Consider the following 57,671-nt stretch of genomic DNA (forward strand, 5'->3'; position numbering starts at 1 on the left):
CAACAGCCGACACAGGCGCCGGATCGGCGAGCCGGCCGCGCGGGCGACCAGGCACCCGACACAGCTTGCAGATCATTTACGGGACAGCCCTTAGGCAGGGGGAACTGGTGACCGAGACGATGACGATTGACCTGGGGGACGGCACTACCGTCACTGCAGAGGTCATTGGCGAGCTGAAGTTCGAGCCGTCGGCGGAGCATGGGGCGTCAAACTATGGCGATGTCGGATTCGGAGCCGGGCAGCGGGCTGCCGCTCAGCTGGGTTCAGCGGTTGCCTTGACCCTGGACCAGGTCCGGGGCACCGTGCAGGGCATCGGCCGTTGGGCCGCGGAGAGCATGACCCAAGGGGAGGCTGGGTCGCCGGACTCCTTCGAGGTCGAATTCGGCCTCAAGCTGGCGGTGAAGTCCGGTCAGCTTCTTGGAATCATCGCGGAAGCGGGCAGTGAAGCGGGGCTGACGGTCCGGCTGTCCTGGAACCTCGCCGAACGACGGGAGCGAGAGGCCGCCCTGGCGCTCGCCGCGTTGCCCACCCCTGCACCGGCCGGCGAGTGACCTCCTTAGGGCTGGGGCGGGGGGACAGCGAAGCCCTCCACCGCTGCGCGGTCCGGATATCTGTCGGAGGGGTATTTCGGGGGAGTGGATTCCTTGTCTCTCCTGGCTTGGTGATGACCGCGGCGCATGTCGTACGGGGCACGCCCGGTCCGGCCGCGCAGGTGAGCGTCGAGCACGCGTCGGGTTCCCATCCTGTGGCGGAAGGAGACATCCGGGCGGAGCCAAACAGCGGCGACGGAAGCCGGTTCTATCCGTATCCCGATCTCGCTGCGCTCACCGTCCCAGGATGGCGAGACCACCCGGTGGTCGAGTTGGCGGCCGGTGAGGCAGAGCCGGGAACGGAGGTGACGGCCTTGGGGTACTCGACGCACACGCCGTCGCCGGGGGTGCAGCCCGACACATTGGCGCTGCGTGTCGTCGGCCGCTCCGGGGCCTTCATCCGGGTGCTCGGGGACGGGGTGCGGGAGGGAATGAGCGGGAGCATGCTGCTGGACGCGGACGGCTTGGTCCGAGGGGTGCTCAAGGGCAGCCGGTCCTACCAGGGCGACCAAGGCGGCTGGTTCGTCCCTCTCGGTGCGCTGACCGCCTTCCTGGGCGCGGCAACGACAACCCTCGGCTCGTCTGCCGTCCCCGCGGCTACCCCGAGCGATGCGGATCTTGTTCAAGCGCTGATGGCGTTCCCCGCCATGATGCGCACGGATAGCAGGTATGACCTCCTGGACAAGATCGGGGACCACCTGGGCCTGCCGCACTCCTTCGAGGTGGACGACCGCCCGGACCGCAGGGACCACCTCTATAGATTGGTGCGCCGTTGTCGGCGCTATCGTGACGAGGCAGCTGCCCTACGGGCGCTGTACACCGCGATGGAGGAGCTCGTCCCGTACGACGGCGCCCTGGACCGGCTGAGGATACTGATCGGGCAGGCCACCGACGGATGGGAAGGCAGGTAGGCGCGTGAGTGGAACGGAGGCATGCCGCCTGCACTGCAAGGACGGCGAGGATTCCGGCGCGACGCGGCCCGGGCAGCTGCAACGTCGCATGCCGTGGTCGCACCGGGCGGACATCCTGTTGTCCAGCGTGCTTCTGAGCTTCCAGGGCATGTCACGCCTCGATTTCCGCCACAGTGTGCTGGAGGAGATGGCTCAGGACACACGATCTGCGGGCATCAACTCGGATGTCTGGGAGATCGGGGAGTCACGCGCCCACCTGCGGAGAATCCTGCACACGATCGGCTCACGCCCGGATCCGCACCGGGCGCTGGAATCGCTGTGTGACGCCCTGCGTTCGCAAGCGCCTTGGGACCGCGAGCTGCAGTGGCTGGAGTTGACCGTCCTCACGCTGGGCCGGTCCATGCCGCTCCCCACGGACGACTTCTTACAGGTCATCGAGATACTGCGGGCACTCTCCGCACCGCCGAGGCCGGCGCAGCTGCTGCGCTACCTCCCTTCGGGCAGCCGCCTCACCCTGCTGACTGGCGAAGATACGCTACCGGAAATCATGGTGCGCCTCGCCGACCGTCGTGGGGAGCAGGATGCCGACGAACTACTCGGCTTTCTCCGTGCGTTCAGCACTCATGCGGATCCCCCACTGCACGGGGAACTTGCCACCCTTCGCGCCTTGTTGGACCGCCTGAACATTCCCAGGACTTCTCCGAGAGCGGCCCTGGACACCTCCGCCCACGACAACGGCGCTACTCCGCAAGACAGCCGCCTGATCGTCCAGGTCCGACTGGAGGCCGAAGACGCCGAGCACATCGACGACGGCCGCTACCGGCTGCAAGCCGCCTACTACCGACAGCCCCTTCTCAATGGGCCGATACAACTCATCGGCACCCTTGGCCGCACCGAATCCTTCCGCAAGAGCGAGCTCATCGGGGCCGGAAGCGCCCGTCTGGCCGGCTGGTCCGAACTGGCACGCGCGGTGCGCGGTGCCGCGCGCAACACGGTCAGGGTCGAATTCCTGCTCCCGCGGTCGTTGCTAGGCCATGCAGCCGAACTGTGGTCCGCGGGTGCCAGCCACCGGCCCCTGGGACACCACCACCCGGTGGTGGTCCGTTCGCTGGAGCGGTACACCGATGCCTGGCTGGACGTCGAGCCATGGCGCGCACGGTGGAATCACCTCCAGGCACAGGGCCCGGAAGCGGACGCCCTTGACAGGATCGGCTGGCCTCAGCTGGACAACGCAGAGGCGACAAGCCTGGCACCATGGCTCGCCGAACAGCCGAGCTTGGCATGTATGGGTCTCGAGACCCCCTATGACGGGCTCCATCCCGATGCGCGTGCGGCGGTGGACGACGCGATGTTCACGGATGGCGTGCCGGTCCTGCTGTGGCGGCGTGGTCCCGGCGAGGCGTCGGAGTTGATGAAGGTACTGCGGGAGCACAATCCTTCCCGCCTGGCGGAGCTGCCCACCACTGTCCTCAAGTGCCGCAGGAACGGTCGTGCCGGGGGCGCGACCGACGTGCGGAACAACATCACCCTGCTGTGGGACGACCCGGACTGCGTAGACCCTGAGCAGGACAGTCCTTACGTGGGGATGGCATGAGGGATGGCCCGATGACGACGAACGGTGAGGCGGTAGGCATGGCCGAGGACTGGTGGATCTACACGGGCACGGGGGTGCCCCATTCCAGGATCTCCGAGCTTCCGGCGGCCCCGGCCTGGCGCACTTTCGGTGCCCCGTCCGACCCTGCCCTTCACCCTGCCCCGCCCCCGGCGGAGCGTTCGGCAGACAGGACAGCCCGCCGACTGGGTCGCGTGCAGCAGGCAGCGGCGTACCAGGCAGATGAAAGGGAAGTACAGCTGGTCAATCTGGCACTGCACCTACGGCGGCCCCTGCTGATCACGGGTAAGCCCGGCGTTGGAAAGTCCACCCTCGCTTACGCGGTCGCCCATGAACTGGGCCTCGGCCCAGTGCTGCGCTGGCCGATCAGCAGCCGGTCCACCCTGCGCGACGGGCTGTACGCATACGACGCCATCGGCAGGCTCCACGATGCCGGGATCCGGGGCGGTGGCACGCCTTACAACGGTGCTGTGGGCGGTCCCGGAGCACGGGAAGCGCCCGCCATCGGGCGCTATCTACGACTCGGCCCGCTCGGCACCGCCCTGCTCCCGTGGAGCTGCCCACGGGTGCTGCTGATCGACGAGATCGACAAGAGCGACATCGACCTGCCCAACGATCTGCTGAACGTCTTCGAGGAGGGAGAGTTCGACATCCCCGAGCTCTCCCGCCTCGGTCCCGGCGACCAAGAGGTGATGACGGCAGATGCGGAACGCACCGCAGTAGTGCCGGGCGGGGTGGTGCGCTGCGCGGAATTCCCCCTCGTCGTCCTGACGAGCAATGCCGAACGGGAATTCCCCACAGCCTTCCTGCGTCGCTGCGTGCGCCTTGACATCCAGCCCTCGGACGAGAAGCGCCTCGCCGCCATGGTCGCCGCGCACCTTGGCGGAGGCGTGAAAACCGAGGCTGCGCGAGCCGTACTCATCTCCGAGTTTCTCCGCCGACAGCGGGAGAACGGCGCCGAACTCGCCAATGACCAATTGCTCAACGCCCTGCTCATGGCCGAACGTGGCCTATGGGACAGCGAACTCGGGCGCAGTGTCATTCGCGACGTACTGCTGCGTCCGCTCAACGAGGGGTGAATGCCTGTGGCTGAACGGCCACGACAACGGCACGCACTGCGCGACGCCTTGGCCGACCTGCTGGCCCAGGAGCACGGCAGCCTCCACCCGGAGGACGTAGCGGACGTGCTGTGGATCTCCCGTCTGGCCGGACTGGCACCGCTGCCCGCCGTCGTTCCGACTCAAAGGACGGATGCAAACAACCAGCCGGATGAGTTCGCCGACGCGATGACCGCGCCGAGGGGGACGAGCGGCCCTTCGACAGATCAAACGGCCGCCCGGCCGGCAACCGACAGCACCTCGCAGCCTACGGACTCGGCCAACGGCCGACCCGAGGAGCCGCGGGTACGGCTGCACGGGCTCCCCGGTCAAACCCTTCGGACGACGGACGGCGGCCGCGCTCACGTCGTACAGGTGGCACGGCCGCCGACCCTGACCGGCGTGGTGGCCTTGTCACGAGCGCTGCGCCCGCTACGGGAATGGGCAGATTCCAACGGCCCGCCACGACTTGACGAAGAGGCCACCGCCCAGGCAACAAGCGAGGCCGGACACCTGCTCCCGGTCTGGACACCCGCCAGAGAGCCACGCTTCTCCGTGGATCTCCTGGTGGACACCGGCGCCACCATGGTGGTCTGGCACGATCTGGCGAGCGAGTTGTACACCGCGCTTGAGGTCCACGGAGCATTCTCGAACGTCCGCTGCTGGGCTCTGAATACCGACCAGCCGACGCCCCGACTGGCGCCCTTCCTTCGGCGGCACCCCACCGGCACGCCCGGGTCCAACCCGTCAACGCCCTGGCAGCGGCCACTGGCGGACCATACCGGTCGCAGGATCGTGCTGGTTCTCACCGACGGCGTGGGTCCCGCGTGGTACGGGACCGAACTCCCCGACATGCTCGCCAGGGCCTCCCGGACCCGTCCGACCGCAGCCCTTCAGGTACTGCCCCGACGGCTGTGGCACCGCACAGCGCTCCACACCGCGCCCGTCGAAGCGCGGGCCGCGGACCCGGAGCGACCGGGTACCACCTTTCGTTCCGAGGCCGCCCTGCCGGGCATCCCGCGAGGCATCCGAGGCGCCGGTGAACGGGCGGCCGTGCGCTGGCTACCCGTAATGGAAGTGGATGGCACCTGGCTCGGGCCCTGGGCCGAACTTGCAGCCGGCCGAACCGCAGGCTGGGTGCCCATGCTTGCTGCGCCCGTGCAGGGAGTACGCCGGCCGCGGCTTCCGAATCGGGCCGAGGGCCCAGCACCCTCCGCCGCCGTCCGGGTCGCGCGCTTCCGCAGCGGCTGCTCTCCAAACGCGTACCGGCTGGCCTGTTATCTCGCGGCGGCGCCCCTGAGCCCTGCCGGTGATGCGGTTGGTGCAGCAGGCCACCGTGCCTGGCTCCGGGCAGACGGATCTCGCGGAAATCTTCCTGTCGGGGCTGGTCGAGGGACGCGGCGGGCCAGCGCAGCCCAGAGACCCCGATGAAGTGGTGTACGACTTCCGGAGCGGCATACGGGAAGAGCTGCTGGCCGAACTGACGCGCGGAGAGTCCCTGCGCGTACTGGATCAGGTGCTGGCGAAGGTGTCCGGCCGCGTCGCCGAGACCTTCGGCGGAACGCTCGACTTCCGGGCGCTTGCAGCATTGGTGGGAGAAAGCGAGAACACGGCCACGGGCCGGTCGCTCCCTGAACAAAGCCTGCCTTTCGCCGAGGTGGCTGTTGCCGTACTCCGAGGTGCGGGTGGCCAGCATCGGTCGCTGGCGCATCGGCTGGAGGCGGCGGCCGGGGCACGTCCCCAGGCAGGCGTCCGTCCTCTGGCAGGGGAGCAGGCACGCCCACGCGGTGTTCGAACGGAACGGCTGACTGCGGTGCGCCCGGCCGTATCCCCGCCCGATCTGCCGTACATGGTCGGACGCCAGAACGAACTCGCCACCGTCACGGAGGCTGTCGGAGCCTCCCTCAGCACATCCGGAAGGCCTGAGCCCTCCACCCCCGGCGAACCCGCCTTCGTGATCATCGAAGGCACTCCGGGGATGGGCCGGAACCGGCTCGTCCAGGAGTATGTGCGCCTTCACGGCGACCGGCACTCCTTCATCCACTGGATCAACGCCCGCAGACGGGAATCATTGCGGGAGGGCCTGCTGGGCCTGTGGCATGCATTGGCACCAGCGGGCTTACGCGTCGATGAACTGCCCCCCCTCGACCGACTATGGAAGGCGCTCGCCGAACATCGGGACTGGCTGCTGGTCCTGGACGGAGTGTCCAACTGGCCACGCGACTACCGGACTGCCAACGCGGGCACCGGGGGAGTACTGCCGTACGGCTTTCCATCGGCCGGCACGGGCTGCGTTCTGGCGACGACGGGCGTGTTCCGATGGCGGCACTCGCGCGCCACGGTTGTCGCGCTCGGGCCACTCAAACGCCAGGAACATCTCACTTTCCTGCAAACTGCCTTGGGAACGGACTTCGACCCTGCAGACCCGCGCCAAAGGGACGACTTGGAACGCATGGCCGGCATGATGCCGCGCATTCCAGACCAGTTGACGTGGGCCGATGTCTCTGCCGGGCTGGCGAAGATCTCCCGACCGTCCGGCGAGACCGTCTCGGACAGCGCCTCACCTCGCGGGCATCGCGAGGGACCGCTGAAGGCTGATGCCGAGCCGCCTCGTGGCCAGGGCGACCCACGGGCAGCGCCGCCGGCCCCGGAGGAGGCTTCCGTCGAAGCTGCCCCGGCCCAGGTATTTCGAGTTCCGGATCCTGTGGTGGCCATGGCATCGCTCAGCCGTCCGGACGGCCGCGTCCTTCTCGCCACCTTCAGCTCTGACAGGCGGGTGAGCTTCTGGGATCCAGAGACTGGCAGCATGGTGGGCGAACCCTTCGCGCTTCCAGCCGACAGCGTCCTTGCCCTGGCGGCTGTCCCGGACTCCCTAGGGCGAACCATCCTGGCGACCATCGACTACTCGGGCATGGTTCACCTCTGGGATTCCACCGACGGAAGTTCCGCTGGAACCTCCTTCAGGGTTTCTCCTGTTGACGTGCTGACCATGACTGCTTTTCAGGTCCCGGACGGACGCGCTGTTCTGGCCATCGCCGACTACCACGGCCGAGTGCGTCTGTGGGACCCGGCGCGAGGAACCCGCCTCGGCATCCACCTCGACGCACGGTCCTATCCAGGCAGGGCGATCACCGCTATTTCGGATCCTCACGGGGGACCGCCACTCTTGGCTACCGCCGACTACACCGGGGCGGTCCGCCTGAGGGGACGCGACCACACCGGGACACCCAAAGCCCGTCTCACCGTCCGCCCCGCTGAAGTGCTCGCCATGGCTGCTTTCTCAGACATGCACGGAAGCAGTGTCCTCGCGACCGTTGGCTACGACAGGATCGTTCGTCTCTGGGACGTCCCCCGATCGGCCGTGGCCCAGACGTCGGAGCTTCCGGATGACATCCATGACGACGATTTGCCAACGGACCGGGAAACGGGCCGTCCCACTGCTTCTCCTTCCCCGAGTTCGTGGCCGGCCGAGGCCGCTTCCGAGCAGCCCCTGTCGGTATCGCGCCAGTCCTGGCCCGTGGGCTCATTGATGGCTGAACTTCTTCCGGCGCAGCAGGATGCACTCCTGGTGCTCGGAGTGACCCAGGCATTTGATCAAGGGGATGTCATTCTGAGGCAAGGTGACTCCAGCGGGCATCTGATGCTGATCCAGAACGGTTGGACGAAAGTGACCGCGCTCTCGGCGAGCGGTGGCGAGTTTCTCGTGGGTCTACGGGGAACGGGCGATCTCCTGGGTGATACCGAGTTCTTTGACGGTGGGCCACGTCCGGCAAGCATGGTTGCAGTGGGAAGAGTGAATGCTCTGGTCCTCAGCCGAGTCAGCTTTCAGGACTTTCTCGACCGACATCCCGACGTGCTCAGCCGACTGGCTCGGATGTTCACTGGTCGGCTGAGACAGGCCAACCGCCGCCGAGCCGACATCGCCACGACGCCTGTGGCGGCGCGGCTCGCCTCCGTGCTGCTCGAACTGGCTGAACAGTACGGTATTCATACGGAGGATGGGGTGACGCTGCCTGTATCACTCAGTCAGCGTGAGCTGGCCGGGGCGATTGGTGCGACCAGGGAGACCACGTATCGAATCCTCGCCGAGTTCAGGTCTCTCGGAATCGTTCAGATGAGCGATCGGCAACTCAACGTCCTGCGCTTGGACCTCCTCCGGGATCGGGCGGGAATGGGCAGTAACAACGGCTACTGGAATTGAATGCGCGATGTCGGTCTGATCGCAGGGAGCTGTCGATTAATGGCTGATCGTTTTGGTGCTGTCCTGTCTGATGAGGTTCGCGAGGTCCTGGGCGGTGGCTGCGGTGATCGGGGCGGGCTTGATGGGGTGGCTGAGCCCTTTCAGGACCGGGGTGATCTCGTGGACTGCGTCGCCGACTGCCTGCCTTGGTGAGCCCAACAGTGCCGTCAGTGCCCTGACTTGTGTCTTCCAGCGGTATCGGATTACGGTGGCCAGCAGCCGGTCGGACAGCGAGAGCGGGCCGCGCCGCAAGGTGCGGTGCCGGGCCCGCTTGTGGTGCAGGCTGATGGGAGGGTGGTCGAGGATGTACTGCTCGACATCGGCCAGCAGCGCGGCGAACTCGCGTGTCTCCATGCCGCAGATCACCGGGTGGTGCAACCAGTTCGGGGATCGGTCCTCCGGCTGGGTCCGATCCTCACTGGGCGGCGCCTCGACCGCAGCGGGCGGTTCGGGCCGCAGGGTGTAGCTCCACTTCCCGTGCCACTCGTGCTCGGTCAGCGGCAAGGAGTCCATCACCGCGTCGGACAAGGTCAGACCGGTGGGGTAGGTGCCGGGGTCGAACTCGGCGTGGACGCTCAGCCCGGTGCGCGTCGTGGTGGCGCCGATGGTGTTGACCACGACTTCGTGGCTGGTCAGCGGCCTGCCACGCCAGTTGGTACTGATCCGGGAGAAGAGCCGGTGCCCTATAGTGTTCCACTATGACAAGAGGGCCTATGTCTTCCATGGCGCCGTCACGGCTGCGGTGATCCGGCTTTGGTCACGTACCTGATGCATGCTCAGCGTGCGGGGCCTGCTGCACGCTGGCGTTCAGTGCTGCCATCAGGTCGATGACATCGCCGGTGTTCTTGCGCTCCTCGTCGGCCGGTGTGGCGGGGCGTTGCCGTCGCTCTTGGCCTTGATGACCTCTTCCAGCGCTTCGCGGTAGTGGTTGCGGAACCCCTGCGCCCGCGGGGATGGTCCGACGCGCTCAAGGCCGTAGCCGACGGCATCCGAGTCGCCCCCGCGCCTGCGGGGACAGTCCGCTGAAGGACGCGAACGGTCAGCACCTGTGGCAGGTCGCCCCCGCGCCCGCGGGGATGGTTCGACGGTGGCGGTCTTGGCGCCGACGAACTTGAGGTCGCCCCTGCGCCCGCGGGGATGGTCCGGTCGGGATCGAGATGTCGACCCCCTATGGCGAAGTCGCCCCCGCGCCGCGGGAATCGTAGTTTCTCAGGTTCCGGGATCTGGGTGTTTCCGCAGGTCAAGTCATGTTGTCAGTGGTGGCCTCTACGCTCTGGTGCTCAGTTCTGGATGAGTGCGTGGGGGCATGGTGGATGTTCGGGAGTTGAGTGGGCGTTACGAGCTGTTTGTGGTGCGGGCGCTGGAGAGGTTGTGGGGGAAGTCGCGGGAGCGGGCGGGGGGCAGGACGAACCTTCTGATGGCGCACCTCTTGGATACTGCGGCGGTTGCGGAACTGCTGTGGGACGGGTTCCTTGCGCGTTCGACGCGGTCGGCGCTGGATGAGGTCGCGGGTGGGCCGGGGCGGGGGCGGCGGTTGTTTGCCTGGTTGTGCGGGGTTCACGATTGCGGGAAGGCGACGCCGGCGCATCAGCGTTTGTGGCCGGAGGGTGCGGAGGCTGTGCGTCGGTCGGGGCTGACGTGGGTTGAGACGGCTGCTGTGGCGGGGGCAAAGCAGCAGAAGCGGTGGCGTCACGACTGGGCCGGTGGGCTGATGGCGCGAGAATTGCTGGCCGAGGCTGGGTGGGATGCGGAGCAGTTGGACTGGGTGTGGCCGTTGGTGGCTGGACATCACGGTGCGTTTCCCTCGCTTCGGGATGTGCAGGAGCCTCGTTCGGCGAAGGGTCAGTTGCGGGGGAGGGGAGTGTGGCGTCGGGTGCAGCAAGCTTTGCTTGATGTGTTCACCCAGGAGGTCGGGTTCGGGGCGCTCCATGAGGTGGAGCCGGTGGTGGTTCCGTCCAGGGCGCTCCAGCTGCAGCTCAGCGGCCTGGTGGTCATGGCGGACTGGATCGCGAGTGACGAGCGTTTCTTCGTGGGCATGGACGATCTGCGGCTGGTGGGTCTGGATGTTTCCCGTGAGCGGGCGGCTTCGGCGTGGAAGGCTCTGGGGCTGCAGGGCGGCTGGGGGGCTCTGGAGGTGCAAGGGCCCGAGGCGTTCCGGGACCGGTTTGGGTATGCGCCGCGGCCCTCGCAAGTAATGGTGGTTGAGGCGGCTCGCCGGATGGGCGGTCCGGGGCTTGTGGTGGTCGAAGCACCGATGGGTGAGGGCAAGACGGAGGCTGCTCAGGCTGCGGCGGAAGTCCTGGCGGCCAGGTTCGGCGCGGATGGCGTGTTCGTGGGGATGCCGACCCAGGCGACTAGCGATCCCATGTTCACGCGCACACGTCGGTGGGTGGAGGCGATCGAAGGGCAACTTGCGTCCCGGGTAGTGCTGCTGCACGGCAAGAGAGCGTTCAACCGGGAGTGGAAAGCTCTGCTGGAGGACGCGGGGGCGTATGCGGACGAGGCGTTCTGCGGGGTGGATGAGTTCGGGTTGGGCGACGACCCATACGGCGTCGAGCCTGAGGTGCGCGGCGTGCCGGAGCGGCAGGCGCCTGCTGAGTGGTTTCTGGGGTCGAAGCGTGGGCTGCTGGCCCCGTTCGTGGTCGGTACGGTCGATCAGCTTCTGTATGCGGCTACCCGTACGCGGCATGTGATGCTGCGGATGGCGGGTTTGGCCAGCAAGGTTGTGATTCTGGACGAAGTACACGCGTGTGACGTCTACATGAGCCAGTTTCTGCGGGAGGCGCTGCGCTGGCTGGGCCAGGCCGGGGTGCCGGTGCTCGTCCTGTCGGCGACGCTTGCCCCCACGCAGCGCCAGGCGTTGGTTGAGGCGTATCTGGCTGGTGCAGCGTCACGTGAGGAGCTCCGGGTCGAGGTGCCGAAACCGCCGGGGTACCCGAGTGTCACGGCGGCATGGTCGGCCGCCTCGGGGGAGCCGCAGGTTCACGTGGATGCTACGGACAGTTGGCGCGAGGGCCTCGGCGTGGTGGTGCGGGTAGTGCCCGAGACAGTGCCCGGTGCTCGGTCCTCGCGTGAGGAGCGGAAGCGGTTGCAGGGCGAGGCGGATGCGAGGGTGGGGGACCTGTTGGCGAGCGAACTCGTCGATGGAGGGACCGCGCTCGTGATCCGCAATTCCGTTGCGCGGGCGCAGAGTCTCTACGAGGAGCTGCGCGGGCGGTTTGGTGATGACGAAGTGCGCCTTCTGCACGCCCGTTTCACTGTTGCCCGGCGTGCCGATCTGACGGAGGAGAGTCTGCGCCTGCTGGGCCCGCGGACGCCGCGACCCCGGGGCGGCCGGTTGATCCTGGTGGCAACTCAGCTTGCCGAGCAGTCCTTCGATGTCGATGCCGACATGCTGGTCACGGATCTGGCCCCCGTCGATCTTCTGCTGCAACGCGTAGGACGGCTGCACCGGCATGAGGACACGTGGCGCCCGGACAGGCTGCGCGTGCCACGGGTGTTCGTTACCGGGTTCGAGCTGCGGGAGGGCCGCGAACCGGCGTTCGCGTTTGCCAGCGAGATGATCTACGGGCGTCATCTACTGCTGCGAACCGCTGCTGTGCTGCCTGGTGCGGGCGAGGTGTGGTCGGTTCCGGGAGATGTGCCTGGGCTGGTGGAGAAGGTGTACGGGGCGGATGCGTCGCTGCTGCCCGAGGCGTGGCAGGAGGCCGGTGAGGTTGCCTGCCGGGAGCAGGAGGACCGGGACCGAGCCCGTGCCGAGGAGGCGCGGCAGTTCTTGTTGACTCCGCACGGTGAGCATGAGAGGCGGACGCTGGCGGGTCTGCACTATGGCGGGTCCACCGCGGGCAGCGACGAGGGTTCGTTGCAGGCGGCGGTTCGCGACGGTGACGAATCCGTCGAGGTCGTCCTGGTGGTCCGGGATGAGGGTGATTCGGTCTTCCGGACGCTGGCGGGGCGAGCCTTGAGCGTCAATGGCGATGTGGCGCCGGATGTGCTGGATGAGGTGCTGGGCTCGGTGGTGCGGCTGCCGTCGAAGTTCACGCAATTGGCTTCGGAGTTGGGGCCGTTGCCCGGCTGGCACGGGCATCCGTGGTTGCGCCGGAGCCGTGCTCTGGTGCTGGATGCTTCGCGCAGGGCCCAACTGGGCGACTTCACGGTGTCGTACGACGACGAGTTCGGGCTCCGGCAGGTGTAGAGGGTCCGTGGCCGGTTGGGCGGCTGCAGTTGGGCTCAAGGGGTGTGGCGAGCCGCCGGGCTGGCGCCCGGCGGCTCGGTGCCCCGCGTGGCGCGGGGGCGACGTGATTCCCGGTCTGCTGTGCAAACAGAGAAGGGGATCATCCCCGCAGTCCGGCCATGGCGGCCCGTTGGCTGCGGGGGCAACGGCGGGATTGTTGCACCTGATTGTGGAGAAGGCATGCGTGTGCCTCAACGCCGCTGCTAGCGTTAAACATAGAAGCTTCCATTGAGGGGGACTGATGGCTCATGGCTTTTCCCTGAGGGACGATCCTTGGCTGCTCCTACCGCCGGCCGTGGGGGGGCCGGCACAGGAACGCTCGCTGTGTACTGCGTTGCTGGAGGCGCACGAGTTCGGCGACTTGGTGGTGGAGGCCCCCACCCAGAGGCCGGCCGTGTTCCGGCAAGTTCTGCTGCCCGTGGTCCTCGACGCCCTGGGCCGTCCGGCCGACGAGCGCGAGTGGATGAACTGGTTCTCCACGGGGCGGTGGTCGCAGGAGCAGCGTCTAAGGCTTGAGGCGTACCTGGACGCGCACCGCGGGCTGTTCGACCTTTTCGATCCGGCGCAGCCCTTCGGGCAGGTCGCCGGGCTGTGTACCGCGAAGGGTGAGACGAAGAATGCCGGGCTGATCGTTGCGACCGCCGCCACTGGCAATAACGTGCCGCTGTTCGCTTCGCGTACGGAGGGCGATGCCTTCTCGCTGACTCCGGCGCAGGCGGCGCACTGGCTGCTGCACACGCAGTGCTGGGACACCGCAGCGATCAAAACGGGTGCCGTGGGCGACCCGAAAGCGAAGGCGGGCAAGACCACCGGGAATCCGACCGGGCCGCTCGGGCAGATGGGCGTCACCCTGTTGGTCGGCACGACGTTGTTCGAGACACTGCTGCTGAACCTCCCGGTCGGGGCACCGCCGACGTCGACCGATCTGCCGCAGTGGAGGAGGCGCGAGCCCGCAGATCTGCGCTCGGCCGGTACTCCCCAGTGGCAGGAACGGGCACCCGAAGGGCTCTTGGACCTGTGGACCTGGCAGTCCCGCCGGATCCGGCTCTTCCCGGAAGCGACCGATGAAGGCCTGCGGGTGACGCGAGTACTGGTCGCTGCGGGGGACCGGATGCCTCACACACCCGAAACCGAGCCGCACGCCATGTGGCGTGTGGAGCCGACCGGCAGCCGGAGCGCGGGTAGAAGCAAAGGCGGCACCACGCCGCCGCGCCGTCCTCTGCGCCTCCAGCCCGGGAAGGCTGCGTGGCGCGGGCTCGATGCTCTCCTGGCACCCGAGCGGCAGTCCCGGGATGCCGGGGAGAAGACGAGCGGGTTCGCTACGAGCAAGCTCCTGGACCAGGCCGGCGCCCTGGCGCCCGACCTCGGCGAGGCCTATCCGCTGCGCGTGGAACTCTCCGGTGTTGCTTACGGCAATCAGTCGGCCGTCATCGACGACGTGATGTTCGACGCGTTGCCCCTCCCGCTGGCCGCGCTCGAAGCGGACAGCGACGTCCGCTCCGCGCTCCTCGAAGTAGCGGAACAGGCAGAGCAGTTGGCCACGGCCGTCAATCATCTGTCGGCTGATCTACGGCGTGCTCTCGGCACCGAACCGATCCCCTGGGACAAGGGACAGCGCCCCGGCGAGCTCGTCCTGCACGCCCTGGACCCTCTGGTGCGGCGGTTGTTGACCGGGACGAGGGGGGTGGAGGACCTGGAGCGGATCGAGGCGGGCCAGCTCGCCTGGGAGCAACTTGCCTGGCGCCGGAGCTGGGAGGTCGCTGACCGCCTCCTGCAGGCTGTGCCCGTCGGAGCATTCGTGGGGAGAAGTATCTCCCAGGGGGAGGGAAAGCCCGAGCGCACGCATCGCGTCTCGCTGGCCGAGGCCTCCTTCCTCAAGCGCCGTGCGGAGATCCTCCACCGGGCCGACGCCGTTCGGCGGAACTGCCGCAACCCTGACAGCCAGTAGGCGACGAGGCGCGTTGCGAGGCGCCCCGCATCCGCCATGCCCTGGCCGGGTGCCATCCGGCCATGCCCTCCGGGGCGTCCCACCACGCCTTTTTGCGACACAGCGTCCCTCATCACGTCTGGACACGGTCATGACCGAAGAAGACCTCGCGAAGCAGAGAATCTGGCACCGCTACATCGCCGCGGATGGCACCTGGCACCGTAAGAACGGCACTGCGGCGGAGAAACGCCCGCCCGGGCAGGACCTCGCGGTTCTGCGCCGAGGGCTGGGCCGCCCCGCCGGAACCGTGCTGGAGATGTTTCCGTTCTACACCTGCCCGGTCGACGACTTCGCCGCCCGCCGCGGGGAGGTCTCGGCCGAGCAGGAAGCCGAGCACATTGCGCTCGCTCTCTACGGGCTGCACCAGCAGAGCCAGGACCGGCCGATGCACTGCGAGGGAGTCGGCCTCGGCAGGTCCATGCTCGAACTCCGACGCCACGACCGCACCAGTGACGAGGCAGTCGACTCCCGCTTCCAGCAGGCGTTCTCCGCAACCTCGACGGCAGCGCTCCAGCTGCGGCTGCGAGGCCTGGTCACTCAGCTCAAGGACATCAAGCAGCCCCTCGACTACAACCGGCTGGTCTCCGACATCCACGACTGGAACCGGCCCGAGTCACGTTCCCGCGTGCGCCGTCGTTGGGGCCTGGACTACTACGGCTGGACCCAGAGGGCAACGGCTCCGCGATCCGGCCGTTGACTCTTACCACACCTGGCGTCCGCCCTGCCGCAGATGTTCTTCTCCCGCTTGCGCGCCCGCACGCGTGCCGACCACAGACCGACCGACTACCGCTCACTCACACGACCTGGAGCAACCCGATGACCCAGCGCCTCTACATCGACGTGCACGTCGTGCAGACCGTCCCGCCCGCCAACCTCAACCGGGACGACCAGGGAAACCCCAAGGAAGCCATCTACGGTGGAGTCCGCCGCTCCCGCGTCTCCTCCCAGGCATGGAAGCGGGCGTCCCGCCAGCACTTCGACGCCCAGGCTCCTGAGCCCGACCGCGCCACCCGCACCAAGCGCATCACCAATGAACTCATCACCCGGATCTCGCGCAACACCAGCCTGGACCGCGCCGACGCCGACCGGATCGCCGCCGCCGTGCTCGCCCAGCTCGGCCTGAGCCAGGGCAAGAAGGCCGGCGACACCGCCTACCTCCTCTTTTACGGCAACGCCCAGCTCGACGCCGTGGCCGCCCTCGTGACGGACCGCGCCGCCGACCTCGCAGCGTTGGACGAGAAGGCCCTGACCGAAGCAGTCAAGGAACTGCCCGTCGCAGAGAACTTCAAGACCGGACACCCCGTGGGCGTTGCCCTGTTCGGCCGCATGGTCGCTGACATCCCTAAGCTCAATGTCGACGCCGCCGTACAGGTGGCCCACGCGATCTCCACCCACGAAACTCAGCTCGAGTTCGACTACTTCACTGCCGTCGACGACCAGAACGAACAGGACGAGACCGGCGCCGGGATGATCGGCACCATCGGCTTCAACTCCGCCACCCTCTACCGCTACGCCACCGTCGGGTTCGCCCAGCTCACCGACAACCTCGGTGGTGACACCGAAGCCGCCCTCGACGCCCTCGACCGGTTCGTCGACAGCTTCGCCCTGTCCGTCCCCACCGGCTACCAGAACTCCTTCGCCCACCGAACCCGGCCCAGCCTCGTCGCGGTTGTCGTGCGCACCGACCAGCCCGTCAACCTGGTCTCCGCCTTCGAAGAGCCCGTCGCGGCGGAAGCCGGCATCCAGGCGAACTCCGTCCGCCGCCTCGCCGAGGAGCACATCACCGCCACAAAGGTATGGGGCGACACCCCCCTCTACGGAGCGGCCAGCCACACCTTCACCAACCGCGAACCGCGCACCAAGGACACCGCTGAAACCCTCACCCAGGCCTTCGGTGAACCCGTCACCTTCGCCGACCTGCGCACCACCCTGCGCGCCCGCATCACGACCGCCCCGGGGGAACAGGCGTGACACCCCCCGACCACACCTCCGTCCTCCTGCTGCGGCTCGCCGCCCCGCTCCAGTCATGGGGCGACCGCAGCACCGTCAACCGCCGTGAAACCCGGCCTGAACCCACAAAATCCGGAGTCGCGGGACTCCTCGCCGCCGCCGCTGGCCGCTCCCGTTATGCCGCCCTGGACGACCTCGCCGGGCTCGGACTCGGCATCCGCATCGACCAGCCCGGCAGCATCCTGCGCGACTACCACACTGTCAGCGACTACCGAGGCCAGCCGCTCCTCTCCGCCGCCGTGACCGCCAAGGGCCTGCAGAAACCCACCTCACCCGCCAAACACACACACATCACCCAGCGCTTCTACCTCCAGGACGCCGTCTTCCTCGCAGCCGTACAAGGTCCCCAAGAGCTCATCACTACCCTCGAACACGCCGTACGCCACCCCGCCTTCCCCCTCGCCCTCGGCCGCCGATCCTGTGTACCCGCACAGCCCTTGGCCCTGGGACAGCGCACCGGCTCGCTCGAGGACGTGCTGCGTGCGGAGCCCTGGCAGGCCGCCCCCGCGGTACGCAAGCGGTGGGGGCGCGAGAACGGCGACGCCGCGCACATCAACCTTCCCGCCACCCTCGACGACCCGGCAGGAGACGAAGTCCGTGACGACGTCCCCCTGTCCTTCGCTCCCACGAGCCGGACTTTTACCACCCGCCGTACCCGGCATACCTACCTTGAAGCCCCCACCGGCCTCACACCCGACCCCGCACGGCCCCGGACCACCGGCGGCCACGACCCCTTCGCCCTCCTGGGCTGGTGACCGACATGCCCTATCTCTCCCGCATCCGCATCAACCCCCTGCGCGCCGAAAGCCGCAAACTCCTTGCCAGCCCGCGCGCCATGCACGCAGCGGTCCAAGGAGGCCTCCCCGGCCTGCCCGAACAGGAACGCACCCTGTGGCGGCTCGACCCGGACAACCCCCACCGCCCCCAGCTGTTCGTACTCACCACTGACAAACCGGACTGGACTCACCTGGTCGAACAGGCAGGGTGGCCCGGCGCCGACGGCGAGCACTATGCCGTACGCGACTACGCCCCACTTCTACAGCAACTGGCACCGGGCCGCAGCTTCGCCTTCCGCCTCACCGCCAACCCCGTCCAGAACACCAACCGGCCCGACAAACCCACCACCCGTCAACAGGAACGCATCGAAGCCGGCGACAGGCGCAGCTTCCGCATCGGCCACCGCACCGCCGCAGCCCAGCTCAGCTGGTTCCTCACCCGCACCGCACGCTGGGGATTCGACATCCCCACCGCCCCCCACCTGGACGGAACCCACGACACGGACGACGAACCACCCCGCGACATTCGCATCACGACCCGCCAACACCGCTCCTTCAGCAAAGGATCCGTCACCGCGAAGGAGGCCCACGTGGTGATGAACGCAGTGACTTTCGAAGGACGCCTGCGCATCACCGACCCCGCCCTCCTCACCGAACGCCTCCTGGCCGGCATCGGCCCCTCCAAGGCATACGGCTGCGGACTGCTCACCCTCGCCCCGCTCCCCGAAAGGGCATGAACACCCGTGCCCGATATCTGGTGGAAGGCAGACCCTCAGGACCTGCACCGCCTCGTCGACCGCGTCTCCAGCGTCTACGTCGAGCGAAGCCACCTGGACCGCGACGAGAACGCCGTCGTCATCATCAACAAGCAGCAAACCGTCCGGGTCCCCGCAGCCATGGTGGCCGTCATGCTCCTCGGCCCCGGCACACGCGTCACCCACGGCGCCATCCGCCTGCTCGCCGACTCCGGCACCACCGTGTGCTGGGTCGGCGAACAAGGCGTCCGCATGTACGCAGCCGGCCTCGGCCCCAGTCGGGGCGCCGGCCTCCTCCACCGCCAAGCCTGGCTCGTCACCCGCCCCAAGGAACGCCTCGCCGTCGCCCGCGCCATGTACAGCATGCGCTTCCCCGGCGAGGACGTCTCCACCCTCACCATGCAGCAACTTCGCGGCCGCGAAGGCACACGCATCCGCAAGTACTACCACGCCCAAGCGGACCGCACCGGAGTCCCCTGGAATGGCCGCGTCTACAAAGCCGGCGACGCCTTCGCAGCAGGCGACGACCTCAACCGCCTTTTGTCCGCTGCCAACGCAGCCCTCTACGGCATCTGCCACGCCGTCATCATCGGACTCGGCGCCAGCCCAGGACTCGGCTTCGTCCACACGGGCAAAGCCACATCCTTCGTCATGGACATCGCCGACCTCTACAAGGCCGAATACACGATCCCACTCGCCTTCGACCTCGCCGCACAAGGCCTGACAGAAGAACGCGACGCACGACTCGGCCTCCGCGACCTCATCGCCCGCGACAAACTCCTCAGCCGCATCGTCACCGACGTCAAGAACCTGCTCACCCCCGAAGGAACAGACTTCGACGACCCCGAAGCCAACCTCCTGTGGGACGAGCACCTCGGCACTGTCCCGGGCGGTACCGACTACGCCAGCCACGCAGACCTGTCGGCACACGGAATGACCGACAACCACATCGCGGTCATCGGACCCGAAATCAACGACACCGAACCCACACCATGACCGTCATCATCCTCATCGCCGCCCCAGAAGGCCTCCGCGGACACCTCACACGCTGGATGGTCGAGGCAAGCGCTGGCGTATTCGTCGGCAACCCCAGCCGTCGCATCCGCGATCGCCTCTGGGAACTCCTGGCCACTCGCATCGGCGACGGCCAGGCCGTTCTCATCGAACCCGCCGCCAACGAACAGGGTTGGGCCGTCCGCACCGCGGGCCGCGACCGCTGGCAACCCGTCGACTTCGACGGACTGATCCTCTCAGCCCGCCCCAAGAAGCAACTAAATGAAAACAGCTACCCCGCCCCGTAAAGCTCCAGCTCAGCAAGTGTCGCCCCCGCGCCCGCGGGGATGCTCCGCACATTGCGGCCGGGAGGCTTGCGCGGGTGTCGTCGCCCCCGCGCCCGCGGGGATGCTCCTTGCCGGGGAACTGACCCTCGCCGAGGTCGGAGGTCGCCCCCGCGCCCGCGGGGATGCTCCGGCCGGCGGCCAGCTCGAATCCGCGACCGAACGGTCGCCCCCGCGCCCGCGGGGATGCTCCGTACCGCGCGGAAGCCCGCCAGGCCGTCACCCAGTCGCCCCCGCGCCCGCGGGGATGCTCCGGTGCGGTAGACCTCGTCGGAGACGATCCGCAGGTCGCCCCCGCGCCCGCGGGGATGCTCCGGGGTGGCCGATGTACTCGACGGCGGCCGCGCTGCCGCCCCCGCGCCCGCGGGGATGCTCCGTACGAGACGGCCCGGAACTCGCGGGGTGAGCGGTCGCCCCCGCGCCCGCGGGGATGCTCCTTGCGTGTCGGTGGCCACTGCTGGGGCCAGGACGTCGCCCCCGCGCCCGCGGGGATGCTCCCAGGGATCCGCCGACACCCACCAGGGAGAGCAGGTCGCCCCCGCGCCCGCGGGGATGCTCCGAGCAGACCGGGCTCACCGCCACCTACGGACAAGTCGCCCCCGCGCCCGCGGGGATGCTCCGCAGCTGGAGGACGGCGGCCACCTCAAGAGCGAGTCGCCCCCGCGCCCGCGGGGATGCTCCGTCGCGGGATCTACTCAACGAGTACCTGGAAGGGTCGCCCCCGCGTGGCATCCGGTCCAGATGTTCCGGTTGCGCTGACACGAAGGCCAGGGCCGCGAGCAGCACGGAGTCGGTCCCCGTACGAGCATGACGAGAGCATTTCCGCCCCGATCCGTGATGGCCAGGGGCGGCGATCGTGACCGTCCCGGCATGTCGACCAGAGCCTTTTCCAGGGAGCTCCAACAACGGCCACAACTCCCCGTCGCGGACATGTAGTCTATGAGTCGTCGCAGTTCAGAGCCGGTTCACGAGCTCCTGCGGTCGGTAAAGTGGAGTACAAGCGCGGCACGGACGCCGACCTGTTGACTGAACTACTGGCGGAGCTTTCGCAGGTCAGTGACCTTGTGGAGAGGGCGTCGTTGAGTCGGCCATGGAGGCATCGAGAGACCTGGCCGCCCTTTCCGTCCCGCTGGTCGGGGAACTGGTGGCCATGGATGATTCGTGGGAGCCCTACCGGCTCATCGATCCGGCCGGAGAACCGGTTGAGGGGGCTCGCGCTTTCCTGCGAGATCTGCAGGGAGCCGGTCGTTCGGCAGCGACGGCCCGTTCCTACGGGATGGACATGCTGCGCTGGTTCCGCTTCCTCTGGGCTGTCGAGGTGCCGTGGGGCCGAGCGAGCCGGATCGAGGCAAGGGACTTCTCCCGCTGGCTTCAGGTTGCCGGGCAGCCGAGGCGTCCGCACTGGCGACGCCCGAGCAAGGCGGGCCGGTGGACAGCAGGAGGTAAGCCGTACGCGCCGTCGGTGCGAGCGCACAGCGAGACGGTGCTGCGGAATTTCTACGACTTCCACCGCGACATCGGCACCGGGCCGATCCTCAACCCGTTCCCGCTGGACCGATCACGTCGTGGCCGACGGGCTCATGCCCATCGCAACCCGATGGATCCGGCCCGGAACGAACGCGCCGGGCTCTACCGGCCGAGAGTGCCCGAGCGGGTGCCCCGCAGTGTCCCGGACGAGGAGTTCAACGAGATCTTCGCCCGGCTTCCTTCGCACCGGGACCGGGCCCTTGTCGCCTTCTACATCTCCACCGGTGCACGGGCCAGCGAACTGCTGAGCACGTGGCAGGCCGGCGTTGATCCGGGGCGCCAGCTGATCTCGGTGGTCCGCAAGGGCACCCGGGAAGTCCAGGAACTCCCCGCCTCGACGGATGCATTCGTCTGGCTGCGGCTCTACCAGCTGGAGATGGACGATGCGATCCCGCGCGGGCGACGTCTCCCGCTGTGGTGGACCCTGCGCTCACCGTCGAGGCCGTTGACCTACCACGCGGTTCACCGCATGTTCGAGCGGGCGAACACCAAGGCAGGAACTTCCGCGACCCTGCACGCCTTGCGGCACACCGCCGCCTACCGGATGGCCGAGGACCCCAGCCTCCCCCTCACTGATGTCCAATTCGTCCTCGGCCATGCCCAGCTGACCACGACACAGCTTTACCTCACGCCTCGCAAGGAAGTGGTGATCCGGCGCCTGCTGGCCCACCATGCCGCACAGACGCGGCAGGCAGCCGCCCGCGTCACCCCGCCTCCAGCCGCCGACTACCGGCCGGAAAGTCTCGATGTGCTGTTCGGAGCCGGTGCCCGGTGACCATCACCCTGTCGGCACGTGCCGACTCCCGCACACCGGCCGCTGGTATGGAGCCTCAACTCACCCGCTCCATGGCAGCCCAGCAGCGCTTCCCCGCCCGGACCGTTCCGGACATCTGGCCGGGCACCGAGCGCTCCCGAACAGAGGCGGCCCGGCTGCTGTCCCGTTCGCCCTTCACACTGGAGAATCCTGGCAGCGAACTGCACCACAAACATGGCATCGTCATGGTGCTGGACTGGTTGGAAGACCAGCCCGGGCAGACCTGGCAGGAACGGTGGCGGGCCAGCGGCATCGAGCAGACCGGCGCCGCCTGGAGGCCGGTGATCAAGCAGTGGCTGCACGAGCGCGGCCTGAAGGCAGCCTGGCGCATGCCGGTGGTGGGCCGGGCTCTGACGACAGTGATCAGTGCTGAGCTGCTGCGGCCGTCGGTGGACTGGCTGGCCGCTGGAGCCAGCCGCCAAGGAGTGCTGGTCCGCTCCATGGCACACAGCCGCGATCCACGCGGATTTAAGCGCCTGCGGGAACTGGGCACCCAAGCCCAGGGGGTGCGGCCAGGCGCCGTCAGCACGGCGCTTTGCCGCGGCGCCCTCATCCTCGCGGCGAAGGGCGGCACGCTGGCCGACATCACCGTCGGCGACGTCCTGGAACTCCTCGAGACCCAAGCCGCGGTGCTCAAGCGGACGATGTCGGGGACCGAGGTGTTCTACCGGCTGCTGCACCAACTCGGAGCCTTCGGAGAGGGCGCCCCGCAGAATCTACGCGAGGTCCGCAACCTGGGACAACGGACCCCGGAGGAGTTGATCGACCGCTACGGACTGCACTGCCGTCCCGTCCGTGACCTGCTGGTGGACTATCTCCGTGAACGACAGCCCGCGCTGGACTACAACAGTCTGAAGTCCCTCTCTTACCACCTCGGCAAACGCTTCTGGCAGGACATCGAGCACCACCATCCCGACGCCGTCAGTCTCCGCATTGCTCCGGACGTCATCGGACAGTGGAAGCAAAGGATTCGTACCAAGGACAAGACTGTCACCGGCCCCGATGGCAGGCGCACGAGCACGAAGGTCGAGCGGCTCAACCACCGGGACACGCTCACCCAGGTGCGGGCCTTCTACCTCGATATCGCCCAGTGGGCACTGGAAGATCCGGGCCGCTGGGGCCCATGGGTGGCACCGAGCCCGGTGAGAGCTGACGAGTTGGAGAACCGCAAAGTACAACGGCGGCGCAAGGCGAGGATGGACGCCCGCACCCGCGAGCGCCTGCCGGTCCTGCCCATCCTCGTCCGCACGGTCGACCAGCGCCGCAAGGACGCTGCCGGGGTACTGGAAGCCGCCCAGCATGCCGCCCCCGCCGAGGAGTTCACCGCTGCCGGTCAGCAACTCGTACGCGCCGTGGTTCCGCACGGAACGGCCGGCAGGATCTGGGCCGAGGACCCAGACACCGGAAAACGCCGTGATCTGGGACTCGAGGACGAGCGCGCCTTCTGGACCTGGGCCGTGGTCGAGGTCCTGCGGGCCACCGGTATCCGCATCGAAGAACTACTCGAACTCAGTCACCACAGTCTGGTCCAGTACCGGCTGCCCACCACCGGTGAACTCGTCCCCCTCCTTCAGATCGTCCCGTCCAAGACGGATACCGAGCGGCTGCTGCTGGTCAGCCCCGAACTCGCCGACGTCCTGAGCGCGATCATCTGCCGAGCCCGGGAAACCACCGGCGCCGTTCCCCTGGTCCGTTCCTACGACCGCCGCGAATGCACGTGGCAGGAGCCGGCCCCGCTGCTGTTCCAACGACGTATCTCCGGCGAGGACCGCGCGTTCACGGACGAGACTGTCCGCACGATGCTGGACCAGGCACTCATCGCCACGGGCCTGACCGACGCTACCGGCGACCCACTGCGCTACACACCGCACGACTTCCGCCGGCTGTTCATCACCGATGCCATCCTGAACGGGCTGCCGCCGCACATCGCCCAGGTGATCGCTGGCCACCAGGACATCAACGTGACTCTCGGTTACAAGGCCGTCTACCCCGAGGAGGCAATCCAGGCGCACATGGCCTTCCTCGCCCGCCGCAGGTCGCTCCGCCCGAGCGAGGAATACCGCGTCCCCACCGACGAGGAATGGCAGGAGTTCCTCGGCCACTTCGAGCGGCGCAAAGTCTCCATCGGAGCATGCGGCCGCGCGTTCGGCACCCCCTGCATCCACGAACACGCCCCGTTGACTGAACGAACCAGGTTGATTGTGCAGTTCAGGGCACAGGCGAGGTTGCGGCCCAGTACGGTCTGCGGTCGTGATGGACGATCGTGTGCCCGAGCGGGATCTGTCGAGGTTGGCCGTTCCTCGGTGGGGTCGGCTGATGGAGGCCGGCGACCGGTACGAGCCCTACCGGCTCGTCGACGCCAACGGCGCGGCCGTGGCGCCGGTCGCGGTGTTCTTCCAGGAACTGCTCGCTGCCGGGAAGGCGGCGGCGACCGTCCGCTCCTACGGGATGGACCTGCTGCGATGGTGGCGATTCCTGCACGCGGTCGAAGTGCCGTGGGATCGAGCGACGCGCGTGGACGCTCGGGATTTCAGCTGCTGGATCCAGCTGACGGTCAAGCCGCGAGCGACCGCGGGCAAGCGGCGGCCGGCCCGCACCGTCGGCGCCTCGAACCCGGTGACCGGGAAAACCACCCCGGGGCCCGGCTATGCCCCGTCGACCGTCGCCCACAGCGAAACGGTGCTGCGCAGGTTCTACGACCTGCACCGTGATGCCGGATCCGGACCGCTGCTCAACCCGTTCCCGCTCGACCTGGCGCGTCGCTCCGGCCGCGCGCACGCACACCACAACCCGATGGACGCCTGGGCGCCGGAGCGGACAGGCCGCTACCGACCCACGGTCCCGCGCCGGATTCCGCGCTCGATCCCCGACGAGTGGTTCAACACGCTGTTCGCGGCGCTGCCGTCGAACCGGGACCGGGCCCTGATCGCGTTCTGGATCTCCAGCGGAGTCCGGGCCTCGGAGCTGATCGGCGTTCGGCATTGCGACATCGACCCGGGACAGCAGCTGATCAACGTTGTGCGGAAGGGCTCCCGAGCACGGCAGCAGGTGCCGGCCTCGGCGGACGCGTTCGTATGGCTGCGGCTCTACCAGCAGGAGTTGCACGGGCTGGTGCCGCGGGGCCGGACGCAGCCAGTGTGGTGGACGCTGCGGCGTCCGTTTCAGCCGCTTACCTACCACGGCGCCCACCGCATGTTCGAGCGGGTAAACGCCACCTTCGGCGCGGACTGGACCCTTCACGACCTTCGTCACAGCGCCGCCGCCCGCATGGTGCGTGACTCAACGCTGACGCTGACCGACGTGCAGTGGGTCCTCGGGCACGCGCATCTGACCACGACCGAGATCTACCTCGCGCCGCGCCAGGACGAGGTCGTGGCCCAGGTGTTGGCTCACCACGCCCGGCGGGCAGACCGGCACGCCGAGCCGGTGCCGCCGCCTCCGGCACCCGGTTACGACCCGGAAGCCTTGGACGTGCTGTTCGGGCGGTCTTCATGACCATCACCACGAAGCACTCGACGCGCCGACAACTGCAGACCGCGAATGCAACAGTCGAACAGGCCAGGGCGCGGAACAACGTACTGCGGGAACGGTTCCCGCCCCGCTCTGCGGAGGCGTGGTGGCCGGCGACAGCACAGTCGGCGGATGAGGTGCTGCGTCGGCTGACGGCGCCACCGTTCTTGCCAGCGGTCAACGCCACCCGGGCCGGGCGACGGCGCGGGGTCGCCAAACTTCTGCGCTGGCTGTCCAGCCTCCCTGGGGATACCTGCCAGCCGCGCCGAGGAGATCCCCGGCGCGGACTGGACAGATCTCCCACTGCGCTTCTTGCGCCAGAGTGGGCCGTCGCCGTCGTATGAGCGCGTTGACCTGACCTCCGGGCTGCTGATGCTGGTCTGCGGCGATGTCATCCGTCCCGACCTGGCCTGGATGCTCACCCGCACCCACAAGCACCTGGCTCCGGTCATGGCCGAGGTCCGCGACCCCGAGGGGTTCGCACGGCTGGCGCAGCTGGCCGAGTCCGGGCCGGCCAGCGCCCGAGGAGAGGCCACCATCGCGGCGACCCGGATCGCGATGCTTCTGGCCTGCAAGGGCGGGGTGATCGCGAGCATCACCGTCGGCGACTGCGTGGAACTGGTCGACACCTTGCGTCGGGTCCATGTCCGAGGGGGTCAGCGCAAAGTCGACTTCTACCTTCGGCTGCGGGCCTTGGGGGTCTTCCCCGAGGACGCCCCGGCCACGATCCGGGCGTTCGGGCTTGCCGCCGGCCGGCTGAGCATCGGAGAACTCGTGGATCGCTATCCGATCCGGTGCCGCCCGGTCCGCGACCTGATCGTGGACTACCCGCGCGAACGGCAGCCGTCGTTGGACTACACCAGCCTGGACGCGGTGTCGCGGACGCTGGCCGGGCTGTTCTGGACCCGGATCGAAGCGCTCTCACCGGGCATCGACTCCCTGCGGCTGCCACCGGCACTGGCCCGGGCCTGGAAGACAGACATCGCCACCAAGAAGCGCACCACGATCGGCCCGGACGGCACCGCCGTTGAGATCGCCAGCCCCAGGCTGAACGCCAAGGACGAGCTCATCCGCGTCCGCGCCTTCTATCTCGACATCGCCCATTGGGCTGCGGAAGAGCCGGGCCGCTGGGCGCCGTGGGTGGTGCCCTGCCCGATCAGCGACGACGAGATCAGCAAGGCCAAGGACCGCAAACACCGCAAGGCCCGGATGGACCAGGGCACCCGCGAACGGCTTCCCGTCCTGCCGGTGCTGACCGACACCGTCAACCGCAGGCGACGCGCCGCAGCCGAACTACTGGCTGCCGCCGAGCACACCCGGCCCGGCGATCTGATCCCCGACACCGCCGGCTCCTTGCGCGGAGCCGTCGCGTCCAAGGCCGCTGGGCACCTGACCTGGGCCGAGGAGACCTCGACCGGCCAGCGGCGGAACCTCACCTACGAGGAGAGCGAAGCCTTCTGGGCCTTCGCCGCGATCGAGGTCCTGCGCCTGACCGGCATCCGCAACGAGGAGCTCCTGGAGCTGACCCACCACAGCATCACCGAATACCGGCTCCCCAGCACCGGCGAAGTCGTGCCCCTGCTGCAGGTCGCCCCGTCCAAGACCGACAGCGAACGACTCCTCCTGGTCAGCCCGGAACTGGCGGACATCCTTTCCACCATCATCCGCCGCCTGCGAGGAAGCAGCGGCGCGATCCCGCTGGTGACCTCCTACGACGTCCACGAGCGGGTCTGGAACCCGCCGATGCCGCTGCTGTTCCAGCGCTATATCGGCACCGAACACCGCGCTTTCACCCCGACCGCGCTCCGCAAGCTCCTGATCAACGCGCTGGCCACCACGGGCCTGACCGATCCCGGCGGAGAACCGCTCGTCTTCTCCCCGCACGACTTCCGCAGGATCTTCGTCACCGACGCCATCATGAACGGCCTGCCACCGCACATCGCCCAAGTGATCTGCGGGCACAAGAGTCTCGACACGACGATGGGCTACAAGAACCCTCGGGAATTGCATCAGAAGGGCGAGAAGTCGCAGGTCGCCAGCTCACGGCGAGGGCTCGACGGTCTCCAACGCTACTACGAACTAGCGGCCTGAGCAGGCATGTTGCCGAAGCGATCCCGTTTGATGCATGATCTGCCCTCCAGAAGGGATGGTCTGGAGTGGCGCATCAGCAGAAGGTGGCCCTGGCCGGGGCGGCTCATCTGGAGCTCGTGTCCGGGGTGGTTCAGCTGCGTCCGGAGGACGCGATGTTCGATGCGATGCTGCGGGGCTGGCGGGCTCAGCAGAAGTCGCGAGGGCTGAAGGACGAGACGATCGACCCCAGGGAACGGCTGGTCCGCCGGTTCCTTGAGTTCGCGAACGACTATCCGTGGCAGTGGACGCCAGCTCACATGGACGAGTGGTCGGCCTCGTTGACGGGCGAGAAGCATCTGGCTCCGTCCACGATCCGCAGCTACCAGGGCGAAATTCGGCTGTTCACCGAGTTCCTTATCGATGGCCGCTACGGATGGGGGCCGGCCTGCGAGGAAGCCTTCGGCACCCACCCGGTGGCGATCTCACATGAGTGGAACACCCTTCCCCACCTGCAGGATTACGAGGGCGATCCGGAGGCCAGGCCGTTCACCCGCGAGGAACTGCAGCGGTTCCTCGACTACGCCGACGACCAGGTCGACCGCGTCGTGAAGTCCAAGCGCAAGGGTGCCCTTGCCGCCTACCGCGACGCCACCCTCTTCAAGGTCATCTACGGTTGGGGGCTCCGCCGGACCGAGACGTCCAAGCTGGACGTTGTCGATTTCGGGCGGAACCCAAAGGCTCGCCAGTTCGGCCGGTACGGCACGCTCAACGTCCGCTACGGCAAGGCGAAGAAGGGTCAGCCGCCGCGGCGGAGGAACGTACTGTCGGTGATGGACTGGGCCGTCGAGGCGGTCTCCGACTACGTCGAGAACGTCCGGCCGCGCTTCGGCTGCGAGGACCATCCCGCCCTCTGGGTGACCGAGCGGGGCGGCCGGGTCAAGCCTTCGGAGATCAACGCCCGTTTCGCCGCCTACCGCGATGCCCTGAAGCTCCCAAAAGAGCTAGTCCCGCACTCAATTCGCCATTCATATGTCACACATTTGACCGAAGACGGCGTGGATAGGCGATTTATTCAGCAGCAAGTCGGTCACGAGTGCGACAGCTCCACGGCCATCTACACGCACGTCAGCGACGACTTCATGAACACTGCCCTGAGCAAGGCCCTGGCCCCGGCGTTCGCCGGCGTCTGACGAGGAAGGACCCGATGATGGCCGCCAAGCTCGACTACCACTGGCACCTGCGCAAGGTCATGGCGGACCGCGGGATGTTTTCCACCACCGACCTCATCACGCCGTTGAAGGAACGCGGCATCACGCTGTCCAGTAGCCAGGTCTACCGCCTCGTCGTCGAGCGACCCGAGCGACTCAGCCTCAAGATCCTCATGGCCCTGCTCGACATCCTCGACTGCACGATGGACGACCTCATCGAACCGATCGCCACGGCCGCAGCGGCGAAGAAGCCCAAGAAGGTCGCCGCAGGCGGGACCTCCGTCGCCGATGGCGTCGGCGAACTGCGGCCAAGGCGAGCCCAGATCACCGGAGTTGACCGGTGACCGAGAACTCTCAGGAAGTCCTCGCCGATCCGGTCGGCCTGATCGTGAGGATGGTCAGCAACGTCGAGAAGCACCTGGCCGCCGAGCGCGTCCGTGACATCGTCTGCGCTCTCGTACGCTCACGAGCCGGCCGCCGCAACCTCGCCCAGGCACTCCACGACAACCCCTCGCTGCTGCGGACCGGCAAGCCACCCGCACCGTTCCGCGTCGCCAAGCTGCTGATGGCCCTCCACGAAGCAGGTGCCCAGGACACCGCCCTGCCCCGCTGTGGCGAATGCGGTCGCCCCCGCCCCTACGTCGGCAGCCGCTCGGGCGGACGCTGGGGATGCTCACCCTGCTTCGACAAGCCCGCCGCCTGCGCGGGCTGCCACCAGCAGCGGCGAGTCGTCAGTCGCGACCGCCACGGCCAGCCCCGATGCGCCAAATGCCCCGACACCGACGGCGATTCAGTCAAGGAACTCACCCAGCTGATCACCGGCCTCGACCCTGCGCTCGACGCGGACACCGTCCGGGCCGCGCTCGAACGCGCCACGAAGCGGCCCGCCGGGCAGCGCCGACTGGCCTGGGCCGTGATCGACCGCCCTGAGCTGTTGACCGGCGCCGGCCACGAGGCGCCCTCTCCGGCGATGCTGCGGTTCATCAGCGAACTCATCGCAGGGGGCGCCACCACAGTCGTCAAGCCGGCCTGCCCGCGCTGCCACGGAGTAAAGGCGTTGTCCAAGCTCCTGGACGGCCAGCGGATCTGCCCGGCCTGTTTCGCCAGGCACGCGGCCGTCCCCTGCGCGCGCTGCGGCGCCGTCCGCGAACCCGCCACCCGGGATGCCGCCGGCCAACCGCTGTGTCCCAACTGCCTGATCCGTGACCCGGTCAATCTGGAAGTCTGCGTCGGCTGCGGCCGCCGCCGACAGGTTGCGGTCCGTCTCGCCGATGGTGTCCGCTGTCCCAGCTGCAGGCCGAAGGAGATCCAAGAGTGCGGGCATTGCGGCCGCACCGCCCCTTGCGAGATGTCCCGGGCCACCGGACAGCCCTGGTGCGAACGCTGCCAGCAGCGATGGGTGACCTGCAACGGCTGCAGCACCGTCGCCCAAGCCCGTGGCGGCAGCTTCGAGGAACCGTTGTGCGCGAAGTGCACCAACCCCGACCCCGACTTCTGGGGCCGCTGCCCCGTCTGCGAGACCACCTGGCAGCTCAGCCCCCGCGCCTGCCAGCGATGCGTCCTCGACCACAGGACCCGCGACCTCCTCGGCAACGACACCGGGACCATCGGCCCTGAACTTGCGCCGTTCCACGAGGCACTGACAAGCGCTGAGCGTCCCGACGTCGCTCTGGCCTGGATCTCCCGGCCGAAGGTCCAGGACCTGCTGGAACGCATCGGCCGCGACGAACGTCGCGTCACCCACGACATCCTCGACGACCTTCCTTCAGGCAAGGCGCTCGCACACCTTCGCAGCGTCCTCGTCGCCACGGGTGCCCTGATGCCGCGCGACGAACGGCTCGTCGCCCTGGAGAAATGGATCACCGAAACGGTCCAGGTCCGCACGGACCTCACCGCACGCCGGATCCTGCACGGCTATGCAGTCTGGCACCACCTGCGCCGACTCCGCCGTCGCATCGGTGACCAGCACACCACCCAGCTCCAGGACGTCAACGTTCGCTGCCATGTCACCGCCGCCGACAACTTCCTCACCTGGCTCGCCGCCGAAGGATTGACCCTGGGCACTTGCACGCAAGCCGACCTGGAACGTTGGATGACCGATCCCGCCTTCACCAACCGTGAGGAGTCCGGCCACTTCGTCCGCTGGTCCGTACAGCACCGCCATGCCCATGGCCTCACCTTCGGCACCGTCCGCTGGACGGGCCCGCAGGGCACCATCGACAGCGAGAAGCGCTGGGCCGACGCACGACGCCTCCTCAACGACGAGACCCTGCCCACTGCGGATCGCGTCGCTGGGCTACTGCTGACCCTCTACGCACAGAAGATCGCCACCATCAGCCAACTCACCATCGGCGACATCGATATCACCGGCGAGAGCGTCACAATCACCTTCGGGACCTCACCAGTCGTCCTCCCGATGCCGCTGGCCACCCTGGTCCGCGGCCTCGTCGCGAACCGACGAGGCAAGGCCAAGATCGGCACCCCAAACGATGCCCCCTGGCTCTTCCCTGGAGGCCAGCCAGGTCGCCCGCTCAGTGACAGCCAGATTGGTCTGCGGCTGCACAAGATCGGCATCCGCCCCCAGCAGGACCGGTCCACTGCCCTGTTCACCCTCGCCGCGGAACTCCCCGCCGCGATCCTCGCCCGGATGCTCGGCGTCCACATCCAGGTAGCCGTCCAGTGGCAGAAGGCATCCGCCGGCGACTGGGCCGCCTACGCCGCCGACGTCTCTCAGCGTAACTCTCACCAGCACAGCTCGAAAGCCCAATCGTGACCGACCCGAAAGCGATGCTCGCCGCCATGACCAGCGCCAACACCCCGGTCTTCCACCAGATCGTCCACCCGCACGAGATCACAGCCGAGCTGAGACGCGAGTTGATCGACTGCTGGATCACGGTTACCAACGCCGGCGGGGCCGCCGGGTTTCCCTTCCCGCCTGTCGACACAGATCAGGTCGCTCCCTCCGTCGACCGGCTCATCGCTGATCTCAATTTTCAACGCAGCCGGCTCCTCCTCGCCATCGTCGACGGCCTCCTCGCTGGCTGGCTGAACCTCCGCCGCGACCTCAACCCGCTCGTCGCGCACTGGGGCACCGTCAACCACGTTCAGAGCCACACAGACTTCCGAGGCCGCTCTATCGGCACCGCCCTGATGAACCGCGCCCGCGAAATCGCTCGGGACGAGATGAACCTCGAACAGCTCCACCTCGCCGCGCGAGGCGGTGCCGGACTTGAAGACTTCTACGGCCGCCTCGGATGGAAGGAGATCGGACGTTGGCCCGGGGCCCTTCGGCTCGCCCCAGGCGACGACCGCGACGAGATCCTCATGATCCTGGCGCCTCTGTGACCCGCCCCTGCCTCCCCTCCGAGGGGGCATTCGGCTAGTTTCAATACCCGACTCCACCATTAGGAGTGTCGAACGAGTACCGCAACAACCTGCTGGAGGCGGCGTTGAAGAATCGGCTGGGCGACGTCTGGGACGTGACCGCGTGATCAAGAAGATGGGTTACCACTGGCAGCTGCGTCAGCTGATGGCCGAACGCGGCATGTTCCAGACCACCGACCTGGTTCCCCTGCTCGCCGAACGCGGAATCCAGCTCTCGCGCGAACAGGTCTACCGCCTGGTCACCCAGGCCCCGCAGCGCATGAGCATGGACACCCTGGTGGCCCTCTGCGACATCCTCGACTGCACCCCCAACGACCTCATCAAGCCCGAAGCCGTCAACGTTCAGGTCCGCAAGACCGCTGGCGGTGACTCCGACGTCGCCCCGCCCACGCAACCGCGCCGGACGGTCGTCCGCCGCCCGGGCACGTGAGCGCCCCAGTGAGCCGGCCCAGCCGGGCCAACACCCGAGTGCGTCGGCACCAGGTCGAACTTGCAGGCTATAGAGCCGACTTGATAGGCCACGTCCAGGCCGTTGCCGGATCACAACTCACCTCCAGCGACGCTCAGCGCATCCTGGAAGCAGCCAACGCCTGGGAGCCTCGGCCCGCCCGAGCTCTGGCCGCTCACCTGGCCGAACACCTCGACGCGCTCACCGCACCGATATCTCACAGCCCGGCGGCTCTTCCCAGGCTCCTGCTGGAACTGGCCGCGGCAGGCTTCGCCGTCACCAGGCTCGCCTGCGCAAGCTGCGGACGCACCGACGACCTGCTGCCTCGCAACTCGCCCGTCGGGCGTCTCTGCAACTGGTGCGTCGAACGTGACCGCCTTCAGCAGTGCACCCGATGCGAACGTCAAACCCGCATCCACAGCCGTACGGCAGACGGCCTGGTCTGCCGCTCCTGCTTCCAGAAGGATCCCGTCAACCACCGTCAGTGCGACCGCTGCCAGCGCCTTCGCCCCACCAGCCGGCGCCCGGACGGCACGAACCTCTGTTCCTCCTGCAGCCCCCGCCCCAAACGCTCCTGCATCCAATGCGGCACCGTCGCCCGCGCCAGCACCATCACAGACGTCGGCCCGATCTGCCCCCGCTGCTACGAACGGCCGACGCGTCCATGCGGCATCTGCAGACAGACCACCACCATCAAGATCCGCGCAACCGACACGAGCCCGGACATCTGCGAGCCGTGCTCGCGCCACCACATCGCGACCTGTGAGGCGTGCGGCCATCAACGCCGAGGCGCTGTTCGCAGAGGCGGCACCTTCATCTGCCAAAGCTGCCAGCCACGAACGCCAAGGACCTGCGCTGACTGCGGCAAGTCCAAGCCTGTGACCGCGACCTACCCGGTCGGCGCCCTCTGCAGCACCTGCTACCACCACCGCCGACGCAACCCCCGAACCTGCGTCGAATGCGGCAACACCCGCATAGCCGCGGGACGCACCTCGGAGGACGGGGACCTCTGCGGCCCCTGCAGCGGACGCCCTGACCTGCACACGACCTGCAGACACTGTGGCTATCCCGGAGACATCTACGCCAACGGCCGATGCACCCGCTGTGCCATCACTGACCGAGTCACCCAACTCCTCGCCGGCCCCGAGGGCACGATCGCCCCACCGTTCCAGCCCCTTGCCGACGCACTCACCCAAGCGGATAAGCCCTGGTCGGTCATGAGCTGGCTGCGGACCAGCGCCGCGGCCGGACTCCTCGACGAACTCACCACGGAACACACCGAGATCAATCATGGGCTCCTCGACCGGCTGCCTCAGAGCACGGTCACCCGCAACGTCCGGCACCACCTCGTCATGACCGGAGCCCTCCCCGAGCGCCACGAGACCTTCGCCCGGCTCGAGCTCTGGGCGAGAGCCACCCTCGAAGCCCTGCCCCCGAACCAGTCCCGGATTGTCAGCCCCTTCGCGGAATGGCACGTCATCAAGGACGCACGCCGCCGAGCTGAGCGCGGACGCTACACTCCCGGCGCCGCGAAGGCCGACCGTGGCAACATCCGAGCCGCAATCCTCTTGCTGAACTGGCTCGATCAGCACCAGCTCACCCTCCCGGACCTGCACCAGGAGGAGCTGGATCTGTGGCTCACGCAGAACCCCACCCGACGGCAAGCCGTCCACTCCTTCGTCCGATGGCTCACGAAGCGAAAGCTGACCCGGCCGCTCGATGCACAACTCGCCCGCAAGGCATTCCCTGCGAACTTCCAGACGGACGACGAGCACGAGCAACAGCTGCGGAGATGCCTCACAGATGAGGTTCTGCCCCGAGAACTCCGCATCGTGGGAGCCCTGATCCGCCTCTACGCGCTCCCCATCTCGCGCATCAAAGAGATCACCACCTCCCAGTTCCAACTGAACGACGCCGGCGCCTTCCTCACCATCGATCGCCACCCTGTGCTGCTGCCTCCGACGCTGGCCCGGCTCATCAAGGCCCACATAGCCAGCCCGCAGGCCAGCTCGATGCTTAAGCCCCGTTCGTCTTCCGGGCCCGACTACCTTCTCCCTGGTCGACACGCAGGTCGCCCCCTGAGCGCCGGCCACCTCATCAAACGGCTGCGGAACCACGATCTCCCCACCCGTGCGGCACGCAACACGGCAATGATCACCGCCATCACCGAGCTGCCACCGATCGTGGTCAGCGACCTTTTCGGCCTCTCGGCCTCCACCGCCTTCCAGTGGGCCAAATTCGCCCAGCAGAACTGGACGGACTACCTCGCGCTCCAGGAATAGTGCAGGCATCAGACACTGCCCCTTCCCCAGTCTGGAGAACCGAGGAAGTACGGGGTCAGGCACAGGTCCCCGGGGAGAATCCCGGCTTCTTCACACACTTCCCGCAGGGCCGCCGCCAGGAGAGTCCGGTCATCCTCGACGTGGCCGCCCGGCGCGAGCAGCTTCCCCGATGCCTTGTGGCCGATGTGCAGCACGCGTCGATCACGGTCGATCACCACGGCACTGCACGTGATGTGTCCGGGCAGCGTTGCGCGGCTGGTGGGTTCGGCCTCGGCGTCGAGCGCGGCGAGGAGCGGCTCAAGCTGCTGCCGTTCTGCGGGGTGGTGCTCCAGGTATTCCGTGAGGAGGTTGCGGATGTCGGATCGGGCGGGCGGCATGGAGGCACCTTTCATGTGGCGGATGCAGGATCCGACGGGCTCGGTGGGAGACAGGCGGTGGGGGTCGCTGCGTGAAATGGCGATCGTGATGCGATCTGCTGCTGGGCGGGGCATCAGGCGGCGCCGCGGACGGTGTCGGGTGCGTGGGCGCTGGCGGTGTGCAGGACACGCATCGGTGAGCACCAAAGGATTACGAACGGTGCGCAGATCAGGCAGGTGATCGCGCCGAGGGTGGGGCGCGACGAGGGTGCCGAATGCCCCGGCGAGGAGCGCGGCAAGGGGGCGCAGGCCGAAGGCGAGCCATGCACCGGTTGCCTGGGCGCGGCCCTGCAGATGGTCGGGGCAGAGCTCTTGGCGGACGCTGCGCTGTAGTCCGCCGTGTGCAACGGCGGCACCGGTCTGGATGAGCATGCCGGCGCCGATGGCGATCTGTCCGGTGGCGCCGGGGCCGACGATGAGCAGGGGGATCTGGGCGGCTGGGTTGAGGGCCAGGGCGGTGAGCATGACGGGCCCGGTTCCCCAGCGTCGCTCCAGGGGTCTCCACAGGACGGCGCCGAGGAACCCGCCGACCCCGCCGACCCCCATGACGATGCCGAGCGCAGCGGGACTCCAGTGCAGTTCACGCAGGAGGTACAGGGACCAGAGTGCTGAGCTGGCGGCGAGGGCGAAGGACGTGGTGGCGTTGGACAGGACGATGGACCGGACGAGGGGTGCTTTGAGGGTGTAGTCGAGGCCTTCGCGGATCTCCGTCCACTGGCTGGTGCCCGCGGTCCGGGGCGCTGGTTCGGGTTCGAGGTTGCGGATGCGGAGCAGGCAGAAGGCGCAGATCAGGTAGGAGACCGCGTCCAGTGCGATCGCGCGGGCGGCGCCCAGCAGGGTGACCAGGAGGCCGCCCAGGTTGTTCCCGGCCAGGTCGGCGAGCGAGTTGGTCGCGCCGAGTTTGGAGTTCCCTTCCTTGAGTTGCTCCCCGCGCAGCAGGATCGGGAGGTAGCTGATCGAGGCGTTGCTGCCGATCACCTGGAGTGCGGAGACGAGGAACGCGACCGCGTACAGCTGTCCCAGGGTGATCTCGGCGATCAGCTGGGCGAGGGGGATGCTGGTCAGGGTGACGGCGCACAGGACATCGCAGCTGATGATGATCGGCCGCTTGCGGTAGCGGTCGGCGAGGACGCCGGCGTGGAGGGAAAGCAGCAGCGGGGGCAGCTTTCCTGCGACGGCGATCAGTGCCACGTGCATGGTCGAGGCGTGCAGGTCCACCACAGCGATGACCGAGATGCCGATGGTGGTGATCCCGAAACCGGCAACCGTGACGGCCTGCCCACCCCAGTAGCGTCGGAAGTCCGCATGCCGCCACAGGCTGCTGCCCGGAGCAGCGGCGTTCACTGCAGGCCGCCCTTCAACGGGTTCGGTGCCGGGGCGTGCCCGTGCTGCGAGGGAACGGCAGGCGCGGTGGCCCCGTACTGGGCAGCCTGGGCGGTGAACATCGACCGGTAGATGCCGTCAGGCCGGGCCATGAGCTGCTCGTGGGTGCCTTCTTCGGCCACCCGGCCCTGGTCGAGGACGTAAATGCGGTCGGCGTTGGCCGTGGCCGCGAGACGGTGAGTCACGAGGACGACCGCGTGGCCTTCTTCCGCGAGGGACCACAGGCCTTCGAACGCGGCAATCTCCGCGTGCGGATCGAGCGCCGAAGTCGGCTCGTCGACCAGGAGGAAAGCGGCCCCTCGGTACAGGCTTCGCGCCGTGCCGAGTTTCTGCCACTGCCCGCCCGAGAGCTGGACACCGCGCTCGTAGCCCTTGTAGACGATGGAGTCCCAGCCGTGGCGCAAGCCCTCGATCAGCTTGAGGACGCCAGCCGATAGCGCGGCAGACTTCACCCGGTCCATGTCGCGGACACGGTCACCGGCCCCGATCGCCACGTTCGCGGCCGCGGTCATCTCCCAGCGAGGGAAGTCCTGCGCGAGCAGCCCCACCATGGCGAAGATCTCGGCCCGGTTGGCGTCGCGGAGCTCGACCTGGTCGCTGCCGTCGGCGTCCTGCCACCACACATTGCCGTCGGAGGGCAGCAGCAGCCCGGACAGCACCTTGGTCAGGGTTGTCTTGCCGGACCCGTTCGCGCCCACCAACGCGGCCACCTCGCCGCGGCGCACCCTCAAACTGACGTCCTGCAACGCGGGGGAGTCGGCCCCGGGGTAGGTGTACGACACGTTGTCCACGCGGACCTGATGGACGCGGGCCGGCAGCGGGGCGCCGGTGGCGGGGATGGCGTTCTCGGTGGCCAGGGCGATGGCGTCCTCGGTATCGGTGAGGAACAGCAGCTCCTCGTAGAGCCGGTTGACCTGCTGGACCAGCGAGGTCAACCGGGCCGTCGACGCACGGATCGCGAGGACCGCGGTGCCGCCGACGGCGAGCGGCAGCGAGCCGCCGGCCAGCAACCACCACAGAACTCCGTAGCAGGCCAACGACGCGATGCCCGCAAACCCGCCGGCCACCAGGTCCGTGGAGGCCTGCGCACGGGCCAGGCGCCGCTGCTCCGCCTCGGTCTGGCGGGACATCTCCTCGTAGCTGGACAGCAGTTTTGTCCCGGCGGCGTGGACGCGGATCTCGCCTTGTGCGTGCGGGCGGGTCAGGAAGCCCAGGAGTGAGGCGATGGCCCGCCGGTGGTCGATCCAGTGCAGCTTCGAGACGTACTCGCGGCGTGCGGAGCTGACCGCGCCCCACCCCTTGGGCAGGGCGATCACCAGCAGCATCGGCAGCAGCATCCAGTGCAGCGACGCCAATACGACGGCTGCCGCCACCATCGAGATGAGGACGTTGCCGACCCCTACCGACAGCATCAGCATGCTGCGGGCCGAGTCCGTGCCGAACCGGCCGGCCTCCAGCACACGTTGCACCTCGGGACGCTCGGTCGCCTCCAGTTCGACGCGGGTCACGGCCGCGTAGTAGCGCGCGGAGACCGCCCGCTCCACCTGTGGCTCCAGCCGTCCGGACATCGCCGTCGACCACGCCATCAGCAACGCAGCGATCACCGCGGTCGCTGCCAGCACGGTCAAGGACGGCAGGGCTTCGCGCAGCTTGTCCGCCGTCGGACCCTCCGCGAACAGATCCGTGAGCACGCTGTTGACCGCAACCAGCCCCCACGCCGCGGTCACTCCCTGCCCGAGCTGCGCGGCCACCACGCCCGCCATCGCCCGCCGGTCCGTCTGCCAGCCGGTACGGAGCACCAGGGCGACCATGCGCGGCAGCGCGGCTGCCATGTGCCGGAACGAGAGCCTGGTCAGCGGGCCCTCGTGACGTACGTAGGACTGGTCGTAGCGCAGCCGTCCCCCGTACAGCTCGCGCTCCGCGTTCGAGATCGTGTCCTTCGCCGGCGTGCTCTTCGCGTCCTGCGGGGTATCGCGGCGTGGGCCGGTGCGTGTCAACGTCGCTCCTTCCTGACGGTCGTGGCGGCATCGTCGGGTTCAACGACCCCACCGAGTTATCGAACACGTGTCTTTCGGCCGAGTTTCGAATCCCGGTTCCATGCGGCTGTTGAAAGGTGCGGGGTGCATGGGCCCTTGTGCCGCAAGAGGCGCTCCATGAGTGGGTGTTGGCCGAAACGCCGTCGGTCGCAATGCGCAGGGTCGCGGTCCGGGGACGGGATCAGAGGGCGTGAGCCTTCGGTCTGCTCTGCGCATGGCTGACCGGTCCGTGGCGCGAGGGGGCGCCACGCCCTACGAGGTTGGTCGGTTCAGTTCAGGAGGGTGGTCAGTTCGTCATGCCTCCCGGACACGGAAAGCCGTCGCCGGGAAACGGCGTCCGTTGACCTGGAGGGCGATCGAATACGCACCCGGCGTGAGCTCCACAGTGGCGGTAGAACGCAGCACATGGTCCTTGGCGAGTGGCAGTTTCTCGCCCGGCTTGCCGGTGCTGCGCAGAAGGAAGTACACCTTCTCGCGCGGCTTGCCGGTCCGCGTCGTCGAAGAGATCACGAACATCACGTGCACCGGGACGGGCGCGGTGGTGGTGAGAGTGGCGGAGAAGCTGAGCGTGCCGCCGTCGACGAGCTCGGTGCGCTCCAGGACGAGAGGCGTCAGCTCGACCGGCGCGTCGGGCGCGTGGCCGAGGAAGGCGTGGGCACCCGCCCAGCCCTTCTTCAGCCTGCTCCGAAGGGCCTGCCGGGCGATGAACGCGAAGTGTTTGTCGGGAACGAGACCAGAGTCCTTCCAGCGCTGTAGGGTGGCCAGCACCAGATCCGGCTGCGTCACGGACAGGTCGTGCAGATGGTTGGCGACCGACGTGCGGACGTAGGCGCTGGAGTCGCCGTAGAGCTGCTCGAGGATGGGCAGCGCCACGTCGTCAGGCAGGGAGATGCGCCGAGCGCAGGGCAGCCGAGGGCGGGTGGCCTCACTCGCGAGCCGACGGGTCCGGTGGTCCTGGTCTCGGGCCCAGGCGTCGACGGCCTTCATCGTCTCGTCGGGGAAGTCGTTGAGGAAGTCCCGCACGGCGACCTCTGCCGAGAAGTACCGGGTGAAGCGAGCGAGGGCTTCGAGGGCCTGGTCCAGGTACTCGCCGGTGCGCAGGTAGCGGGCGACGTAGTCGGAATGCGGCGAGTAGATATGCAGGCCGAAATCGTTCGTCACGCCGGCCGCTTCGGGGGTGGGCGGTAGCGAGCGCAGCAGCACATCAAGGGCCTCAGGGCCGGTGACTGGAAGGTGAGTGTGCAGGGCCTGGCTGGTGCGGGCGATCCGGTCTTTCAGCTCCAGTCGGGGCAGGTCGGACATTACCTCCCGCACGAAGCCGTCAGCGTCGAACTCGGGGCATGTGCTTTGTACTTCGTGGCCGATGCGGGCGATGCGGTCGGGGCTGAGCGCGGTCTCTTTCAGGGGAACCTTCACGGTCATGGGCAAACCCTAGGGGCGGGTACAGGGGCGGCCCTCGCGCTCTCGCCGCGGGTCATCCGGCGGTGTGACGCGAGGCCGCCGACTATCGGACGGCGGCGCGGTACAGCAGGCGGGCGTGTTGGGAGCTGTCGCAGGGAGAGGCGGTGTGGAGGGGGCGAAGAAGCATCGCGTCGTAGACGGGTGACTCGGGCGCGTGCTTGATGCGGCCCATGATCTGGTAGCCCCAGCGCAGGTACGCGCCGTGCGCGGGTTCGTTGTCGATGACGCAGGTGAGGGTGGTCCATGGCTGCCCTTGGCGGCCGGAGATCACGGCGTCGTGGAGTCGGCGGCCGATGCCGTGGTTGGTGTGGGCGGGGCGGACCATGAGTTCACGCAGCCAGAAGACTTCCCCGGCTGCGGCGGCCGACTGTGCCTCGGCTGGGCGGCCATCGCCGAGAGAGGCCCACCAGGGCTTGTCGGCGGGCAGGGTCACGCCGTGGACGTAGCCGACCAGGTTGCCGTCGAGGCGTGCGGTGACGATCTCGAAGCCCTGCATGGGGAAGGCGGCGTGGAGCCGGTCGGCGTAGGAGTCGACGGAGAAGAACGGGTCGCCCGCGTAAGGGGGCACGTCGTAGATCTCCGCGTACGCGTCGATGAGTTCATCGGCGATCGCCTTGGCCGCGTCTCCGTCGTAGTGCTGCAGATTGAGGGCGATGTCCGCCACGGTGGAGGTTTCCCTTCTTCGGTTGGCCTGGTCAGGCGGTGTATTCGGTGAGCCGCTCGGCCATTTCGCGGGCCGGGGCGTGGGCCCGGTGCAGGGCCAGCCCGTTGCGTACGAGGGTGAGCTGCTTCCTGTTGCGGGTGGAGGTCATGCCGCCGTCGATCAGGCGCAGGGACTCGGAGACGGCGTGGACACTGTGGTCGAGGTCGCGGCCCTGGAGGGCGGCGTAGGCGAGGCGGGCCAGGCACATGCCGCGGTTGCGGGAGTGCTCGATGTCCTGGAGACGGGCGGAGTGGTCCAGGAGCTTTACGGACTGCCGGTGCTGGCCGAGGTCGATGCGGCACATGCCTTCCAGGCAGGTGAGTTCGGCCTCGTTGAGGAAGGTGGTCCAGTCCGGGTCGCGCTGGCTGGTGCCGCGCTCGAAGTGGTTCCACGCGCGTTTGATGGCGTTGCCGGCGGAGATCTCGTCGCCGAGCCGGGCGTGGCCCTGGGCTTCGCGGATGGCGAGCAGGGCACCGACACGTGGCGGGGCGGACCACTCGGTGGCGTGGGCCTGGGCGATGCGGGAGAAGCGGATGGCTTCGCGGGCCTTGCCGAGGTCGACCGACTGGCGGGCCATGTTGGACAGGGTGCGGGTGGCAAGCGCGTCGTCTCCGCTGAGCATGGCGGTGTTGAGGGCCTCGGAGAAGTAGACGCGGGCTTCGGTCTGCCGGTCGGCGTCGTAGCAGAACCAGCCGAGCGAGGTGGTGAGCTGACCGGCGATGCCGTGGAGTTCCTGGCCGATGGGATCGGTGTAGCTGCCCTGGTCGATCAGGTGGTGCAGCCACATGAGCTGGTTGCGAGCGCCCCGCCACAGGCGGTCGCCGCCGAATCTCTGGTCGATGGCATCGAGGTCATGTGCGGCGGTGCGCAGCAGGTCGATGTCGTCGTTGCCGACGCGCAGTTCGCTTTCGCCCGGCTCGGCTGCGGCGGTGGGCGAAAGCCAGGGCAGTCCGGCGCCTGCGGCGGTCACCCCGAGCGCGGCGGCGCCGGTGGTGAGGGCTTTACGGCGGTTCACTGGATCGTGGATCTCGACTTCCGTGGGGGCGGCAGGAGGGGCCGGAGCGGGCTCGATGACGGTAACGGTGCCCGGAGAGTCGACTCCGGGTGGGGTGAAGCCCAGCTCGTGGATCGATCTGCCGTAGAAGCGTTCTAAGAGCTTGCGGTGGTCGGGGTGAGGCCACGGAGGAGTGGGGCTCTCCCAGCGGCGGTACTGCCGGGGGCTGACCGAGGTACGGCGGGTTAGTTCGCCCGCCTCGTACATCGTCGCCGCGAGGTCGGTGAGCGCGGTGGCGTTCTCCTCCTGGGTCAGGTGGACACGCTGCCGTTCACGCTTGAGGTGACGGTTACCACGTGATGCCTCGCTCATACGTCCCCCAGCGGGAGTCCTGACGTGTGCTCACCCACCGTAGTGTCCGACTGCATCTGACGAGTCCCACCGGCCTGGTCAAAAGGCCGGTGGCCTTTCAGAAGGCCGCTAAAGGGCCGCTTGAGGGCCGACTCCCGGACATCGGTGGGCCGTTGGATGACCTGGGCACCGGATCTGCTGGACGGTGTCATGGAAGGAGTCGGCCGACAATCTGTGCTCGCCGCCCGCTCGTACCCCCACGATGCGAAGGACCCCACATGCCCGCGTCCGTGATCTCCTGCCCGACGGTGCAGAGGTGAGCATCACCATGCACCGGCGACCCGAAGTGGCGGCCACGTGTCCCTCCGCGCAGCAGTTGGAGACTGCCCGCGACGTAACGCTGGACCGGAAACCGGAGATGACCGGGCGCGCCCGCAGTCTTTTGCGTCTGACGGCAACCGACTGGTCCCTGGGGGAAGCCGCCGCGGATGCGGCGGAACTCGTCGTCTCCGAGCTGTTCACGAACTCCGTGCAGCACACCACCGTTGACCGGATCCGCCTTCGTCTCCGGCGCCATTACTCGCTGCTTTACATCGAGGTCCTCGACCAGCACCCGTGCCGGCACCTGACGGCCGCCCGGCCCGCGCCGGATGCCGAGAACGGCCGCGGGCTGCTGCTCGTCGAGGCCCTCTGTCTGCGGTGGGGACGCCGAGCGGACCGGGACGGATCGCTGACCTGGGCCTGTCTGTCCGTGACCGAGGAGGCCCCGCCACAGCACGAGCGCGTCACCGGCCCTGAGCAGCCCCTATGGGCCGGTAGCCTGCCCCGGCCCGTTGCCCCGATCTACGCGCACCCATTACCCCTATCCCGCGAAGGAGACCTGGTGCCACCCTCCCCACCTCACGCCGCGCCCACTGTGTATGAGTCGTGGGAGGCGCTCGCCGACGGCCTGCACGTCCAGCGCCTCGCCCTGCACCTGCCGCAGCTCCGCGAACAGCTCAGCACCCCTGCGGCTCAAGGGGCCGCGGCCACCGAGACGTCTCCCGGCGCACTGACCGCGTGCCCCGCCCCGCTGACCGATCCGCACGCCCAGACCGTGGTCGAGCGCGCGGGCCTGGCTCACTGGGTGGGCCTGCCCGCCGCACACGGTACCCCCGACGCCCCGCCGAGCCCGTTGGCCGGCGCCGCCGACGAAGTCGGGGACCTGCTGCTCGACGACGTACGGGACGAAACACTCCGAGCGGCTGTGAACTCCGTCAGCGCCGCCTCGGCCTGGTGGGTCGGGGCCTTCGCCGCAATCCGCCACCTCGGCGTCCACCACACCCGCCTCACGCCCGTGAACGACACGATCAGCCTGGACACCTTGCGCGCGGCCACCCGCATCGTCGCACTCGGCACCGCCCAGCGGATCCTGGCCCACCAGCTGCGCCTCAACGGCGGCGCGGACGAGGCGGCTCGCCTCGCCTATTGCCGTGCGGTCACCGAGGGGATCGTCGCCGAGCCCACGCTGCCCGCGCTCCTCGACGAACTGGGCGAGCTGCGGCTGGCCGACCTGGTGGCCACGTCGATCCCGTGGCGCGGCCGGTTCACCAAGTACGCCGGCGGCACCGGCGCGGGGCAGGTGGAATAGCCCATGAACCGCTACCCCTTCATCGTCGTCGAGGGCCTGGACGGCACCGGTAAAACCACCCTGCGTAAAGGGATCTTCCGGCTCTTCGAGGGCCTGTACCGCGTCACCCCGCTCGCGGCGCTGACCACCAACTTCCTCGACTCCGGCGTCGCCCTGGACCTGGTTGAGGGCAAGTACCGGCCCACCGCCGACAACCAGTACCGCTACCTGGCCGCGCTCGCCGCAGACAAGCAGGCCACGGCCACGCGCCTGGTGGTGCCGTCGCTGCCGGTGCGGCCGGTCATCGCCGACAGGTGGCTGTTGTCCGAACTCGCCTTCTTCGCCGTCAAGCACGACCGCACCCCCAAGGAGACGTACCCGGTGCTGACCGAGCACCTCGGCGTCGTCCCCGACCTCACGCTCGTACTCGACATCACGCCCGAGGCCGCCATGGAGCGGGCTGCCGCCCGCGAGGGGGACGCCACCCGCCCGGACTGGGACGTCCTCGACGTCCAGGCCCGGGTGAGGGAGGTGTACCAGGCGGTCACCGACGCTCCCGCTGCCTTCCCCGGCCTGGGCCCGGTGGTCCGCATCAACGCCGCGCAGGACCGTGCCACGGTCTTGCACACCGCCTGGCAGGCCCTCGACCAGTACCGCCTGCTGCCTAACCTCCAAGGAGCAAATGCGTGAGCACCCACACGGATGCGGGCATAGTCCCGCTGGCCGGATGTCTCGCCCAAGCCGCCCGCGCCCGGCGCCCGCTGCGCGCCGTCGGGGCCGCGAGCGCCGTGGCCGCCCGGGTCGCCGTGGAGTCCGGGTTCGACGCCCTGTGGGTGTCGGGCCTGGAAGTCTCCACGGCCCTAGGCCTGCCGGACGAGAACGTCCTCGGCCCGCGGGACCTGGCCGACACCGTGCGCGCCCTGGCCCGCACCGCGCCCCTGCCGGTCATCGCCGATGTCGACAACGCCGGCGGGTCGATCGCGACCGCTCGCCGGTTCGCGGACGACCTGGCCCATGCAGGGGCCGCCGCCCTGTGCCTGGAGGACAGCGCCTATCCCAAGACCAACTCCTTCGCCCTGCACCGCAGCCAGAAACTCACCCAACCCGGCTTGATGCACGAGCAGTTGACTGCGATGCGCGCGGTCGTCGGGGACCGGGTGGTGCTCATCGCCCGCACCGAGGCGCTGATCTGCGGTGCGGACCTGTCCGAGGCACTTGAGCGGGCCCAGTCGTACGCGGCGGTCGGCGCGGACGCCGTCCTGATCCACTCTAAGGACCCCAGCGGCGAACAGGCTCTGGCCACGGCCGCCGCCTGGGCGGGCACAGTGCCGCTGGTGACGGTGCCCACTGCTTTCCCGCAACTGGGCCCCGACCGGCTCGGCGAAGCCGGATTCGCCCTGGCTATCTACGCCAACCAGCTCTCGCGTGCCGCGCTCGCCGCGATGCGCGAGGCCGCCGCGTCCTTCCACGCCACTGGCTCCTTCACGGCCGGCGGCACTCCGCTCAGCGACGTCACGGACCTCCTCCAGGTCGCCGACCCGGCCGCCCGCGCCTGCCTCTGACCGGCAGCTCCCGCACCACCCCGCTCTGCCCCAGCCCCGCACCATCACAATCCGCCGGGCGCCCAGCCCCGGCGGGCTCGACGAGGGAAGGGAAGCACCGCGCCATGACGCCTCTGCCCCGCATCAGCGTGTCGGTCAAGGCCGCGATCGTCCACCAGGGCCGCATCCTGCTGATGTCGTACAACGACGACTCCGGCTTCCACTACAACCTGCCCGGCGGCAAGGCCATCGCGGGGGAACCGCTGCGCGACGCGGTCGCCCGCAAGGTGAAGGAGGAGACCGGCCTGCGGGTGCGCGCCTCGCGACTGCTGTTCGTCGTGGAGTACGTCCCCGAGCAGTACGCCGACGAGTTCGGCACCGTCCACAAGACCCAGCACAACTTCCTTGCCGAACTCCTTGACGAGAGCACAGAGCCCCGCAAGTCCGACCCGCCCGACCCGATCCAGGTCGGCTTCGAGTGGGTACCACTGGACGAGTTCGGCGACAAGTACCTGCTGCCCCGGGTCAACCAGCAGCTCCTCGACGCGCTCGCCGGGGATCCGGCCGACCGCGACGTCCTCGTGGACCGGTGGTGACCATGCACAGCCGCCCCTCCACCACCGCCCTGGACCTGACCGAACTGCAGGACTGGCTCCTCGAGAACCACGGCGACACCGTCGACACCGACCGGCTGCCCGCCATCCGCACCGAACTCGAACACCTCGCCACCCGCGCGGTGCCGGGCACCATCGTCGAACTCGGCTGCTACCAGGGCGCCATGGCGCTGTGGATGCGCGCCGTGCTCGATGCCACCGGGCAGGGGCAGCGGCCCGTCCACGTCTATGACTCCTTTCAGGGGCTGCCCGAGCGCGGCGAGAGGGACCCGGACCTGTTCGAGGCCGGCTATCTGCGCGCCGAGCCGGAGCAGGTTCTGGCCCTGCACGACCGCTGGGGCCGCACCCCACCGGTGATCCACCCCGGCTGGTTCGCCGACACCCTCCCCTCCCAGCTCCCCGAACAGATCGCCTTCGCCTACCTGGACGGCGACTACTACGACTCCATCCACACCTGCCTGACCGCGTGCGTCCCGCGAATGGCTCCCGACGGCACGCTGATCGTCGACGACTACGCCGACCTTGAGGCCAACCCGAAGGCATGGAACGGGCTGCCCGGCGTCAAGGCGGCCTGCGAGGACTACTTCCACACCCCATCCCCGCTGCAGGTAATCACCGGTGCCGGCGACCTGGCCTTCGGCCGCTACACCGCCCCCTTAGGACGGTGAGCCGGATGCCCCTGATGGTGAGTGTCCACGGCGCGGCCAACATGACCCTGCTTCGCGAGCGCCTGCCCGGCTGCACGGTCCGCGAGGTCGCCGGCCTCGACGCGAGCGACGCCGCACTGGCGGGCCGAGCCGAAGTGTTGGTACTGCGCTCCGGGCAACAGCTCGACGCCGCTCGCCTTGAACAATGGCCGCGGCTGCGGCACGTCATCCGGGCCGGATCCGGCCTCGACGGCATCGACAGGGAAGCACTCACCGCCCGAGGCATCGACCTGCACCGCAACCCGCACCCGGCCGCCGGAGCGGTCGCCGAATGGGCACTGGCGGCCCTGCTGTCGCTCGCCCGCCGTATCCCGTACGGGCACGCCGCGCTCACGGCCGGACAGCACCGAAAACAGGAATGCCTTGGTCCACCCGTCTCGGCAATGCGACTGGCGATCTGGGGCGCGGGGCCGGTCGGACGCGCCTGCGGCGACCTGCTGGGCCCGTACGTCGCTGAGGTCGCCTACGCGGCCTGGCCCAGCCTCCCCGAGCACCTGCCCTCCAAACCGCCGGAGGCGCTGCCGGCCTGGGCGGACGCGCATGTGGTGGCCCTGCCCCTGACCCGCGACACCTGGCACACCGTCGGCCCGCGCTTCCTGTCCACGGCCCGCCCGCGCCGCCCGCTGCTGATCTGCGTCGGACGACTGGCCACCTTGGACCGGCGGGCCTGCCTGACCGCGCTCGTCCGCGGCCACCTCGGCGGGCTCGCCATCGACCCAGTCGAGGCGACCGATCTTCCCCTGTGGCCCGACGACCTGCCGCCCGAGCCGGTGAACCTGCTGGCCACCCCGCACATCGGCGCCCAGCGCCTCGACGTCCGTGCCCGCCTCGACGAGTGGGTCGCCCAGACCGCTGCCCGTGCCCTGAAGAGCACCGAAAGGAGTACGCCCCGATGACCTCCCTCACCACGCCGTGGCTCGATGAGCACCTTCAGGCTGCCGAACAGGCCGCCACCGACCTCGCCGGCGAACACCGCGGCGCGGATATCTGGCTGGTGGGCGCGCTCGCCGAACGCCTCGCCCACACACAGAGCGACGTCGACCTGCTCCTCGTTCACCCCGCCGGACCAGGGCCTACCCTGCCCTCCCGTCTGCTGCGCGGCATTCGGATCGACATCCGGGCGGTGACCGCCGACACCGTGAACAACTGGCGCACACTGCTCGACGACTTCACCGTGACCCGCGACGACGTGGAGACCTTCCGCCGGGTACGCGCCGCGCTGCCCGACCTCACCCTGCTGCGCACTGCGCGCCCGCTGACCGGCACGCCGGACGCCGTCCTCACACCCATCCAGCGGACCACATATCAGCAGTGGGCCCTGGCCGACCGGCTGGAGGCGGCGGCGAGCCTGGCCGAGGACCTGCTCGGACTGGCCCAGGCAGGCTTGTACCCGCACGCCGACCTCGTGTGGGACCAGCTCGCCCGCATCGTCGCCCAGGCCGAAACCGTCGCCGCCGGCGCCCCGCTGCTCGGCGAGAAGTGGCTGCCCAGCCTCCTCGCCCGCACCGACGAAACCGACGACCAACGGGCCGCCGTGCCCGTTGCGGTCCTGCCCGCGCCCCACTGGCCCAGCGCCGCCGCACACAGCCCCTGGTTCACACCCGTGCAACTTCGCCTGGCCGAAGCCCTCTTGACGCTCTGGCCGCTTGAGGGAACCGCGGACGAGGCGCTGCCGGAGGGGCTGAGCGGCTTCGGCTGGCTGCCGCAGCGCTATGGCGACGGCTGGTTCCTGCGCCGGGGCGATGCCCGCCTCCCGCTCTCCGACGGACAGATGCTCGCCTGGCAGCACTCTGCCGCCCAGCGCGTCCGCACCTGAACCCACCCGCCCCTGCGATCGGGGAGGTCCCGATGACCAGCACCCTCACCACCCCCACCACAACCGTCGGCGCCGAGGTGTGGCGGCCCCTGGAGGACACCGACCACACCGCCGCCGTCTCCGTCGTCCTGAAACTCCGCGGCGAGACCTGCGACATCGACTGCCTGTACTGCTTCGAGAAACGCAAACTCGCCCCCGGAGGCGCCCAGATCACCCCCGAACACATACGCCGCCTCGGCGCGATCTTCGGCGAGCGGCCCCTGGCCATCGAACTGCACGGCGGCGACCCCTTGACCATCGGCAAACCCGCCATGGCCGACCTCCTCGACGAACTCGCCGCCCAGCACACCGTGCACCAGGTCCACCTGCAGACCAACGGCGTACGGCTGGACGCCGAGTGGCTTGACCTGTTCGACGCCCACTACCCGAGCCTGCACATCGGCATCTCCATGGACGGCGATGAACAGGGCAACTCCTGGCGCGTCGGCTACGACGCCCAGCCCATCTACCCGCACATCGTCAACGCCCTGAACCTGCTCGCCGAACGCGAACGCACCTGCGGCATCGTCACCGTGGTCACCCCCGCCGTCCTCGGCCGCGCCCGCGAGGTCATCGACCACATCGCCGCCTTCTCCGCGGTGCGCGCCCTCCACCTTCTGCCGGCCTTCGACACCAGCGTCACCCGCCCGCTCAAGGCGACCGGACGGCGCACGAGCCCCAGCCGCCGCCTCCAGGCCCAGGCCGTCGGCACCGACGGGCCGGCGTGGGCGATCACCCCCGCGCAGTACGCCGAGTTCGTCCTCGACGCGGCTGCCCGCTGGATCGCCGCCGGCTACTTCCACCGGATCAAACTCGATCCGGCCGTCGCCACGATCCGCCGCCTCAAGGGCCTGGGCACCGCCCACTGCCACTTCGCCGCGCACAAGTGTTCCCACGTCTTCACCGCCTACCCCGACGGCCGCTTCGGTTCCTGCGACGAACTGCCCTGGCCCCAGGCCCTGCTCATGCCGCTCGCCACCGCCCGTGGCGAGGCGGACATCACCGCCGCCCAGCACACCAACCCGCTGCTCGCCGCCGGCCGCCAGCTGATGACCAAGTGCTCCTCGTGCCCGTACCGGACGGTCTGCGGCGGCGGATGCACCGCGACCCGCTGGCGCATGCACCAGGCCACCGGCAGCGACGACGCGTACTGCGACCACCGAGCCCGCCTCATCGACGGCATGGCCCACCTGCTCGCCGCCCCCGACCACCCCGCCGGCGCCCACTGCCGCCGGGCCCACTGGCGGCCCACCGTCCCGAACACCATGGCCGACATCGACGCCTTCCTCGCCCGCTGGGACGACCCGGCCGCGCCCCGCTCCCCGGCCCGGCTGCACGTCAGCGACCACGGCAACATCAACGCCGTCGGCCTGCCCGGCATGCACGAAGCCGACGATCTCGACCCGCACCACCCCCGTTGGCGCGAGGGCATCGAGGACCGGGTGTGGCCCCTGGTCGACACGATCACCCGCAGCTGGCATGCCGTCACCTACGACTCCTGCCAAGGCCACCCCCACACCGGCACCGGCTCGGACCCCTCCGTCTTCCGCGTCGGCGTGCTGCCCCGCAACCGCGCCGAGTACGCCGCGCTCGCCGCCCGGCTGTGCCACGTGGTCGCCGCCGCCGACGGCTACCTGCCCGCAGCCGTCACCGCGCAGCTCACGCGCACCGACCTGACCAGCAACAAGAGCGGGCGTCGGCACCCTGTCCTCAACCTCTCCCTCACCCCAGCCCCCGGCTCCGGCTGGCCCGACTACTTCACCGGCCTCGACCAGGCCGTCCGCACCCTGGCCCACGTCGCCCGCCACACCGATCCCGTCACCGGATGCGCCTGCGCGCTCCGCCCGTCCCACACCAGCTGGGAGGCACGATGATCCATATAGCGGAGACGCTCACCGTCTCCAGCATCGAGAACTTCCTCACCCCCGACGAGGTCGCCACCCTCACCATGGTGATGGATGACGTCCTCGGCGACGACGGCATCCGCCGCTTCGACACCGAGCGCGCCACCACGCTCCACTCCATCCCCGGCCACACCAACGAGCAGGCCATGGCCGTGTACGAGCCCGTCGGACGCCTCGAAATCCACCCCCCGCCCGAGGCTGCCACCAAGATCCTTGACCAAGCCGTCGAGCGGGCCCTTCCTGCCTTGCGGCGTGTGCTGCCCGCGCTGACCGCATGCCGCGAGTGGATGTACGTAGAGTACGGACCCGGACAGCACATCACCCCGCACGTCGACGGCATTGCTCCGCACCCCAGCGACCGGACCCGCCAGCTCGCCGGCATCAGCGTCATCCTCCAACCCGCCGAGGACGGCGGAGAGTTTTTCGTCGAGACCACCTCACACCCCGCCCTGTGGAGCGATCACACGCCCAGCGACGGCTACCACCCGGCGATGGCGTTCGCCCACGACGGCGCCGACCACTCCGCCGACTGGTTCCGCGCCATGCCGCGCACCCGCTGGAACGTCGCGCCCGGCCCCGGCACCGCGCTGCTGTACGGCTCGCAGCTCACCCACGGCACCGAGCCGGTCCGTACCGGTCGCGAACGCAAGTTCATCAGCTGGCTGATCAGCGAGACCTGACGAGTCAGCCATGATCCCGCCCATCCGAGGCCCGCCCCGCACACGCGGCTCATCCCGACCAGCCCTTGACCCTACTGGAGGAGAAATGACGACAACCGACACGTGCGGCGAGTTCCTTGCCGCAGTGGCGAAGCTGCGCGACGACGGGACCGTGCGCCTCACCGCGCACACCTCCAGCGTCTCCGCGGACGCCTGGACCGCCCCAGACCCCGACGCACAGGTGACCCCGGCTACGCCGACGGACAGCGCCAGCTGACCCGGCCTGCCGAACAACGCACCCCCGCACAGACCCGGTGCCGGCGCCCCTTGGGCCCGGCGCCGGGGCTGCCGAAGCCAAGGAGTCTCTCCGAGATGAGCGACATCGCCGCAGCCCTGCACCTGGACACGATCCTCGCCCACCGACGCGAGCGGACCACCGCAGCCCTAACGCTCCTCCACCCCGGCCACACCCCGACCCCGAGTAACGACGAGGCGCTGCCCCTGGCTTACGCCCTCGCCCACCACCGGCTCGAAGGCGCCGAAACCGCGGCCCGCGGCCGAGACACGACGGTCCTGGACTGGTACCGGAACACTGCCGAACGCGCCTTCTCGCGCCTGATCCACCCCTCCCGCCTCGGCCCACGCATCGTGATCGCCCCGCAGCAGGACGAGATGATCCACGGCCTGCACTCCGAGACCCCGTACTACGTCCTCAGCGCCGACACGACCCTCGCCTCCGAACCGCTCACCACGCTGGTCGACGACGCGTTCGCCCACATCACCGATGCCGGCCTCGACGGCCTCGTCCATGAGCACGCCGCAGTGATCTGCCTGACCGGCCGACGCCGCCCCGACCAGATCCTTCGCAGCTTCGCCATCACCCGGCTCCCGGCGACGGTCTTCACCGACCACACCGGCGACGCGGCGATCCTGGGCCGCGACCTCGTGCACGAAGCCGCCCACAATTGGCTCAACGACGCCCTCGCCACACTCCAGGTCACCATCCCCGAGGACGATACGTACTTCTCCCCGTGGCGCGGGACCGAACGGCCCGCGTTCGGGTTCCTCCACGCCTGCTTTGCCTTCCCCCTCACCCTGATCTACGCCGCCCGCGCCCTCCCCGCAGCCTCCGGGCCCGGCCACACCGTGCTCGCCGACCACGCGCGCCGACAGCACACGCACCTGGCCCGCGCCCAGGACGACTTCGCCCGCGCCTTGAAGCTGGTCACCAACGACAGCCTGCGGGAGCGGCTTGAAACTGTCTTTCACCGTGCCCGCTCGTTGCCGTCGGAGACGATCGCGTGACCTACGCGCCACAGCCGTTCCCCTGCCCCCTGCGCTCCATCGTGATGGGGCGCAGGAGCTCCGTTTCTGGCCTCGGCCCGGCCCGACTGTCAGTGCCGCGCAACCATGGACTCCATGACGACGGAAGCCCGACCCTGCTGCGTCAGGCGTTCGCTGGGTACGGCCGCATCGACAAGACCATGCGTCTGCCTCGCTACCGGATGCTCTGGATCTGGGCGTCGTCCCAGGTGCCGCCGTCGTCGACGAAAACGGTCTCTTCGGGGAAACACATGGAGGCGGGATCTCCTGTGGCGTCGGCCGACACCCAGTCGACGGCGAGGCCGCGGTCGACTGGGGTGGTGACACCGAGTGTCCAAGTCCTGGGGAAGCGCCAATCACTGCCCCGTTGCGAAACCATCACCGCCAGCTGTACGTCCGGTCGGTGATTGAAGGGAGCATTACCGCGCATGGTGTGGGAGTGGGCCTGGCGAGCTGGCTGAGCGCTTGCCCGACGGCGGGGTAGAGGTGGTAGGCAGCTGCTTGCGCCAGGGGGATCCACACCACGCGGGTGGCGTCCTCGGCGTCCTGCTCGGTAGTGGTGAGCGAGTCGCGGACATGGCGGGGGATGGACAGGACGTGGATGAGGTGGAGGCGGCGGAAGGGCTCATTGCTGCCCGGCCGTGTGGTGGTCTGGTCCTGCACCCAGCGCAGCTGGGGTTGGTCAGGGATGCCGGCAAGGTCGAGGCTGAGTTCCTCCTTGAGTTCGCGGGCGAGCCCGGCTGGAACTTCCTCCGCGAGCGGGCTGTCCGTAGACGGCAGACTGCTGGAGAAGGCTGAACGCCTTTCGGAACACGACGAGCCGCTCCGGGGCCGTGATTGTCTCGCCGCCTCGGAATCCCTCCACCTCCACCCTCCGGTCGTCGTAGATCGAGAAGCTGTCTCCCGGGTACACGAGGAGGCGGGCGCGGGCCGGGATGATCCCAAGAGTGAGGCCCGGCAGGGTGGTGGCATCAATCAGCCGGCGAAGTTGTCCCCGCATCACGTCGGCGCCGCCGATGTTCGTGAACAGTGCCTGCTCGCCGAGCAGGACGTGGCAAGTGCGGCCTTCCTGCCCGATGTACTGCGCCCGTGCAGTCCGGGCGGCGACACCCGCCTCGATGTCGTCGGGAATGCCGTGGAAGTCAACGACGAGCCGCAGCATAGCTGCGGCGTACTCCGGGGTCTGCAGGTTCCCCCAGACGACCCCCGGGGAATAGCCCGCGTAGTTGGTGGTGTTCTTGACCAGATCCAGGAAGCTCTGTTGCACGGGACTGGTGCCCTCGCGGAGCAAGTCACCCCAGGAGCTGCCGCTCCTCGAAGGTGGTGTGGTCGTCATATTGGCGATCCTGACAGGTCGGGGCCACTTGCGTCCTGGTATTGGCCCAGGCTCACCGCGGGGCAGAACGAGGTCGGCCGTCATCTCTGAATCTCTTTTCGAGGAGGCCATCGGCTGGAGTCTGAGCTGACTCATCGACACGGAGTGGTCCGGCGCCCATCGCGCAGATAGGCGATGTAGGTGCCGGCTTCCGCGGCCAGGGCCGCTTCCACGCGCCTTCGCAGGCGCTCGGGAAACCGAGCGAGGGCCTCCTCGTCCGCGACAAGGGCAGCACCATCGATCTCGCCAGTCTGAAGCGCAAGATCGTCCGTCGTCCGTACGTTCCCAGGCAGCGTGAACTGGTAGATGAAGGTGATCAGCGGCCGGCCGTAGACCGAGGCCGGAGTCGTGTCCACGGCCAGGAGGCGGCCGAGCGGCACGCCCGTCACCCCGAGCTCTTCAAAGAGTTCGCGCAGCAGGCCATCCTCCGGATCCTCGTCGTCGTTCATCCCGCCAGGCAGGTCCCATCCTGCTTTGTATGGCGGGTCGAGAATGAGCATGCGCCCGTCGGTGGCGCGGACGATGGCGTCGGCCGCGGCCAGAGGCCCCGGATGCGTGGCCAGATAGGCGACGAGCTCTGGGGCCGCCTCTGGCGTGTGCGAGTGCTGGGTGGCGAGTTGTGAGCTCAGTGGGATGGGCGTGGTCGTGTTCTGCATGAGGTCCGGTCTCTTGTTGGGTTCGGGATCGGTGAGAGGCGGATGTGGCTGGTGAAGTCGGCGGTGTCCTTACCGAGTCCGCATAGGGGCAGCCTTGTGTGGCGGTGGCCGACCGTGTAAGGTGAGTTGGTGAAAGTCTCGTGGGAGACCCTCACAGCGCACCACTGCGCCGAGGCTGAGGCTGAGGCCGAGGTCCGTCCGTCAGCCGGTCCGGGAGACGGGCAAGCTGCTAGAGAACGGGGGCCGGGCCTGCGCGCACGGGCGTGCCGACCCGGACAGGCAGCGGGGAGGCGTCGAAGGGCACTGCGGCCCCACCAGTGTGGGGAAGGCGACGTAAGGCCGGTCCTGAACTCCCTCAGAACGGTGCATCCTCACGGATATGAGGAGAGGGTGGCCTGCGCTTCTTCTTGGAGATCACTGCGGCCCCACCAGCGTGGGGAGGTTCGAGCGCAGAGCGGCCTTGAGCTCCCAGCACGTGGTACAGCCTCACCAATGTGAGGAGATGAGAATGGGAGTCTCACAGGAAGATTGTACGCCCTGGGTTTCTGGGTGTTGGGTTTCACCGGACATGGTGAATGCGCAGCAGACCACAGCCGTAGGCCTTGGCCTGCCCGACGCCCTGTGCCAGGGCATGCACAAGGAGTTCAGGGTCGAGAACCCGGCTACGGGCTGTCATTTCCCTGTAGAACGCGGTGATTCTGTCCCCGGTCCTCGTGCGCGTCCCGGTCATGCACACACGCTCGCCGGGAACGATGTCGTGGAGTGGCTCCAGGCCGCTGCGTACCAGATGGCGATGCAACCAGCGTGCGGCCTCGTCCGGCGCGGGCAGACTGAGGCGCTTCCTGGTGAGGAGGTCTCTCCTGACGGGGTTGGCGATCACCTGTATGTCGATGATGTCGCCGGCGGTGACGTGATGCTCGACAGGGAAGACGTCTGCCCTGATGAGGCGTCCGGCGGCAAGGAGCGGCTGCCAGTTCGGGTGGGAAGGCGCCTGGACCAGGATCTTTTCGGGCGGTGCAGCCGTGAGAATTCGGGCACGGTCGGGCTGGGGTATGCCGCGCCGGGCGGCGTACAGCACGTGCGCTGGGCGGGGCGCTGGTTCGGCTGCATCGGGGGTCTGGTTGCTGAACCCGGAGAGAACCAGCGAATGAAGGCGGTGCACGTTGTCGCACACAGTCTGTTCGGGTGGGGAGAGTGTGAGTGCCGATCGGACCGTGGTGAAGATGGCCGCAGGGCGGGGTGTCATTGCGGGAGCTCCGGGGCAGGGGGCATGGTCGAGGTTCGCAGGAACAGGGTGGTGTGATGGCGGGCGGTGAAGCTCACGGGATTCTCGGAGCTTGGGAAGGCGCCGGTGGTGGGCGGCACTTCGGTCCATACGGTGGGTCGGGTGACGGTTGCTTCGGGCAGCAGACTGACGTGGCTGGGCCACTGATCGGGCCCATACGGGGTCGTGCCGTGGGCGACGGCACGGGCGGGTGGGCAGCAGTGCCGGCCCAGGAACAGTAGCCGTGCTGGTTGACGCAGCGCACCGTCGATGGTGTGCGCGAGCTGCGCGTTTTCGGTGCTCAGCCCGGCGAGGAAAGCTGCGTCTTCGAGGTAGTGCTTGGTGATCAGGACCGGGTCGCGGCTGCCCTTCTTCCGTGAGGCCCGGAGTGTTCCCTCGGGGCTCAGATCTGGGTCGCGCGGTGCGCCGTACCAGTGGTCCGGGTTCGCGGGTGTTGGGCCGGTTGTGGGGAAGCGTCCGCCGCCGGCGGTTTGCTCGTCGATCATCTGCCGGCCGGGCCGGTCGGCGCGGACGGCGAAGACCATCTGGGTCAGGTCGTGCAGAGGTGCGTCACTGCTGAGTCCGAGGGCATTGGCGACCAGGCCGACGACCGCGCTTTTGGTGGGGCGTGAGCGGGTGGCACGCTCTTCCCAGTGTGATGCGGTCCCGTATGACTGCATCGGGCCGGTCAGGCGGAGCAGTACGGTGACCACGTCAGTACCCCTTCACGGTCAGTACGCCGGGGAGGCCGGGTGGGGTGTCGCCGGTTGGCGACTGCCACAGAGCGGTTCCACCGCGCAGGTCGAGGTGGTGGAGGTAGGCGGCCAGTCGGGCGGCGGCGTGGGTGCCTGCGGGTTGTGATGTGATCGCGTCTTCGAACGCGGGGCCTGCGGTCAGGGCTTCGTCGCTGGCTGCGATCACGGCAAGGGTGGGGCGGGGCGGGGATCCGGTGCGGGAGCGCTTGGCTGAGGGCAGGCTGCGGACGATGGCCCGTGTCCAGCGGCGCTCGGCGCTCTGAGCCAGGGCTTCGACTTCGTCATCCGTCTTGCCGGAGAAGGCCAGGTTCAGGCGCAGCTGGCGCCGGTCCAGCGAGGCTTGCCGGTAGAGCGTGCCCGAGACCAGGTATTGGCGGCCCAGCATGCCGGTGTCGGCGAAGACGCCGCCGTCCTGGTAGTCGTCTCCCGCCGTGAATTCGTCAGTGATCCGGTGGAGCGGGTCGACGCTGAAGCCGTGGGCGACGTGGGCGGCGGAGAAGACCCTGCTGCGGGGGAGCCCGGCGAGCATCCGGCCGAAGAGTGCTATTTCTTCCACGGTGCCGGGTTCCAGGGCTGCCTGAGCGGCGGTGACCAGGGGCTCGGACAGGTCCATAGCCGGGCTCACAGCTTGTGTTTTCCTGCCAGATGGTGCGCCTCGGCCAGCGGTTTCTGTGGTCAGAGCGTCGGCGATGATCTCGTCCATTCGTTCCCGCGGGTCGGCGAGCTCGTTCCAGTGCGACATCACGAGCCGGCTGAGCTGCTGCGCGCTGTCGGCGGGCACGTAGGTCATGACTTTGGTCCGGCCGGGGTCGGCCGGGCTGATGGTCAAGCCGGTCGCGGCGACGATGAGGGCCGCGGCGGGCATCGCGTCGGCGAGGTCGACGTCATATTCCGTTTCGAGATGCCGGGCTACGGCGTGGGGGAGCGACCTGGTGGAGACGGCGTCGCTGCGGTCGTGGCTGCCGTCCGTGCGCAGGTACTCGCGGGCGGCCCGGACCAGGGATTGGGAGGAGACCCGCATTCGTTCGATTCCGCCGTAGCGGAGGGTTTTGGGCAGGTCGTTCATGTCCCGGTTGAGGCTCACACCGACCAACGTGGTGAGCGAATGAACTACCACGAAGGGACCGGGGCTGCTGGTGATGTCGGTGACCTGCCCTTCGGCCGGTACCGGCCGGGCGGTGAGGTCGGTGGCGTGAGTGGTCATGCGGCGAGGTGTCCTTCTCCGGAGGGGGCGGGCTGATGGCGGGGTGGCAGCGGCTGGCTGGTGTAGAAC

At 68.7% G+C, this 57,671-nt stretch carries 47 protein-coding genes, 3 pseudogenes and 1 CRISPR repeat array (1 of these 51 running past the window's edge); of the genes and pseudogenes, 36 read left to right on the forward strand and 14 right to left on the reverse strand.

The genetic code is table 11. The features are described from left to right. Positions 1 to 107: 107 nt before the first annotated feature. Genes ACIOMQ_RS34750 through ACIOMQ_RS34775 form a run of 6 tightly spaced genes read left to right on the forward strand, consistent with a single transcriptional unit; the run spans position 108 to position 8,411 of the window. Entirely contained in the window at positions 108 to 551 is a 444-nt protein-coding gene (locus tag ACIOMQ_RS34750; RefSeq protein WP_402191797.1) for a CU044_2847 family protein, read from the forward strand. Continuing rightward, the gene (locus tag ACIOMQ_RS34755; RefSeq protein WP_362207496.1) at positions 548 to 1,501 is read left to right on the forward strand and encodes a serine protease; all 954 of its coding nucleotides are present in this window, start codon (positions 548 to 550) and stop codon (positions 1,499 to 1,501) included. Before ACIOMQ_RS34750 ends, ACIOMQ_RS34755 begins: the two co-directional genes overlap by 4 nt. Before the next feature lie 4 nt (positions 1,502 to 1,505). Further along, positions 1,506 to 3,095, forward strand: a complete 1,590-nt coding sequence (locus tag ACIOMQ_RS34760; protein ID WP_362207499.1) for a hypothetical protein — start codon at positions 1,506 to 1,508, stop codon at positions 3,093 to 3,095. Positions 3,096 to 3,106: 11 nt separating this feature from the next. Next, positions 3,107 to 4,192, forward strand: a complete 1,086-nt coding sequence (locus ACIOMQ_RS34765) for a MoxR family ATPase (protein ID WP_362207502.1) — start codon at positions 3,107 to 3,109, stop codon at positions 4,190 to 4,192. Further along, positions 4,193 to 5,641 (forward strand): SAV_2336 N-terminal domain-related protein, encoded by a 1,449-nt coding sequence (locus tag ACIOMQ_RS34770; RefSeq protein ID WP_362207504.1) that lies wholly within the window; start codon positions 4,193 to 4,195, stop codon positions 5,639 to 5,641. Further along, positions 5,532 to 8,411, forward strand: coding sequence for a cyclic nucleotide-binding domain-containing protein (locus ACIOMQ_RS34775; protein WP_362207507.1), 2,880 nt, complete (start codon positions 5,532 to 5,534; stop codon positions 8,409 to 8,411). Before ACIOMQ_RS34770 ends, ACIOMQ_RS34775 begins: the two co-directional genes overlap by 110 nt. A gap of 36 nt (positions 8,412 to 8,447) precedes the next feature. Here the strand turns inward: ACIOMQ_RS34775 and ACIOMQ_RS34780 are convergent. Then, positions 8,448 to 9,146 (reverse strand): annotated as a pseudogene (locus ACIOMQ_RS34780) (ISAzo13 family transposase); the annotation flags it as partial. Between the two features lie 610 nt (positions 9,147 to 9,756). Here ACIOMQ_RS34780 and cas3 point away from each other — a divergent pair. From cas3 to ACIOMQ_RS34875, 19 genes and pseudogenes are all read left to right on the forward strand, one after another. Continuing rightward, on the forward strand, positions 9,757 to 12,645 hold the full coding sequence (gene cas3, locus ACIOMQ_RS34785; protein WP_362207509.1) for a CRISPR-associated helicase Cas3': 2,889 nt from the start codon (positions 9,757 to 9,759) through the stop codon (positions 12,643 to 12,645). A gap of 280 nt (positions 12,646 to 12,925) precedes the next feature. Further along, the gene (gene casA / locus ACIOMQ_RS34790; RefSeq protein WP_362207512.1) at positions 12,926 to 14,632 is read left to right on the forward strand and encodes a type I-E CRISPR-associated protein Cse1/CasA; all 1,707 of its coding nucleotides are present in this window, start codon (positions 12,926 to 12,928) and stop codon (positions 14,630 to 14,632) included. A 130-nt stretch (positions 14,633 to 14,762) separates the two neighbouring features. Next, complete coding sequence (gene casB, locus ACIOMQ_RS34795; RefSeq protein ID WP_362207515.1) at positions 14,763 to 15,368, forward strand: type I-E CRISPR-associated protein Cse2/CasB; 606 nt, start codon at positions 14,763 to 14,765, stop codon at positions 15,366 to 15,368. A 119-nt stretch (positions 15,369 to 15,487) separates the two neighbouring features. Continuing rightward, positions 15,488 to 16,642 (forward strand): type I-E CRISPR-associated protein Cas7/Cse4/CasC, encoded by a 1,155-nt coding sequence (gene cas7e / locus ACIOMQ_RS34800; RefSeq protein ID WP_362207518.1) that lies wholly within the window; start codon positions 15,488 to 15,490, stop codon positions 16,640 to 16,642. Further along, positions 16,639 to 17,436 (forward strand): type I-E CRISPR-associated protein Cas5/CasD, encoded by a 798-nt coding sequence (cas5e, locus tag ACIOMQ_RS34805; RefSeq protein WP_362207521.1) that lies wholly within the window; start codon positions 16,639 to 16,641, stop codon positions 17,434 to 17,436. Before cas7e ends, cas5e (ACIOMQ_RS34805) begins: the two co-directional genes overlap by 4 nt. Before the next feature lie 5 nt (positions 17,437 to 17,441). Then, positions 17,442 to 18,194, forward strand: coding sequence for a type I-E CRISPR-associated protein Cas6/Cse3/CasE (cas6e, locus tag ACIOMQ_RS34810; RefSeq protein ID WP_362207549.1), 753 nt, complete (start codon positions 17,442 to 17,444; stop codon positions 18,192 to 18,194). 6 nt (positions 18,195 to 18,200) lie between these two features. Next, the gene (gene cas1e / locus ACIOMQ_RS34815) at positions 18,201 to 19,208 is read left to right on the forward strand and encodes a type I-E CRISPR-associated endonuclease Cas1e (protein WP_362207523.1); all 1,008 of its coding nucleotides are present in this window, start codon (positions 18,201 to 18,203) and stop codon (positions 19,206 to 19,208) included. Then, positions 19,205 to 19,513, forward strand: a complete 309-nt coding sequence (cas2e, locus tag ACIOMQ_RS34820; protein ID WP_362207526.1) for a type I-E CRISPR-associated endoribonuclease Cas2e — start codon at positions 19,205 to 19,207, stop codon at positions 19,511 to 19,513. The genes cas1e and cas2e overlap by 4 nt, the downstream gene beginning before the upstream one ends. 18 nt (positions 19,514 to 19,531) lie before the next feature. Further along, a CRISPR array of direct repeats spans positions 19,532 to 20,231; the repeat unit is 28 nt; unit sequence GTCGCCCCCGCGCCCGCGGGGATGCTCC. A gap of 408 nt (positions 20,232 to 20,639) precedes the next feature. Continuing rightward, entirely contained in the window at positions 20,640 to 21,851 is a 1,212-nt protein-coding gene (locus ACIOMQ_RS34825) for a site-specific integrase (RefSeq protein ID WP_362207528.1), read from the forward strand. 1,235 nt (positions 21,852 to 23,086) lie between these two features. After that, positions 23,087 to 23,869 (forward strand): annotated as a pseudogene (locus tag ACIOMQ_RS34830) (tyrosine-type recombinase/integrase); the annotation flags it as partial. A 469-nt stretch (positions 23,870 to 24,338) separates the two neighbouring features. Then, positions 24,339 to 24,404, forward strand: a pseudogene (locus ACIOMQ_RS34835) (integrase); the annotation flags it as partial. A 165-nt stretch (positions 24,405 to 24,569) separates the two neighbouring features. After that, positions 24,570 to 25,385, forward strand: coding sequence for a tyrosine-type recombinase/integrase (locus ACIOMQ_RS34840; RefSeq protein WP_402191860.1), 816 nt, complete (start codon positions 24,570 to 24,572; stop codon positions 25,383 to 25,385). A gap of 327 nt (positions 25,386 to 25,712) precedes the next feature. Beyond that, positions 25,713 to 27,491 carry a site-specific integrase gene (locus ACIOMQ_RS34845; RefSeq protein ID WP_362207531.1) on the forward strand — a complete coding sequence of 593 codons (1,779 nt, stop codon included), beginning with the start codon at positions 25,713 to 25,715 and terminating at the stop codon, positions 27,489 to 27,491. 65 nt (positions 27,492 to 27,556) lie between these two features. Continuing rightward, a complete protein-coding gene (locus ACIOMQ_RS34850; protein WP_402191805.1) occupies positions 27,557 to 28,660 on the forward strand; it encodes a tyrosine-type recombinase/integrase in 1,104 nt (367 codons plus the stop codon). 14 nt (positions 28,661 to 28,674) lie between these two features. Then, on the forward strand, positions 28,675 to 29,022 hold the full coding sequence (locus ACIOMQ_RS34855) for a helix-turn-helix domain-containing protein (RefSeq protein WP_402191807.1): 348 nt from the start codon (positions 28,675 to 28,677) through the stop codon (positions 29,020 to 29,022). Further along, complete coding sequence (locus ACIOMQ_RS34860; protein WP_362207789.1) at positions 29,019 to 31,451, forward strand: site-specific integrase; 2,433 nt, start codon at positions 29,019 to 29,021, stop codon at positions 31,449 to 31,451. The genes ACIOMQ_RS34855 and ACIOMQ_RS34860 overlap by 4 nt, the downstream gene beginning before the upstream one ends. A gap of 26 nt (positions 31,452 to 31,477) precedes the next feature. Further along, positions 31,478 to 32,023, forward strand: a complete 546-nt coding sequence (locus ACIOMQ_RS34865) for a GNAT family N-acetyltransferase (protein ID WP_362207786.1) — start codon at positions 31,478 to 31,480, stop codon at positions 32,021 to 32,023. Positions 32,024 to 32,165: 142 nt separating this feature from the next. Continuing rightward, positions 32,166 to 32,492, forward strand: coding sequence for a helix-turn-helix transcriptional regulator (locus tag ACIOMQ_RS34870; protein WP_362207784.1), 327 nt, complete (start codon positions 32,166 to 32,168; stop codon positions 32,490 to 32,492). A 1,235-nt stretch (positions 32,493 to 33,727) separates the two neighbouring features. Further along, positions 33,728 to 34,792 carry a hypothetical protein gene (locus ACIOMQ_RS34875; protein ID WP_402191810.1) on the forward strand — a complete coding sequence of 355 codons (1,065 nt, stop codon included), beginning with the start codon at positions 33,728 to 33,730 and terminating at the stop codon, positions 34,790 to 34,792. A gap of 8 nt (positions 34,793 to 34,800) precedes the next feature. On the opposite strand, the gene ACIOMQ_RS34880 is transcribed toward ACIOMQ_RS34875, so the two are convergent. The 5 genes from ACIOMQ_RS34880 to ACIOMQ_RS34900 all read right to left on the reverse strand — a co-directional run bounded on the left by ACIOMQ_RS34880 (position 34,801) and on the right by ACIOMQ_RS34900 (position 42,157). Further along, entirely contained in the window at positions 34,801 to 36,552 is a 1,752-nt protein-coding gene (locus tag ACIOMQ_RS34880) for an MFS transporter (protein ID WP_362207778.1), read from the reverse strand. After that, positions 36,549 to 38,588, reverse strand: a complete 2,040-nt coding sequence (locus ACIOMQ_RS34885; protein WP_362207776.1) for an ABC transporter ATP-binding protein — start codon at positions 38,586 to 38,588, stop codon at positions 36,549 to 36,551. The genes ACIOMQ_RS34880 and ACIOMQ_RS34885 overlap by 4 nt, the downstream gene beginning before the upstream one ends. 333 nt (positions 38,589 to 38,921) lie before the next feature. Next, a complete protein-coding gene (locus ACIOMQ_RS34890) occupies positions 38,922 to 40,049 on the reverse strand; it encodes a hypothetical protein (protein WP_362207773.1) in 1,128 nt (375 codons plus the stop codon). A gap of 82 nt (positions 40,050 to 40,131) precedes the next feature. After that, entirely contained in the window at positions 40,132 to 40,752 is a 621-nt protein-coding gene (locus ACIOMQ_RS34895; protein WP_362207770.1) for a GNAT family N-acetyltransferase, read from the reverse strand. Between the two features lie 31 nt (positions 40,753 to 40,783). Beyond that, entirely contained in the window at positions 40,784 to 42,157 is a 1,374-nt protein-coding gene (locus tag ACIOMQ_RS34900) for a hypothetical protein (protein ID WP_402191814.1), read from the reverse strand. A 295-nt stretch (positions 42,158 to 42,452) separates the two neighbouring features. On the opposite strand from ACIOMQ_RS34900, the gene ACIOMQ_RS34905 reads away from it, so the two are divergent. The 11 genes from ACIOMQ_RS34905 (at position 42,453) to ACIOMQ_RS34955 (ending at position 52,330) form a co-directional block, all read left to right on the forward strand. Continuing rightward, positions 42,453 to 43,766, forward strand: a complete 1,314-nt coding sequence (locus tag ACIOMQ_RS34905; RefSeq protein ID WP_351072947.1) for an ATP-binding protein — start codon at positions 42,453 to 42,455, stop codon at positions 43,764 to 43,766. 3 nt (positions 43,767 to 43,769) lie between these two features. Beyond that, a complete protein-coding gene (locus ACIOMQ_RS34910; protein ID WP_351072946.1) occupies positions 43,770 to 44,435 on the forward strand; it encodes a thymidylate kinase in 666 nt (221 codons plus the stop codon). After that, on the forward strand, positions 44,432 to 45,307 hold the full coding sequence (locus ACIOMQ_RS34915; RefSeq protein ID WP_351072944.1) for an isocitrate lyase/phosphoenolpyruvate mutase family protein: 876 nt from the start codon (positions 44,432 to 44,434) through the stop codon (positions 45,305 to 45,307). The genes ACIOMQ_RS34910 and ACIOMQ_RS34915 overlap by 4 nt, the downstream gene beginning before the upstream one ends. A 104-nt stretch (positions 45,308 to 45,411) precedes the next feature. After that, a complete protein-coding gene (locus tag ACIOMQ_RS34920; RefSeq protein WP_351072942.1) occupies positions 45,412 to 45,882 on the forward strand; it encodes an NUDIX domain-containing protein in 471 nt (156 codons plus the stop codon). A 2-nt stretch (positions 45,883 to 45,884) separates the two neighbouring features. Further along, positions 45,885 to 46,568 carry a TylF/MycF/NovP-related O-methyltransferase gene (locus tag ACIOMQ_RS34925; RefSeq protein ID WP_362207797.1) on the forward strand — a complete coding sequence of 228 codons (684 nt, stop codon included), beginning with the start codon at positions 45,885 to 45,887 and terminating at the stop codon, positions 46,566 to 46,568. A gap of 5 nt (positions 46,569 to 46,573) precedes the next feature. Beyond that, on the forward strand, positions 46,574 to 47,503 hold the full coding sequence (locus tag ACIOMQ_RS34930; protein ID WP_362207759.1) for an NAD(P)-dependent oxidoreductase: 930 nt from the start codon (positions 46,574 to 46,576) through the stop codon (positions 47,501 to 47,503). Beyond that, positions 47,500 to 48,423: a hypothetical protein gene (locus ACIOMQ_RS34935; protein WP_362207757.1), complete on the forward strand. Its 924-nt coding sequence runs from the start codon at positions 47,500 to 47,502 to the stop codon at positions 48,421 to 48,423. The genes ACIOMQ_RS34930 and ACIOMQ_RS34935 overlap by 4 nt, the downstream gene beginning before the upstream one ends. Positions 48,424 to 48,455: 32 nt before the next feature. Beyond that, a complete protein-coding gene (locus ACIOMQ_RS34940) occupies positions 48,456 to 50,336 on the forward strand; it encodes a radical SAM/SPASM domain-containing protein (protein ID WP_362207754.1) in 1,881 nt (626 codons plus the stop codon). After that, positions 50,333 to 51,046 carry a 2OG-Fe(II) oxygenase gene (locus ACIOMQ_RS34945; protein ID WP_351072937.1) on the forward strand — a complete coding sequence of 238 codons (714 nt, stop codon included), beginning with the start codon at positions 50,333 to 50,335 and terminating at the stop codon, positions 51,044 to 51,046. Before ACIOMQ_RS34940 ends, ACIOMQ_RS34945 begins: the two co-directional genes overlap by 4 nt. An 85-nt stretch (positions 51,047 to 51,131) precedes the next feature. Further along, positions 51,132 to 51,302 (forward strand): hypothetical protein, encoded by a 171-nt coding sequence (locus tag ACIOMQ_RS34950; RefSeq protein WP_362207750.1) that lies wholly within the window; start codon positions 51,132 to 51,134, stop codon positions 51,300 to 51,302. 95 nt (positions 51,303 to 51,397) lie between these two features. Further along, positions 51,398 to 52,330, forward strand: a complete 933-nt coding sequence (locus tag ACIOMQ_RS34955; RefSeq protein WP_351072934.1) for an aKG-HExxH-type peptide beta-hydroxylase — start codon at positions 51,398 to 51,400, stop codon at positions 52,328 to 52,330. A gap of 193 nt (positions 52,331 to 52,523) precedes the next feature. Here the strand turns inward: ACIOMQ_RS34955 and ACIOMQ_RS34960 are convergent, their stop codons facing one another. The 8 genes from ACIOMQ_RS34960 to ACIOMQ_RS34995 all read right to left on the reverse strand — a co-directional run. Beyond that, positions 52,524 to 52,727, reverse strand: coding sequence for a hypothetical protein (locus tag ACIOMQ_RS34960; RefSeq protein ID WP_351072932.1), 204 nt, complete (start codon positions 52,725 to 52,727; stop codon positions 52,524 to 52,526). Further along, the gene (locus ACIOMQ_RS34965) at positions 52,727 to 53,011 is read right to left on the reverse strand and encodes a hypothetical protein (protein WP_362207746.1); all 285 of its coding nucleotides are present in this window, start codon (positions 53,009 to 53,011) and stop codon (positions 52,727 to 52,729) included. The genes ACIOMQ_RS34960 and ACIOMQ_RS34965 overlap by 1 nt, the downstream gene beginning before the upstream one ends. A 19-nt stretch (positions 53,012 to 53,030) precedes the next feature. Further along, entirely contained in the window at positions 53,031 to 53,639 is a 609-nt protein-coding gene (locus tag ACIOMQ_RS34970) for a DUF5753 domain-containing protein (protein ID WP_402191818.1), read from the reverse strand. 176 nt (positions 53,640 to 53,815) lie between these two features. Further along, a complete protein-coding gene (locus tag ACIOMQ_RS34975; protein ID WP_362207740.1) occupies positions 53,816 to 54,379 on the reverse strand; it encodes an NUDIX hydrolase in 564 nt (187 codons plus the stop codon). A 559-nt stretch (positions 54,380 to 54,938) separates the two neighbouring features. After that, a complete protein-coding gene (locus ACIOMQ_RS34980; RefSeq protein ID WP_362207738.1) occupies positions 54,939 to 55,553 on the reverse strand; it encodes a type I-E CRISPR-associated protein Cas6/Cse3/CasE in 615 nt (204 codons plus the stop codon). Between the two features lie 68 nt (positions 55,554 to 55,621). Then, positions 55,622 to 56,356, reverse strand: a complete 735-nt coding sequence (cas5e, locus tag ACIOMQ_RS34985) for a type I-E CRISPR-associated protein Cas5/CasD (RefSeq protein WP_402191821.1) — start codon at positions 56,354 to 56,356, stop codon at positions 55,622 to 55,624. Position 56,357: 1 nt separating this feature from the next. Beyond that, a complete protein-coding gene (locus tag ACIOMQ_RS34990; RefSeq protein ID WP_402191825.1) occupies positions 56,358 to 57,602 on the reverse strand; it encodes a type I-E CRISPR-associated protein Cas7/Cse4/CasC in 1,245 nt (414 codons plus the stop codon). Then, positions 57,599 to 57,671, reverse strand: partial view of a type I-E CRISPR-associated protein Cse1/CasA gene (locus ACIOMQ_RS34995; RefSeq protein ID WP_402191827.1) — the end only. The gene runs 1,886 nt beyond the window's last position; the window shows 73 of its 1,959 coding nt (coding positions 1,887-1,959); its start codon lies off the right edge, out of view; its stop codon occupies positions 57,599 to 57,601. Before ACIOMQ_RS34995 ends, ACIOMQ_RS34990 begins: the two co-directional genes overlap by 4 nt.

It is taken from the genome of Streptomyces sp. NPDC087845 (assembly GCF_044742755.1).
GTDB lineage: Bacteria > Actinomycetota > Actinomycetes > Streptomycetales > Streptomycetaceae > Streptomyces.

What these genes read in the sequence shown, in the direction of transcription:
- casA (WP_362207512.1), top strand. Translation starts at nt 12,926, where the DNA reads ATGGCTCATGGCTTTTCCCTGAGGGACGATCCTTGGCTGCTCCTACCG.
- ACIOMQ_RS34950 (WP_362207750.1), top strand. Translation starts at nt 51,132, where the DNA reads ATGACGACAACCGACACGTGCGGCGAGTTCCTTGCCGCAGTGGCGAAG.
- ACIOMQ_RS34975 (WP_362207740.1), bottom strand. Translation starts at nt 54,379, where the DNA reads ATGCAGAACACGACCACGCCCATCCCACTGAGCTCACAACTCGCCACC.
- casB (WP_362207515.1), top strand. Translation starts at nt 14,763, where the DNA reads ATGACCGAAGAAGACCTCGCGAAGCAGAGAATCTGGCACCGCTACATC.
- ACIOMQ_RS34890 (WP_362207773.1), bottom strand. Translation starts at nt 40,049, where the DNA reads ATGACCGTGAAGGTTCCCCTGAAAGAGACCGCGCTCAGCCCCGACCGC.
- ACIOMQ_RS34825 (WP_362207528.1), top strand. Translation starts at nt 20,640, where the DNA reads ATGGAGGCATCGAGAGACCTGGCCGCCCTTTCCGTCCCGCTGGTCGGG.
- cas3 (WP_362207509.1), top strand. Translation starts at nt 9,757, where the DNA reads ATGGTGGATGTTCGGGAGTTGAGTGGGCGTTACGAGCTGTTTGTGGTG.
- cas6e (WP_362207549.1), top strand. Translation starts at nt 17,442, where the DNA reads ATGCCCTATCTCTCCCGCATCCGCATCAACCCCCTGCGCGCCGAAAGC.
- ACIOMQ_RS34865 (WP_362207786.1), top strand. Translation starts at nt 31,478, where the DNA reads ATGACCAGCGCCAACACCCCGGTCTTCCACCAGATCGTCCACCCGCAC.
- ACIOMQ_RS34925 (WP_362207797.1), top strand. Translation starts at nt 45,885, where the DNA reads ATGCACAGCCGCCCCTCCACCACCGCCCTGGACCTGACCGAACTGCAG.
- ACIOMQ_RS34765 (WP_362207502.1), top strand. Translation starts at nt 3,107, where the DNA reads ATGACGACGAACGGTGAGGCGGTAGGCATGGCCGAGGACTGGTGGATC.
- ACIOMQ_RS34910 (WP_351072946.1), top strand. Translation starts at nt 43,770, where the DNA reads ATGAACCGCTACCCCTTCATCGTCGTCGAGGGCCTGGACGGCACCGGT.
- ACIOMQ_RS34920 (WP_351072942.1), top strand. Translation starts at nt 45,412, where the DNA reads ATGACGCCTCTGCCCCGCATCAGCGTGTCGGTCAAGGCCGCGATCGTC.
- ACIOMQ_RS34960 (WP_351072932.1), bottom strand. Translation starts at nt 52,727, where the DNA reads ATGGTTTCGCAACGGGGCAGTGATTGGCGCTTCCCCAGGACTTGGACA.
- cas2e (WP_362207526.1), top strand. Translation starts at nt 19,205, where the DNA reads ATGACCGTCATCATCCTCATCGCCGCCCCAGAAGGCCTCCGCGGACAC.
- ACIOMQ_RS34770 (WP_362207504.1), top strand. Translation starts at nt 4,193, where the DNA reads ATGCCTGTGGCTGAACGGCCACGACAACGGCACGCACTGCGCGACGCC.
- ACIOMQ_RS34940 (WP_362207754.1), top strand. Translation starts at nt 48,456, where the DNA reads ATGACCAGCACCCTCACCACCCCCACCACAACCGTCGGCGCCGAGGTG.
- ACIOMQ_RS34855 (WP_402191807.1), top strand. Translation starts at nt 28,675, where the DNA reads ATGATGGCCGCCAAGCTCGACTACCACTGGCACCTGCGCAAGGTCATG.
- ACIOMQ_RS34955 (WP_351072934.1), top strand. Translation starts at nt 51,398, where the DNA reads ATGAGCGACATCGCCGCAGCCCTGCACCTGGACACGATCCTCGCCCAC.
- ACIOMQ_RS34935 (WP_362207757.1), top strand. Translation starts at nt 47,500, where the DNA reads ATGACCTCCCTCACCACGCCGTGGCTCGATGAGCACCTTCAGGCTGCC.
- ACIOMQ_RS34930 (WP_362207759.1), top strand. Translation starts at nt 46,574, where the DNA reads ATGCCCCTGATGGTGAGTGTCCACGGCGCGGCCAACATGACCCTGCTT.
- ACIOMQ_RS34990 (WP_402191825.1), bottom strand. Translation starts at nt 57,602, where the DNA reads ATGACCACTCACGCCACCGACCTCACCGCCCGGCCGGTACCGGCCGAA.
- cas7e (WP_362207518.1), top strand. Translation starts at nt 15,488, where the DNA reads ATGACCCAGCGCCTCTACATCGACGTGCACGTCGTGCAGACCGTCCCG.
- ACIOMQ_RS34900 (WP_402191814.1), bottom strand. Translation starts at nt 42,157, where the DNA reads ATGAGCGAGGCATCACGTGGTAACCGTCACCTCAAGCGTGAACGGCAG.
- ACIOMQ_RS34945 (WP_351072937.1), top strand. Translation starts at nt 50,333, where the DNA reads ATGATCCATATAGCGGAGACGCTCACCGTCTCCAGCATCGAGAACTTC.
- ACIOMQ_RS34875 (WP_402191810.1), top strand. Translation starts at nt 33,728, where the DNA reads ATGAGCTGGCTGCGGACCAGCGCCGCGGCCGGACTCCTCGACGAACTC.